54 protein-coding genes and 1 other RNA gene (2 of these 55 only partly in view) are annotated in these 55,573 nt (G+C 63.1%); 40 read left to right on the plus strand and 15 right to left on the minus strand.

Translation table 11 applies throughout. The features are described 5' to 3' along the window. From AC0L2V_RS11120 to AC0L2V_RS11140, 5 genes are all read left to right on the plus strand, one after another. Positions 1–1,126 carry the 3' portion of an NAD(P)-dependent oxidoreductase gene (locus tag AC0L2V_RS11120; protein WP_473520078.1) on the plus strand. The gene continues 239 nt to the left of window position 1, outside the view, so 1,126 of the gene's 1,365 nt are visible here — the last part of the coding sequence; its start codon lies off the left edge, out of view; its stop codon occupies positions 1,124–1,126. A 2-nt stretch (positions 1,127–1,128) separates the two neighbouring features. Next, positions 1,129–2,442, plus strand: coding sequence for an NAD-dependent dihydropyrimidine dehydrogenase subunit PreA (gene preA / locus AC0L2V_RS11125; protein WP_091600279.1), 1,314 nt, complete (start codon positions 1,129–1,131; stop codon positions 2,440–2,442). A gap of 348 nt (positions 2,443–2,790) precedes the next feature. Then, positions 2,791–3,309: an RrF2 family transcriptional regulator gene (locus AC0L2V_RS11130; RefSeq protein WP_473509198.1), complete on the plus strand. Its 519-nt coding sequence runs from the start codon at positions 2,791–2,793 to the stop codon at positions 3,307–3,309. Positions 3,310–3,320: 11 nt separating this feature from the next. Continuing rightward, positions 3,321–3,779: a carboxymuconolactone decarboxylase family protein gene (locus tag AC0L2V_RS11135; protein WP_473509197.1), complete on the plus strand. Its 459-nt coding sequence runs from the start codon at positions 3,321–3,323 to the stop codon at positions 3,777–3,779. A gap of 64 nt (positions 3,780–3,843) precedes the next feature. Then, on the plus strand, positions 3,844–4,221 hold the full coding sequence (locus tag AC0L2V_RS11140) for a DoxX family protein (protein ID WP_473509195.1): 378 nt from the start codon (positions 3,844–3,846) through the stop codon (positions 4,219–4,221). A gap of 82 nt (positions 4,222–4,303) precedes the next feature. On the opposite strand, the gene AC0L2V_RS11145 is transcribed toward AC0L2V_RS11140, so the two are convergent. Further along, positions 4,304–4,933 (minus strand): TetR family transcriptional regulator C-terminal domain-containing protein, encoded by a 630-nt coding sequence (locus AC0L2V_RS11145; protein ID WP_287210897.1) that lies wholly within the window; start codon positions 4,931–4,933, stop codon positions 4,304–4,306. Between the two features lie 254 nt (positions 4,934–5,187). On the opposite strand from AC0L2V_RS11145, the gene aptA reads away from it, so the two are divergent. The 4 genes from aptA (at position 5,188) to hydA (ending at position 9,851) form a co-directional block, all read left to right on the plus strand. Further along, positions 5,188–6,516 carry an omega-aminotransferase AptA gene (aptA, locus tag AC0L2V_RS11150; protein WP_473509193.1) on the plus strand — a complete coding sequence of 443 codons (1,329 nt, stop codon included), beginning with the start codon at positions 5,188–5,190 and terminating at the stop codon, positions 6,514–6,516. Between the two features lie 112 nt (positions 6,517–6,628). Beyond that, entirely contained in the window at positions 6,629–7,072 is a 444-nt protein-coding gene (locus tag AC0L2V_RS11155; protein WP_473509191.1) for an endonuclease domain-containing protein, read from the plus strand. A gap of 11 nt (positions 7,073–7,083) precedes the next feature. After that, on the plus strand, positions 7,084–8,334 hold the full coding sequence (locus AC0L2V_RS11160; RefSeq protein WP_473520079.1) for a Zn-dependent hydrolase: 1,251 nt from the start codon (positions 7,084–7,086) through the stop codon (positions 8,332–8,334). Between the two features lie 65 nt (positions 8,335–8,399). After that, entirely contained in the window at positions 8,400–9,851 is a 1,452-nt protein-coding gene (hydA, locus tag AC0L2V_RS11165) for a dihydropyrimidinase (protein WP_473520080.1), read from the plus strand. A gap of 125 nt (positions 9,852–9,976) precedes the next feature. Here hydA and AC0L2V_RS11170 read toward each other — a convergent pair whose 3' ends face one another. Beyond that, a complete protein-coding gene (locus tag AC0L2V_RS11170) occupies positions 9,977–10,384 on the minus strand; it encodes a cupin domain-containing protein (protein ID WP_091600272.1) in 408 nt (135 codons plus the stop codon). 110 nt (positions 10,385–10,494) lie between these two features. On the opposite strand from AC0L2V_RS11170, the gene AC0L2V_RS11175 reads away from it, so the two are divergent. The 6 genes from AC0L2V_RS11175 to AC0L2V_RS11200 all read left to right on the plus strand — a co-directional run bounded on the left by AC0L2V_RS11175 (position 10,495) and on the right by AC0L2V_RS11200 (position 15,485). After that, entirely contained in the window at positions 10,495–11,286 is a 792-nt protein-coding gene (locus AC0L2V_RS11175; RefSeq protein WP_091600271.1) for an ABC transporter ATP-binding protein, read from the plus strand. Continuing rightward, positions 11,276–11,806 carry an endonuclease domain-containing protein gene (locus AC0L2V_RS11180; RefSeq protein ID WP_473493690.1) on the plus strand — a complete coding sequence of 177 codons (531 nt, stop codon included), beginning with the start codon at positions 11,276–11,278 and terminating at the stop codon, positions 11,804–11,806. The genes AC0L2V_RS11175 and AC0L2V_RS11180 overlap by 11 nt, the downstream gene beginning before the upstream one ends. Further along, positions 11,806–12,684, plus strand: a complete 879-nt coding sequence (locus AC0L2V_RS11185) for an ABC transporter permease (RefSeq protein ID WP_128180650.1) — start codon at positions 11,806–11,808, stop codon at positions 12,682–12,684. Before AC0L2V_RS11180 ends, AC0L2V_RS11185 begins: the two co-directional genes overlap by 1 nt. Beyond that, positions 12,681–13,817, plus strand: coding sequence for an ABC transporter permease (locus AC0L2V_RS11190; protein WP_473520081.1), 1,137 nt, complete (start codon positions 12,681–12,683; stop codon positions 13,815–13,817). Before AC0L2V_RS11185 ends, AC0L2V_RS11190 begins: the two co-directional genes overlap by 4 nt. Positions 13,818–13,899: 82 nt before the next feature. Beyond that, complete coding sequence (locus AC0L2V_RS11195; RefSeq protein ID WP_023798699.1) at positions 13,900–14,871, plus strand: ABC transporter substrate-binding protein; 972 nt, start codon at positions 13,900–13,902, stop codon at positions 14,869–14,871. A gap of 164 nt (positions 14,872–15,035) precedes the next feature. After that, positions 15,036–15,485 carry a CHRD domain-containing protein gene (locus AC0L2V_RS11200; protein ID WP_473520082.1) on the plus strand — a complete coding sequence of 150 codons (450 nt, stop codon included), beginning with the start codon at positions 15,036–15,038 and terminating at the stop codon, positions 15,483–15,485. A 28-nt stretch (positions 15,486–15,513) separates the two neighbouring features. Here the strand turns inward: AC0L2V_RS11200 and AC0L2V_RS11205 are convergent, their stop codons facing one another. The 3 genes from AC0L2V_RS11205 to AC0L2V_RS11215 form a co-directional block, all read right to left on the minus strand. Continuing rightward, the gene (locus AC0L2V_RS11205; RefSeq protein WP_473520083.1) at positions 15,514–17,163 is read right to left on the minus strand and encodes a thiamine pyrophosphate-binding protein; all 1,650 of its coding nucleotides are present in this window, start codon (positions 17,161–17,163) and stop codon (positions 15,514–15,516) included. After that, positions 17,160–18,335, minus strand: coding sequence for a CaiB/BaiF CoA transferase family protein (locus AC0L2V_RS11210; protein ID WP_473520084.1), 1,176 nt, complete (start codon positions 18,333–18,335; stop codon positions 17,160–17,162). Before AC0L2V_RS11210 ends, AC0L2V_RS11205 begins: the two co-directional genes overlap by 4 nt. A 158-nt stretch (positions 18,336–18,493) precedes the next feature. Continuing rightward, a complete protein-coding gene (locus AC0L2V_RS11215) occupies positions 18,494–19,429 on the minus strand; it encodes an alpha/beta fold hydrolase (protein WP_473520085.1) in 936 nt (311 codons plus the stop codon). Between the two features lie 197 nt (positions 19,430–19,626). Here AC0L2V_RS11215 and AC0L2V_RS11220 point away from each other — a divergent pair, with 197 nt between their 5' ends. The 7 genes from AC0L2V_RS11220 to AC0L2V_RS11250 all read left to right on the plus strand — a co-directional run bounded on the left by AC0L2V_RS11220 (position 19,627) and on the right by AC0L2V_RS11250 (position 25,900). Then, complete coding sequence (locus AC0L2V_RS11220) at positions 19,627–20,652, plus strand: ribonuclease T2 family protein (protein WP_473520086.1); 1,026 nt, start codon at positions 19,627–19,629, stop codon at positions 20,650–20,652. 153 nt (positions 20,653–20,805) lie between these two features. Further along, the gene (ettA, locus tag AC0L2V_RS11225) at positions 20,806–22,455 is read left to right on the plus strand and encodes an energy-dependent translational throttle protein EttA (protein ID WP_473520087.1); all 1,650 of its coding nucleotides are present in this window, start codon (positions 20,806–20,808) and stop codon (positions 22,453–22,455) included. Between the two features lie 56 nt (positions 22,456–22,511). Next, the gene (locus AC0L2V_RS11230; protein ID WP_473520088.1) at positions 22,512–22,760 is read left to right on the plus strand and encodes a DUF6290 family protein; all 249 of its coding nucleotides are present in this window, start codon (positions 22,512–22,514) and stop codon (positions 22,758–22,760) included. Beyond that, the gene (locus AC0L2V_RS11235) at positions 22,757–23,023 is read left to right on the plus strand and encodes a type II toxin-antitoxin system RelE family toxin (protein WP_473520089.1); all 267 of its coding nucleotides are present in this window, start codon (positions 22,757–22,759) and stop codon (positions 23,021–23,023) included. Before AC0L2V_RS11230 ends, AC0L2V_RS11235 begins: the two co-directional genes overlap by 4 nt. Next, the gene (tam, locus tag AC0L2V_RS11240) at positions 23,020–23,814 is read left to right on the plus strand and encodes a trans-aconitate 2-methyltransferase (RefSeq protein WP_473520090.1); all 795 of its coding nucleotides are present in this window, start codon (positions 23,020–23,022) and stop codon (positions 23,812–23,814) included. The genes AC0L2V_RS11235 and tam overlap by 4 nt, the downstream gene beginning before the upstream one ends. Positions 23,815–24,023: 209 nt before the next feature. Beyond that, the gene (locus AC0L2V_RS11245) at positions 24,024–25,145 is read left to right on the plus strand and encodes a beta-ketoacyl-ACP synthase III (protein ID WP_473520091.1); all 1,122 of its coding nucleotides are present in this window, start codon (positions 24,024–24,026) and stop codon (positions 25,143–25,145) included. A gap of 137 nt (positions 25,146–25,282) precedes the next feature. After that, positions 25,283–25,900: an MOSC domain-containing protein gene (locus tag AC0L2V_RS11250; protein ID WP_473520092.1), complete on the plus strand. Its 618-nt coding sequence runs from the start codon at positions 25,283–25,285 to the stop codon at positions 25,898–25,900. A 107-nt stretch (positions 25,901–26,007) separates the two neighbouring features. On the opposite strand, the gene AC0L2V_RS11255 is transcribed toward AC0L2V_RS11250, so the two are convergent. Further along, positions 26,008–26,319, minus strand: a complete 312-nt coding sequence (locus AC0L2V_RS11255) for a DUF2293 domain-containing protein (RefSeq protein ID WP_473520093.1) — start codon at positions 26,317–26,319, stop codon at positions 26,008–26,010. Then, complete coding sequence (gene tsaA / locus AC0L2V_RS11260; RefSeq protein WP_473520094.1) at positions 26,316–26,858, minus strand: tRNA (N6-threonylcarbamoyladenosine(37)-N6)-methyltransferase TrmO; 543 nt, start codon at positions 26,856–26,858, stop codon at positions 26,316–26,318. Before tsaA ends, AC0L2V_RS11255 begins: the two co-directional genes overlap by 4 nt. 144 nt (positions 26,859–27,002) lie before the next feature. Here tsaA and AC0L2V_RS11265 point away from each other — a divergent pair, with 144 nt between their 5' ends. Together AC0L2V_RS11265 and metF are read left to right on the plus strand one after the other, a co-directional pair. Beyond that, positions 27,003–28,025: an ArsR/SmtB family transcription factor gene (locus AC0L2V_RS11265; protein WP_473520095.1), complete on the plus strand. Its 1,023-nt coding sequence runs from the start codon at positions 27,003–27,005 to the stop codon at positions 28,023–28,025. Further along, the gene (gene metF, locus AC0L2V_RS11270) at positions 28,025–28,942 is read left to right on the plus strand and encodes a methylenetetrahydrofolate reductase [NAD(P)H] (RefSeq protein ID WP_023798712.1); all 918 of its coding nucleotides are present in this window, start codon (positions 28,025–28,027) and stop codon (positions 28,940–28,942) included. Before AC0L2V_RS11265 ends, metF begins: the two co-directional genes overlap by 1 nt. A gap of 511 nt (positions 28,943–29,453) precedes the next feature. Here the strand turns inward: metF and AC0L2V_RS11275 are convergent. After that, positions 29,454–30,368: a DMT family transporter gene (locus AC0L2V_RS11275; RefSeq protein WP_473509162.1), complete on the minus strand. Its 915-nt coding sequence runs from the start codon at positions 30,366–30,368 to the stop codon at positions 29,454–29,456. Positions 30,369–30,585: 217 nt separating this feature from the next. Between AC0L2V_RS11275 and AC0L2V_RS11280 the strand changes: the two genes are divergently transcribed. Then, positions 30,586–31,806, plus strand: coding sequence for an alanine racemase (locus AC0L2V_RS11280; protein WP_077383117.1), 1,221 nt, complete (start codon positions 30,586–30,588; stop codon positions 31,804–31,806). Positions 31,807–31,966: 160 nt separating this feature from the next. Here AC0L2V_RS11280 and AC0L2V_RS11285 read toward each other — a convergent pair whose 3' ends face one another. Next, on the minus strand, positions 31,967–32,698 hold the full coding sequence (locus tag AC0L2V_RS11285) for an SDR family oxidoreductase (protein WP_473520096.1): 732 nt from the start codon (positions 32,696–32,698) through the stop codon (positions 31,967–31,969). Positions 32,699–32,829: 131 nt separating this feature from the next. On the opposite strand from AC0L2V_RS11285, the gene AC0L2V_RS11290 reads away from it, so the two are divergent. Then, the gene (locus tag AC0L2V_RS11290; RefSeq protein WP_473509158.1) at positions 32,830–33,723 is read left to right on the plus strand and encodes a LysR family transcriptional regulator; all 894 of its coding nucleotides are present in this window, start codon (positions 32,830–32,832) and stop codon (positions 33,721–33,723) included. A gap of 197 nt (positions 33,724–33,920) precedes the next feature. Here AC0L2V_RS11290 and AC0L2V_RS11295 read toward each other — a convergent pair whose 3' ends face one another. Together AC0L2V_RS11295 and AC0L2V_RS11300 are read right to left on the minus strand one after the other, a co-directional pair. Beyond that, on the minus strand, positions 33,921–35,096 hold the full coding sequence (locus tag AC0L2V_RS11295) for a lytic murein transglycosylase (RefSeq protein WP_473509156.1): 1,176 nt from the start codon (positions 35,094–35,096) through the stop codon (positions 33,921–33,923). An 80-nt stretch (positions 35,097–35,176) separates the two neighbouring features. Continuing rightward, positions 35,177–35,968, minus strand: coding sequence for a glycoside hydrolase family 25 protein (locus AC0L2V_RS11300; protein WP_473509155.1), 792 nt, complete (start codon positions 35,966–35,968; stop codon positions 35,177–35,179). Between the two features lie 334 nt (positions 35,969–36,302). Here AC0L2V_RS11300 and AC0L2V_RS11305 point away from each other — a divergent pair, with 334 nt between their 5' ends. Then, positions 36,303–37,682, plus strand: coding sequence for a serine hydrolase domain-containing protein (locus AC0L2V_RS11305; protein ID WP_473520097.1), 1,380 nt, complete (start codon positions 36,303–36,305; stop codon positions 37,680–37,682). A gap of 339 nt (positions 37,683–38,021) precedes the next feature. Here the strand turns inward: AC0L2V_RS11305 and AC0L2V_RS11310 are convergent, their stop codons facing one another. The 3 genes from AC0L2V_RS11310 to AC0L2V_RS11320 form a co-directional block, all read right to left on the minus strand. Continuing rightward, entirely contained in the window at positions 38,022–38,708 is a 687-nt protein-coding gene (locus AC0L2V_RS11310; RefSeq protein WP_473520098.1) for a class I SAM-dependent methyltransferase, read from the minus strand. Beyond that, complete coding sequence (locus tag AC0L2V_RS11315; RefSeq protein WP_473520099.1) at positions 38,705–39,952, minus strand: BtaA family protein; 1,248 nt, start codon at positions 39,950–39,952, stop codon at positions 38,705–38,707. Before AC0L2V_RS11315 ends, AC0L2V_RS11310 begins: the two co-directional genes overlap by 4 nt. A gap of 209 nt (positions 39,953–40,161) precedes the next feature. Continuing rightward, a complete protein-coding gene (locus tag AC0L2V_RS11320) occupies positions 40,162–44,112 on the minus strand; it encodes a hydantoinase B/oxoprolinase family protein (RefSeq protein WP_473520100.1) in 3,951 nt (1,316 codons plus the stop codon). Between the two features lie 200 nt (positions 44,113–44,312). On the opposite strand from AC0L2V_RS11320, the gene AC0L2V_RS11325 reads away from it, so the two are divergent. The 7 genes from AC0L2V_RS11325 (at position 44,313) to AC0L2V_RS11355 (ending at position 48,625) form a co-directional block, all read left to right on the plus strand. Further along, entirely contained in the window at positions 44,313–44,513 is a 201-nt protein-coding gene (locus AC0L2V_RS11325; protein WP_023798723.1) for a hypothetical protein, read from the plus strand. Between the two features lie 329 nt (positions 44,514–44,842). Further along, positions 44,843–45,562, plus strand: a complete 720-nt coding sequence (locus AC0L2V_RS11330; protein WP_023798724.1) for a J domain-containing protein — start codon at positions 44,843–44,845, stop codon at positions 45,560–45,562. Then, positions 45,559–46,320 (plus strand): N-acetylmuramoyl-L-alanine amidase, encoded by a 762-nt coding sequence (locus AC0L2V_RS11335; protein WP_473520101.1) that lies wholly within the window; start codon positions 45,559–45,561, stop codon positions 46,318–46,320. Before AC0L2V_RS11330 ends, AC0L2V_RS11335 begins: the two co-directional genes overlap by 4 nt. A gap of 183 nt (positions 46,321–46,503) precedes the next feature. Beyond that, a complete protein-coding gene (locus AC0L2V_RS11340; protein ID WP_473520102.1) occupies positions 46,504–47,277 on the plus strand; it encodes a lytic transglycosylase domain-containing protein in 774 nt (257 codons plus the stop codon). A gap of 69 nt (positions 47,278–47,346) precedes the next feature. Then, positions 47,347–47,744: RNase P RNA component class A (gene rnpB, locus AC0L2V_RS11345), an RNA gene on the plus strand. Positions 47,745–48,050: 306 nt separating this feature from the next. Beyond that, positions 48,051–48,326: a type II toxin-antitoxin system ParD family antitoxin gene (locus tag AC0L2V_RS11350; protein ID WP_123151966.1), complete on the plus strand. Its 276-nt coding sequence runs from the start codon at positions 48,051–48,053 to the stop codon at positions 48,324–48,326. Continuing rightward, the gene (locus AC0L2V_RS11355) at positions 48,323–48,625 is read left to right on the plus strand and encodes a type II toxin-antitoxin system RelE/ParE family toxin (protein ID WP_473520103.1); all 303 of its coding nucleotides are present in this window, start codon (positions 48,323–48,325) and stop codon (positions 48,623–48,625) included. Before AC0L2V_RS11350 ends, AC0L2V_RS11355 begins: the two co-directional genes overlap by 4 nt. A 9-nt stretch (positions 48,626–48,634) precedes the next feature. Here AC0L2V_RS11355 and AC0L2V_RS11360 read toward each other — a convergent pair whose 3' ends face one another. Beyond that, the gene (locus tag AC0L2V_RS11360; protein ID WP_473520104.1) at positions 48,635–49,762 is read right to left on the minus strand and encodes a cystathionine gamma-lyase; all 1,128 of its coding nucleotides are present in this window, start codon (positions 49,760–49,762) and stop codon (positions 48,635–48,637) included. 426 nt (positions 49,763–50,188) lie between these two features. On the opposite strand from AC0L2V_RS11360, the gene mraZ reads away from it, so the two are divergent. The 6 genes in view from mraZ to AC0L2V_RS11390 are tightly spaced (at most 54 nt apart) and all read left to right on the plus strand, a layout consistent with a single transcriptional unit that may run on beyond the window. Further along, positions 50,189–50,647: a division/cell wall cluster transcriptional repressor MraZ gene (gene mraZ, locus AC0L2V_RS11365; protein ID WP_473509139.1), complete on the plus strand. Its 459-nt coding sequence runs from the start codon at positions 50,189–50,191 to the stop codon at positions 50,645–50,647. Next, complete coding sequence (rsmH, locus tag AC0L2V_RS11370) at positions 50,644–51,675, plus strand: 16S rRNA (cytosine(1402)-N(4))-methyltransferase RsmH (RefSeq protein WP_023798731.1); 1,032 nt, start codon at positions 50,644–50,646, stop codon at positions 51,673–51,675. Before mraZ ends, rsmH begins: the two co-directional genes overlap by 4 nt. A 4-nt stretch (positions 51,676–51,679) precedes the next feature. Continuing rightward, entirely contained in the window at positions 51,680–52,072 is a 393-nt protein-coding gene (ftsL, locus tag AC0L2V_RS11375) for a cell division protein FtsL (RefSeq protein WP_023798732.1), read from the plus strand. Then, a complete protein-coding gene (locus tag AC0L2V_RS11380; RefSeq protein WP_473493955.1) occupies positions 52,069–53,796 on the plus strand; it encodes a peptidoglycan D,D-transpeptidase FtsI family protein in 1,728 nt (575 codons plus the stop codon). Before ftsL ends, AC0L2V_RS11380 begins: the two co-directional genes overlap by 4 nt. 54 nt (positions 53,797–53,850) lie before the next feature. Beyond that, positions 53,851–55,308, plus strand: coding sequence for a UDP-N-acetylmuramoyl-L-alanyl-D-glutamate--2,6-diaminopimelate ligase (locus AC0L2V_RS11385; RefSeq protein WP_473520105.1), 1,458 nt, complete (start codon positions 53,851–53,853; stop codon positions 55,306–55,308). Continuing rightward, positions 55,305–55,573 carry the beginning of a UDP-N-acetylmuramoylalanyl-D-glutamyl-2,6-diaminopimelate--D-alanyl-D-alanine ligase gene (locus tag AC0L2V_RS11390; protein WP_091594146.1) on the plus strand. Its footprint extends 1,165 nt past the window's final position, so only the first 269 of its 1,434 coding nucleotides appear in the window; its start codon is at positions 55,305–55,307; its stop codon lies off the right edge, out of view. Before AC0L2V_RS11385 ends, AC0L2V_RS11390 begins: the two co-directional genes overlap by 4 nt.

Here is a 55,573-nt window from a genome sequence, read left to right on the forward strand (position 1 = left end):
TTTCGACCAGAACATTTTGGGCGGCATGTGCGCCCGCGTCTGCCCGACCGAGACGCTGTGCGAAGAGGTCTGCGTGCGCGAAGTGGCTGAAGGCAAGCCGGTGCAGATCGGCCGCCTGCAGCGTTATGCCACCGATGTCGCGATGGCTGAGAACAAGCAGTTTTACCCGCGCGCCGCTCCGACCGGCAAGACGATCGCCGTGGTCGGCGCTGGACCGGCCGGGCTTGCCGCCGCCCATCGGCTTGCCCGCCATGGACATGAGGTCACCATCCTCGAGGCGCGCCCGAAAGCCGGCGGTCTCAATGAATACGGCATCGCCGCTTACAAGAGCATCGACAATTTTGCCCAGGCCGAGGTCGACTATGTCATTTCGATCGGCGGCATCGACATCCAGAACGGCAAGGCGCTTGGCCGCGATTACCAGCTGTCGGACCTGACCAGGAATTACGATGCAGTGTTCCTCGGCATGGGGCTTGGCGGCGTCAACGCGCTGCGCGCCGACGGCGAGGACGCGCAAGGCGTCACCAATGCGGTGGAGTTCATTGCCGAGCTTCGCCAGGCCAGCGATCTTGCCAGCCTGCCGGTCGGCCGGCGCGTCGTCGTCATCGGCGGCGGCATGACGGCGATTGACGCGGCGGTGCAATCAAAGCTGCTCGGCGCCGAAGAGGTGACGATCTGCTACCGGCGCGGCCAGGAGCACATGAACGCCTCGGAATTCGAGCAGGACCTGGCCGCAGCCAACGGCGTCATCATCCGTCACTGGCTGCAGCCGAAGCGGGTCATTGCCGAAGGCGGCAAGGTCTCGGGCATCGAGCTTGAATATACGGCGATGGATGGCGAGAAACTCGTCGGCACCGGCGAGCGGCTGACGCTCACCGCCGACCAGGTGTTCAAGGCGATCGGCCAGAGCTTTGTCCCGGCTGCGCTCAACGGCAGCGGCGCCTTGCTGGCGCTGGAAGCCGGCCGCATCAAGGTCGACGCCGAAGGCCGCACCTCGCTGCCAAACGTCTGGGCCGGCGGCGACTGCATCTATGGCGGCGACGACCTCACCGTCTCGGCAGTCGCGCAGGGGCGCGACGCGGCCGAATCGATCCACCGGGCACTGACCTCGAACGGGAGGGCATGAGCATGGCAGATATCAGAAACAATTTCGTCGGCATCAAATCGCCGAATCCGTTCTGGCTGGCCTCGGCGCCGCCGACCGACAAGGCCTACAATGTCATCCGCGCCTTTAGGGCGGGCTGGGGCGGCGTTGTCTGGAAGACGCTCGGCGAAGAGGGGCCGCCGGTGGTCAATGTCAACGGCCCGCGCTATGGCGCGATCTGGGGCGCCGATCGCCGCCTGCTCGGCTTGAACAACATCGAGCTGATCACCGACCGCGACTTGCAGACCAATCTGCGCGAGATCAAGCAGGTCAAGATGGACTGGCCCGACCGCGCCATCGTCGTCTCGCTGATGGTGCCTTGCGAGGAACATGCGTGGAAGGCGATCCTGCCGGTGGTCGAGGAGACCGGGGCCGACGGCATCGAGCTCAATTTCGGCTGCCCGCACGGCATGTCGGAACGCGGCATGGGTGCCGCCGTCGGCCAGGTGCCGGAATACATCGAAATGGTGGTGCGCTGGTGCAAGGCCAACACCCGCATGCCTGTCATCACCAAGCTGACACCGAACATCACCGATATACGCAAGCCGGCGCGTGCCGCCCATGCCGGCGGCACCGACGCGGTGTCGCTGATCAACACCATCAATTCGATCACCGGCGTCAATCTCGACAGTTTCGCACCGGAGCCGACGATTGACGGCAAGGGCTCGCATGGCGGCTATTGCGGCCCGGCGGTGAAGCCGATCGCCATGAACATGGTCGCCGAGATCGCCCGCGATCCGGAAACCCACGGCCTGCCGATCTCAGGCATCGGCGGCATCACCACCTGGCGCGACGCTGCCGAATTCATGGCGCTCGGCGCCGGCAATGTGCAGGTGTGCACGGCGGCGATGACCTATGGCTTCAAGATCGTGCAGGAGATGATCGCCGGTCTCGAAAACTGGATGGACGAGAAGGGCCATGCCTCGCTCGACGATATCGTCGGCCGCGCCACGCCCAACGTCACCGACTGGCAATATCTCAACCTCAATTACGTCGCCAAGGCGCATATCGACCAGGAGGCCTGCATCAAATGCGGCCGCTGCCACATCGCCTGCGAGGACACCTCGCACCAGGCGATCACCAGCATGGTGGACGGCAAGCGGCATTTCGAGGTGATCGAGGCCGAATGCGTCGGCTGCAACCTGTGCGTCAATGTCTGTCCGGTCGAGAACTGTATCACCATGGAACCGCTGGCGGCCGGCGTCATCGACCAGCGCACCGGCAGACCGGTATCGCCGGTCTACGCCAACTGGACGACGCATCCAAACAACCCGATGGCCAAGGTGGCGGCGGAGTAAGTTTGGTCGAAGCGCCAGATCGGTTTCGTCCGGTTGAATTGTCGAGGTTGGCGCTGCCCCTCATCCACCTGCGTCCCCCTTCTCCCCGTGTAGTGACGGGGAGAAGGGGGATTGCCGCAACCTCGCCGCCCTTTTTGCACCGCCGATAATTGGCGAAAATCATCGGTGATAGCGTCTTTCTCCCCGTCACTATACGGGGAGAAATGCCCGGCAGGGCAATGAGGGGCGGCGCCATCGATCGTATAAAATCGCCGGCAGCGCAGCCATCCAGAGTGGAGACTCTTAATTTCCTATTGCGGATAAAAATTATCCACGATAAGATACATCCATGAATTTGGACTCAAAAAAATGAAGCTGGGCGAGGGCGTCGAAGCGGCCATCCACTGCGCCGCCATGCTTGCCGGAGTGGAAGGCGCCGCGACCATGCCGGGTGCTGCCATGGCGGAAGCGTTCGGCCTGTCGCAAAGCTATCTGCTCAAGCATCTCAACGCGCTGACGGCGTCGGGCATCCTGGAATCGGTGCCCGGGCCATCGGGCGGTTACCGGCTGGCGCGGCCGGCGGAGCGCATAACGCTGCTCGACATCGTGCTCGCCGTCGAAGGACGCGAACCGGCCTTCCGCTGCGGCGAAATCCGTCAGCGCGGGCCGGCCAGGCTCGATGCTTCGGCCTATGTCAAACCTTGCGGCATCAGCGTCGCGATGCTGAAGGCCGAGCGCGCCTATCGCGCCGCTCTTGCCGAGGCCCGGCTGTCCGACATCGTTGCGGAATACGTGAGCGATGCCGATCCCCGTTCAGTCGCCGCCAACTGCGCCTTTGTCGAGCGTAATCAACGACCGCAGAAATCCAGTTCAACCAAGCAAGCGTGAAGGGAAAGAGAATGAAGCAGAGGCTGCAATTCTTCGGCGCGGCGCCGGAAATCATGAAAGCGGTATCGGCGCTCAGCAAGGCGGTCGACGAGTGCGGGCTCGAGGCAAGCCTGCTGCATCTGATCAAGCTGCGGGCGTCGCAGATCAATGGCTGTTCCTATTGCGTCGAGATGCATAGCCGCGAGGCGCGTCACGACGGCGAGACCGAACAGCGGCTCTATCTCGTCTCCGCCTGGAAGGAATCGCCGCTGTTTTCCGAGCGCGAACGCGCCGCCTTCGCCTGGACCGAAATGGTGACGAAGATCGCCGACAGCGGCGTGCCGGATGATCTCTACGCTCGCACGCTCGAACACTTCTCGGAAGAGGAACTGGTCAAGCTGTCCGTCGCGATCGGCATGATCAACACCTGGAACCGGCTCTGCGTTCCCTTCCACGCCATTCATCCGGCAGCGGCAGCCAAGGCCGCCTGAGGGGGCGAAACTGGAATGCGCGGCCTTAACGCCGTGCGTCTCTTTTTGCTTTGGGATCAAGACCATGTTGTTGAATTTTGAGAATGAGATTCTGTTTGCCGCACGCCTGCTGCTTGGCGGCGCCTTTGTCTTTGCCGGCCTGCGCAACATCCAGAATGCAGGCTTCCTGACCCAGGTGATGACGACGCGAGGCGTGCCGCAGGCGCGGCTGATGCTGTGGTTGGGGATCGTCCTGCAAATCGTATCCGGAGCGCTGGTGATATCAGGTATCTGGACCGCTGCCGCGGCTCTGTGCCTGGTGCTGTTCCTGATGGTGGCCACGCCGATGTTCCACAATTTCTGGGATCATCAGGGGCCCGAGCGCGCGTCGCGCATCAACGGCTTTGTCGGCAACGTGGCGCTGACTGGAGGTTTCCTGGCGCTGGCGGCGCAGCCGCTTTGACGGTTCGGTGGCCGCCTCGCGGAGGCAGCCGCCGCAGCCTCTGGCAAACGGTCTCAACCCGTCAAACTATATTGCTGAAGCGTCAGCCCTTCGGCTTCAGCCCGTCGATGAACAATTGCTCTAAAAATCTTGCAGCGTCCTCGAAGCGGCCGTCGCCGCCGCGGTCGGGGCCGAGCACGGCGCGGACCTGAACGTCGAAATCGGCATAGTGCTGCGTCGTCGCCCAGATCGAGAAGATCAGGTGCCAGGGGTCGGTGGGCGCGATCTTGCCGGCGCGCATCCAGCCCTTGATGACGGCGGCCTTCTCGTCGACCAGCGTCTTCAGCTCGCCTTCCAGCATCGGCATGATGCGCGGCGCGCCCTGCAGGATCTCGTTGGCGAACAGGCGGCTTTCCCTGGGGAAATCGCGCGCCATTTCGAGCTTGCGCCTGATATAGCTGCGCAATTCGGTCAAGGGATCGCCGATGTCGTCGAGTTCGCGCAGCGGCGCCAGCCAGGTGTCGAGAAGCCGCTGCATCAGCGTCTCGTGGATATCCTCCTTGCGGCGGAAATAGTAGAGCAGGTTCGGCTTCGACATGCCGGCGGCTTCGGCGATCTGGTCGATGGTCGAACCGCGAAAGCCGCTGGTCGAGAACACCTCGAGCGCCGCCTCCAGGATCAGCTCGCGCTTTTCCTGCTGGATGCGGGTGCGGCGAGGGGCCGGAATTTCCATGTCGGCCGTCACCGCGGCATACCATGGCTTGGAGAGCCATCTGGACCAATTTTCTGGACCAGTTTTTCTCCGGCCTGTGGAGCGCGCCTCAGCTGCCGCATTTCCGCTAGTAATCCCTTGACCGCCGACAGGGCGGTGCTAACGTTTGTCCAATCGGTCAAAATTTGCGTAGCACGAAAACGCAGCAGAGACCAAGTGTCGGGAAGACCAAGCGTTAGCCGCACCGAAACAGGTTACAAGGGGAAGTCTTGGTCATGTCCAACCGGCTGAAAGTCACGCCGAACGATCTCAGCGCATTCTGGATGCCGTTCACGGCAAACCGGCAGTTCAAGCAGGCGCCGCGCATGATGGTGTCCGCCAAGGACATGCATTACACGACGAGCGACGGTCGCACGGTTTTAGACGGCACTGCTGGCCTGTGGTGCGTCAATGCCGGCCACTGCCGGCCGAAGATCACCGAGGCGATCCAGAGCCAGGCCGCCGAGCTCGACTATGCGCCGGCGTTCCAGATGGGTCACCCGATCGTCTTCGAATTGGCGAACCGTTTGGTCGACTTGGCGCCGCAGGGCATGGACCACGTGTTCTTCACCAATTCCGGATCGGAATCGGTCGAGACCGCGCTGAAGATGGCGATCGCCTATCACCGCGCCAGAGGCGAGGGCTCGCGCACCCGCCTGATCGGCCGCGAGCGCGGCTATCACGGCGTCAATTTCGGCGGCATCTCGGTCGGCGGCATCGTCACCAACCGCAAGATGTTCGGCACGCTGCTCGGCGGCGTCGACCACATGCCGCACACCCACCTGCCCGAGAAGAATTCGTTCACCAAGGGCGTGCCCGAGCATGGCGCGGAACTGGCCAACGAGTTGGAGCGCATCGTCGCGCTGCACGACGCCTCGACCATCGCTGCCGTCATCGTCGAGCCGGTGGCGGGTTCCACCGGCGTCATCCTGCCGCCGAAGGGCTATCTCGAGAGGCTGCGCGAGATTTGCACCAAGCACGGCATCCTTTTGATCTTCGACGAGGTCATCACCGGCTTCGGCCGTCTCGGCACGCCGTTTGCCGCCGACTATTTCGGCGTCACGCCCGACATCATGACCACCGCCAAGGGCGTCTCCAACGGCGTCATCCCGATGGGCGCGGTGTTCGTCAAGAAGGAAATCCACGACGCCTTCATGACCGGCCCCGAGCATATGATCGAGTTCTTCCACGGCTACACCTATTCGGGCAATCCGATCGCTTGTGCGGCGGCGCTCGGCACGCTCGATACCTATAAGGAAGAGGGCCTGCTGACCCGCGGCCAGGAACTGGCGCCGTATTGGGAAGACGCGCTGCATTCGCTGAAGGGCGAGCCGAACGTCATCGACATCAGGAACATCGGCCTGATCGGCGCGATCGAGCTGGCGCCCATCCCCGGCAGTCCGACCAAGCGTGCCTTCTCGGCTTTTGTGAAAGCGTTCGAGCGCGGCGCGCTGATCCGCACCACCGGCGACATCATCGCGCTGTCGCCGCCGCTGATCATCACCAAGGGCCAGATCAACGAATTGATCGACCATGTGCGAGAAGTGCTGAGGGGGGTGGATTGAGAAACGCAACGCGACTTTCCCTCCCCCTTGAGGGGAGGGTGGCCGCGAAGCGGTCGGGTGGGGTCGGTGGCGACGCGCGCCAACCTGATCTCTTGCTGCGAGGACGCTTCTGATGCCCCGTGCCCGCGTGAGCTTCGAAATGCGTCAAAAGGCGCGGGCGCTTCGAGTTCATGCAACCAAGGGCGAATGTTTGCTTTGGTATGAACTGCGCGAGCTGAAATCGGCCGGCATCAAGTTCCGCCGTCAGTGCCCAATCGGGCCTTACATCGTCGACTTCGCTTGCCTCGCGGTAAAGCTGGTCGTGGAAGTCGATGGCGATCTGCACGAGCAGGAACGAGGCAAGCGGCACGATGCTGTCCGTGATGCCTATTTGCGATCGCTCGGGTTCGATGTCTTTCGCGTTGATGAGCCTGATGTCATAAACAGTGCATGGCATGTTGCGCAGGTGGTGAAGGAGAAGGTCGCGCGCATGTTCGGCGACCCCACCCGACCGCTTCGCGGCCACCCTCCCCTCAAGGGGGAGGGGAACGCCGGCGCGCTTCGCCACAATCGATGAGGTTTTAGAAAATGGCCGCTCCGGGCGAGAATCTGCGAATCAATTCAGACCGTTTGTGGGATTCGATAATGGAGATGGCGAAGATCGGCCCCGGGGTTGCCGGCGGCAACAATCGCCAGACTTTGACCGACGCTGACGGCGAGGGGCGGCAGCTGTTCAAGCGCTGGTGCGAGGCGGCGGGACTTGAAATGGGCCTCGACGAGATGGGCACGATGTTTGCCCGCCGCGAGGGCGCCGAGCCCGATCTGCCGCCGGTGTATGTCGGCAGCCATCTCGACACCCAGCCGACCGGCGGCAAGTATGACGGCGTGCTTGGCGTGCTCGGCGGCCTGGAGATCGTGCGCTCGCTCAACGAGCTCGGCATCAGGACAAAACATCCGATCGTCGTCACCAACTGGACGAACGAGGAAGGCGCGCGCTTTGCGCCGGCGATGATGGCATCCGGCGTCTTCGCCGGCGTCCTCGATCAGGCCGACGTGTACGAACATCTCGACAAGGACGGCAAGAAATTCGGCGAGGAGCTCGAACGCATCGGCTGGAAAGGCAGCGAGAAAGTCGGTGAGCGCAAGATCCACGCCTTCTTCGAGCTGCATATCGAGCAGGGCCCGATCCTCGAGGATGAGGGCATCGACATCGGCGTCGTCACCCATGGCCAGGGATTGAAATGGCTGCAGGTGACGCTGACCGGCAAGGAGGCGCATACCGGCTCGACGCCGATGCCGAAGCGCCGCAATGCCGGGCTCGGCATGGCGCGGGTGATCGAACTGGTGCACGAGATCGCCATGGACTACCAGCCCGACGCCGTCGGCGCGGTCGGCCACATGGAAGTCTATCCGAACTCGCGCAACATCATTGCCGGCCGCACCATGTTCACCATCGACATCCGCTCGCCGGAAAAGGAGGTGCTCGACGCCATGGACGGGCACATCCGCGAAGGCATCGACACGATCTGCGAAGCGCTCGACATCCAATATCAAGTTGACCAGGTCGGCCATTTCGATCCGGTGACTTTCGATCCGGGCTGCGTCAAGGCCGTGCGGGATGCGGCCGAGCGCCTGGGTTACACGCATCGCAACATCGTCTCCGGCGCCGGCCACGACGCCTGCTGGATCAACCGCGTCGCGCCGACGGCGATGGTGATGTGCCCCTGCGTCGACGGCCTGTCGCACAACGAGGCCGAAGAGATCTCCAAGGAATGGGCAGCGGCGGGCGCCGACGTGCTGTTCCACGCGGTGGTGGAGACGGCGGAGATCGTGGGGTGAGCTAGAAACCAGGATTCCCAACGCCGCTCCCCAAGAACCGCGAAGAGAACAAAGGGAACAAGAAAATGACCAAAGTCATCAGGAACGGCACCATCGTCACCGCCGATCGTACGTGGAAAGCCGATGTGCTGATGCAGCACGGCAAGATCGTCGCCATCGGTTCGAACCTGCATGGCGACCACGAGTTCGACGCCACCGGCTGCTATGTGATGCCGGGCGGCATCGATCCGCACACCCATCTCGAAATGCCGTTCATGGGCACTTATTCGGCCGACGATTTCGAGAGCGGCACCCGCGCCGCGCTTGCCGGCGGCACCACAATGGTCGTCGATTTCTGCCTGCCGTCGCCGCAGCAGTCGCTGCTCGAGGCCTTGCAGATGTGGGACAACAAGACCTCGAAGGCGTCCTGCGACTATTCCTTCCACATGGCGATCACCTGGTGGGGCAAGCAGGTGTTCGACGAGATGGCCACCGTGGTCGACAAGGGCATCACCTCGTTCAAGCACTTCATGGCCTACAAGGGCGCGCTGATGGTCGATGACGACGAGATGTATTCGTCGTTCCAGCGCTGCGCCGATCTTGGCGCGCTGCCGCTGGTCCATGCCGAGAATGGCGACGTGGTGGCGGCGCTTTCGCAGAAGCTGCTGGCCGCCGGCAACAACGGCCCCGAAGGGCACGCCTATTCGCGGCCGCCGGAAGTGGAAGGCGAGGCGACCAACCGCGCCATCATGATCGCCGACATGGCCGGCGTGCCGCTCTATGTCGTGCATGTCTCCTGCGAGCAGGCCCACGAAGCCATTCGCCGGGCGCGCCAAAAAGGCATGCGGGTGTTCGGCGAGCCGCTGATCCAGCACCTGACGCTCGACGAGAGCGAGTATTTCAACAAGGACTGGGACCATGCGGCGCGCCGCGTCATGAGCCCGCCGTTCCGCAACAAACTGCACCAGGATTCGCTGTGGGCCGGCCTCCAGGCCGGATCACTGCAAGTGGTGGCGACCGACCATTGCGCCTTCACCACCAGCCAGAAGCGCAACGGTGTCGGCGATTTCACCAAGATCCCGAACGGCACCGGCGGGCTCGAGGACCGCTTGCCGGTGCTGTGGACCACCGGGGTCAACACCGGACGGCTGACGATGAACGAGTTTGTCGCGGTGACCTCGACCAACATCGCCAAAATCCTCAACATGTATCCGAAGAAGGGCGCCATCGTCGAAGGCGCCGACGCCGACATCGTCGTCTGGGACCCGAAGCGCACAAAGACGATTACTTCCGAGAAGCAGCAGTCGGTGATCGACTACAACGTCTTCGAAGGTGTTGAGGTGACCGGCCTGCCGCGCTTCGTCTTCTCGCGCGGCGAATTGTCGATCCAGGAGAACGAGGTCAAGGCGAAGCCAGGCCATGGCGAGTTCGTCGGCCGCGAGCCGAATGCCGCGGTCAACCGGGCGCTGTCGACCTGGAAGGAAATCTCCGCGCCGCGCAAGGTGGAACGGTCAGGTATTCCGGCGACCGGGGTGTGAGCTTGCGCAAGGACGGTACTGTCCCGGTGCTAGTGTTTGTCGAAGTCGGCGCCGGCGGGCAGCGCAAACCTGAAGCGATTGCACTGTCTCTATGCCCGATACCAATTGGCCGGCGGGTAGCCCGCCTATCGCGCGACCAGCCCCTCCAGTTCCGGCAGCAGCACGACGCTTTCCTGTTCGTTGGGATCGGTGCGGGCGATGACCGCCGAGGCCGGGCTGTCGCTCAGATTGGCCGGCAGATGCGGCACGCCGGCGGGAATGTAGAAAAGGTCGCCGGCCTTGGCGACGATCCGCTGCTCGAGCCGATCGCCATACCAGGTATGGACCTCGCCGGAGAGCACATAGATCGCCGTTTCATGGCTTTCGTGCATATGCGCCTTGGCGCGGGCACCGGGCGGCATGGTGAGCAGGTGCATGCAGATGCCGGTAGAGCCGACCGTTTCGGCGGCGATGCCGGCGAAATAACTCAGTCCCTGCTTGCCTTCATAAGAGCTTTCGGGACGGATAAGATGGCAGGTGGGTTTGGACGACATCGGGCAAACTCTCGATCGAGTGGGACAAGATAAGTGGAAAGCAGCATTTTGGCAAAAGCAACGGGTAACCGGCCGCCGCGGCGGCGACGCGAAAAGCCAGGCTGCGGCCTATGACCGGACAGTCGCCAGCCGTCGTTTCGGCAAGCAAGCTCGGCCTGACCTTCCAGACCAGCGACGGTCCGGTGCAGGCGCTGTCGAATGTCGACCTGACCATCGGCAAGGGCGAATTCGTCTCCTTCATCGGGCCGTCCGGCTGCGGCAAGACGACCTTGCTGCGGGTCATCGCCGATCTCGAGAAACCGACATCAGGAAGCATCTCCGTCAATGGCGTGACGCCGGAGCAGGCGCGCGAAAACCGCGCCTATGGCTATGTCTTCCAGGCGGCCGCACTTTATCCGTGGCGCACGATCGAGCGCAATGTGGCGCTGCCGCTGGAGATCATGGGCCTGTCGAAGGCAGAGCAGGCGGCGCGCATCAAGCGCACGCTCGACCTCGTCAACCTTTCCGGCTTCGAGCAGAAGTACCCGTGGCAGCTTTCCGGCGGCATGCAGCAGCGTGCCTCGATCGCGCGGGCGTTGGCCTTCGATGCCGATCTTCTGTTGATGGACGAGCCTTTCGGCGCGCTGGACGAGATCGTGCGCGACCACCTCAACGAACAGCTTCTGGAGCTTTGGGATCGGACCAACAAGACCATCTGCTTCGTCACCCATTCCATTCCCGAGGCGGTCTACCTGTCGACACGGATCATCGTCATGTCGCCGCGCCCGGGCCGCGTCAGCGACGTCATCGAATCGACGCTGCCGAAAAAGCGGCCGCTCGACATTCGCGAGACGCCGGAGTTTTTGGCGATCGCGGCGCGGGTCCGTGACGGCCTCAGGGCAGGGCACAGCTATGAGGATTGAGCGGGATGGGCTCCCTCCTCTCCCCGACGGGGAGAGGGTGGCCGGAGCGAAGCGGAGGTCGGGTGAGGGGGCGGCGCCGACAGATCCGACGAAAAGAAATGTCGGGGCAACCGCTCGCGCTCGAAAGCTGCGGGTCGACGAAACCGAGGCTGAGTACCGACTTTGGGGGGAACTGAGAGGACGTCATCTCAACGGCTACAAATTTGTGAGGCAAGTGCCGCTTGGACCTTTCATTGCGGATTTCGTTTGTCGCGAGAAGGGTCTGATTGTCGAACTCGATGGCAGCCAGCATGCGGATTCACCAACCGACCCCGCCAGGACGGCCTGGCTGAATGGCCATGGTTATTCCGTTCTCCGGTTCTGGAACCATGAAGTTCTGGCCGAGCGCCGAGCGGTCCTTGATACGATCCTGGCTTGCCTCGACGGAAAGATTTCTACCCCCTCACCCGGCCTCCGCTTCGCTCCGGCCACCCTCTCCCCGTTGGGGAGAGGAGGGCGCCAGTCTGGCGAGGGCCGCTGATGGACTCCTTTCGCGACAAGATCGTTCCGGTGACCTCGATCCTCGCAGGCGTGGTGGTCGTCTGGTATGTTTTCGCCGTCATCCTCAACGCGCCGTTCCAGCGCGATCTCGACCGCCGTGCCGGCGAGACGCCGGGGATCGTGGAATTCATCGGCAAGACGATGTCGCAGCCCAAGCCGACGCTGCCGGCGCCGCATCAGGTGGCGGTGAATTTCTTCGAGAACACGTTTCTGCGCAAGGTCACCAGCAATCGCAGCCTTGTCTACAATGCCTGGGTGACGCTGTCCTCGACGCTGCTCGGCTTCGCTTTCGGCACGGCGCTCGGCATCCTGATTGCCGTCGGCATCGTCCATGTGGCGACGCTCGACCGCAGCCTGATGCCGTGGATCATCGCCTCGCAGACCATTCCGATCCTGGCGGTGGCGCCAATGATCATCGTCGTGCTGGCGGCGATCGGCGTCACCGGCCTGATCCCGAAGGCGCTGATCTCGACTTATCTGTCGTTCTTTCCGGTGGCGGTCGGCATGGTCAAGGGGCTGCGTTCGCCCGAACTCACCCATCTCGACCTGATGCACACCTACAATGCCAGCCCCTCGCAGACCTTCTGGAAACTGCGCGTGCCGGCTTCGGTGCCGTTCCTGTTCACCTCGATGAAGGTGGCGGTGGCCGCCAGCCTGGTCGGCGCCATCGTCGGTGAACTGCCGACCGGTGCCGTCGCCGGCATCGGCGCCAAGCTGCTCGCCGGCGCCTATTACAGCCAGACCATCGATATCTGGTCGGCGCTGGTGGCGGGCTCGGTGGTGGCGGCCCTTTTGGTGATGGTGGTCGGCATAGCCGGGCGCCTCGTTGACCGCGCCATGGGCGGCAGGCCGGCATGAGCGATCTCCTCAGCCTTGCGTCGATCACCCCCCGCTCGTGGCAAGGGTATGCCGCGCTTGTCCTGCTTGCCGTCGGCCTTTTTTCGGCGCCGCTTGTCACTGCCACGCCGGGCTATGACATCGCGACGGTGGCTTTGATCTTCATCCTGTTGCTGTTTGCGATCCAGATGGATCAATTTCCACCTGCAATCGCGGCGACCTGTCTGTTCCTTGGGGCGCATGGCGCAGCGTGGCTATTGCTCGCCGGCATAACCGGCAACGAAGGCACCGCTCGCGCCTCGTTCTATCTGCTGCTCGCCGCGGCATGGCTTCTGGCCTGGCGCTGCGTGACGGTGCTGTCAGCGCTTCGCCCGGCCTCACGCTGGGCGGCGACCGCTTTGCGGCTGATCATCCCGGCGATCTTCGGCGCCTGGATCCTGATCATCTGGGAGGCGGTGACGCGCGGCGCCGGCATTCCTTTCATCCTGCTGCCGCCGCCAAGCGCCATCGGCGTGCGCATCGCCAATTCGCTGCCGGTGCTGGCCGCCGACGTGCGGCAGACCATCTTCAAGGCGGTTATCTTCGGCTACGTCGTTGGCAGCGGCGCCGGCTTCCTTGCCGCCATCGCGGCCGACCGCGTGCCGTTCCTGCGCCGCGGCTTGCTGCCGATCGGCAATATGGTGTCGGCGCTGCCGATCATCGGCGTGGCGCCGATCATGGTCATGTGGTTCGGCTTCGACTGGCAGTCGAAGGCCGCCGTCGTCATCATCATGACCTTCTTCCCGATGCTGGTGAACACGGTCGCCGGGCTTGCCGCCTCCGGCCATATGGAACGCGACCTGATGCGCACCTATGCGTCGAGCTACTGGCAGACGCTGTTCAAGCTGCGGCTGCCGGCGGCAGCCCCCTTCATCTTCAATGCGCTGAAGATCAATTCGACGCTGGCGCTGATCGGCGCCATCGTCGCGGAGTTCTTCGGCACGCCGGTGGTCGGCATGGGATTCCGGATTTCGACCGAGGTCGGACGGATGAATATCGACATGGTCTGGGCCGAAATCGCAGTTGCAGCACTTGCGGGTTCGGTCTTTTATGGCGTGGTCGCTCTTTTCGAGAGAGCAGTCACGTTTTGGCATCCCTCCGTCCGTGGTGGATAGGGCGGTGGCGGGTTTGGAATCAGGGTTGGATTGAAGGTCCTGGTCCTAAAAGGGTGAACACTTAACTCCAGAGGGTAAAAGCATGAAAAGACTTGTTGTTTCGATGCTGGCCGGCGCGATGTCGCTTGCCGCGTTCCAGGCGATGGCCGCAGACAAGGTGACGCTGCAGCTGAAATGGGTCACGCAGGCCCAGTTCGCCGGCTACTACGTCGCCAAGGACAAGGGTTTTTATGAGGCCGAGGGCCTCGACGTCGAGATCAAGCCGGGCGGCCCCGATATCGCGCCCGAGCAGGTGATCGCCGGTGGCGGCGCCGACGTCATCGTCGACTGGATGGGCGGTGCGCTGGCCGCACGCGAAAAGGGCGTGCCGCTGGTCAATATCGCCCAGCCGTTCAAGAAGGCGGGCATGCAGCTGGTCTGCCCGAAGGACGGCCCCGTCAAAACCGAAGCCGACTTCAAGGGCCATACGCTCGGCGTCTGGTTCTTCGGCAACGAGTATCCGTTCTACGCCTGGATGAACAAGCTCGGCTTGAAGACCGACGGCGGCCCGGATGGCGTCACCGTGCTGAAGCAGAGTTTCGACGTGCAGCCGCTGATCCAGAAGCAGGCGGATTGTATTTCGGTCATGACCTACAACGAATACTGGCAGCTCATCGATGCCGGCTACAAGCCGGAAGAGCTGATCGTGTTCAACTACTCGGCCATGGGCAACGACCTGCTTGAGGACGGTCTCTACGCCCTGGAGGACAAGCTCAAGGATCCGGCCTTCGAGGACAAGATGGTGCGTTTCGTGCGCGCCTCGATGAAGGGCTGGAAATACGCCGTCGACAATTCCGACGAGGCGGCCGGCATCGTCATGGACAATGGCGGCCAGGACGAGAACCACCAGAAGCGCATGATGGGCGAAGTCGCCAAGTTGATCGACAATGCCGATGGCAAGCTCGACCCGGCGACCTACGCGCGCACCGCCAAGGCGCTGCTCGACCAGAAGATCATCACCAAGGAGCCGACCGGCGCCTACACGACCGCCATCACCGACAAGGCCATCAAGTAAGCCGTCAACCAGGGCCTCTGGGGTCCGCAGTTAAAAAAAGGGGACGGGCGACCGCCCCCTTTTGGATGTAAAATAGCCGTTACCGGTGGAAACATCCGCTCGCCACAACCGTTGTTCCAGTGCATCCTGCTTCAGCGGATGTCATCGCCACAACGGAGAATTCCATGCGCATGCAATCCTTCTCGCCGATGCTTTCGGCGCTGGCCGTTTCGGCTTCCTTCCTGTGCGCTTCACCGGCCTTGGCCGACATGATGAAGATGAAGGCGACGCTCGATGGCGCTCAGCAGAATCCAGCCGTCACCACGGAGGGCAAAGGCGAGGCCACTCTCGGCTTCAACAGCGACACGAAACAGCTCACCTGGAACGTGATGTATTCAGGTCTCAGTGGACCGGCGACGGCCGGACATATTCACGGTCCGGCAGCAAAGGGTGAAAATGCCGACGTCGTCGTCCCGTTCAAGGGCGCTCCGAAAAGCCCGTTCAAGGGGGCGGCGATCCTGACCGACGCGCAGGCCGCCGACCTGATGGCCGGCAAATACTACATCAACATCCATACGGCGGCCCACAAGGACGGCGAGATCCGCGGGCAGATCGAGAAGGCGGCGACGATGTAGCGCGCCCTCCGGCTTATGCCTCTGGCGCTCAGGTCCTGTCCCGTATCTGGGTCATCGTCCGGGTCGGCGTGATCGCCTCGGGGTCGAGCCTGATCTCGACGATCGACGGCTTGCCGCTGGCACGGGCGCGTTCGAAGGCCGGCGCGAAGTCGGCCGTCTTCTCGACGGTTTCGCCATGGCCGCCATAGGCGCGGGCGAGCGCCGCGAAGTCGGGATTCTTCAGGTCGGTGGCGACGACGCGGCCGGGATATTCGCGTTCCTGGTGCATGCGGATGGTGCCGTAGATGCCATTGTTGACGACAACAACGATGATCGGCAGATCGTACTGCACGGCGGTGGCGAATTCCTGGCCGTTCATCAGGAAGCAGCCGTCGCCGGCAAAGGCGATCACGTCGCGCTCGGGAAACAGTTCCTTGGCAGCGACGGCTGCCGGCGTGCCGTAGCCCATCGAGCCGGAGGTGGGTGCCGCCTGCGTGGCAAAGTGCCGGGAACGGTGGAAGCGGTGCACCCAGGTGGCGTAGTTGCCGGCGCCGTTGGTGAGGATCGCGTCGTCGGGCAGCATTTTTTCGAGATAGTTCATGATTGGCCCCATCTGGACGGCGCCGGGGCCGCTTTCGGGCGGTGTCGACCAGTCGAGATAGGCGGCGTGCAGCTTCGGTGTTTCATCCGCCCAGACCGGCGAGGCGGCCGGCTTGCGCCCGGCAAAGGCTTCGACGAAGGCGGACGGCGAGGCGTTGATCGCCAGCGTCGGCCGGTAAACGCGGCCGAGTTCGCTGGCGTCGGCATGGACATGGACCAGCGACTGGTCGGGGTAGGGGCTCTTCAGCAGCGTGTAGTCGGAGGACGGCATCTCGCCCATGCGGCCGCCGATCAGCAGCACGAGGTCGGCCTGCTTGATGGCGGTCGCCAGCTTCGGGTTGATGCCGATGCCGACATCGCCGGCATAGCTGGGGTGGAGATGATCGAACAGCATCTGGCGGCGGAAGGAACAGCCGACCGGCAGCGACCAGGCTTCGGCGATCGTCCGCATCCGCGCGACGGCCTCCGCATCCCAGCGCGTGCCGCCGAGGATGACGAAGGGGCGCTTTGCCTTGTTGAGAAGCTTTTCCAGAGCGTCGAGCTCGGCCTCGCCCGGCCGCGTTTCGACCGGCGTGTGGGGCAGGGCGGCCGGCGCCTCGGCAAGGCTGGTCAGCATGTCTTCCGGCAGCGAGATGACGACCGGGCCGGGACGGCCGGATGTCGCCACCGCGAAGGCGCGGGTGACGAATTCGGGGATGCGCGCGGCGTCGTCGATCTCGACCACCCATTTGGCGATGTCGCCGAAGAACCTGACGTAGTCGACCTCTTGAAAAGCCTCGCGCTGCTTGGCGTGGCTGGCGACCTGGCCGATGAACAGGATGACGGGCACCGAATCCTGCATGGCGATGTGGATGCCGGCCGAGGCGTTGGTGGCGCCGGGGCCGCGGGTGACGAAGCAGATGCCTGGCTTGCCGGTCAGGCGGCCATGGCAGTCGGCCATCATCGCGGCGCCGCCTTCCTGGCGGCAGACGATGGTGCGGATCGGCGAGTCGTGCAGCGCGTCGAGCACCGCAAGGTAGGATTCGCCGGGCACGCAATAGATACGGTCCGTTCCGTTGGCTTCGAGCGCATCGACAATTAGTTGTCCGCCGGTCTTCATTTTCCTGACCTCTCCAGTTCGGCAAGGATTTCTTCGGTGTGTTCGCCGAGACGCGGCGAGGGCCGCTCATAGACCAGCGGTGTGCCCGACATGACCATCGGCGCGCGCACCGAGGGCAACAGATTGCCATGGCCGTCGTCGAGGTCGAGCCGCATGCCGCGCGCGATGGTCTGCGGATCGGCGAACATCTCGCCGATCGTGTTGATTGGGCTGGCAGGCACGCCTGCCGCCTCCAGCCTGGCCAGCAGCGGATCGCGATCGAAGGTTTTCAGCGCCTCGATTATATGCTCGCGCAGCGTCGCCCGGTTGGCGACCCGGGCGGGATTGGTGGCGAAATCGGGGTCGGATGGCAGCTTGTCCAACCCGACAGCCGCGCAGAATTTGGCGAACTGGCCGTCATTGCCGATGGCCAGGATGATATGGCCGTCCATGACCGGCACCACTTCGTAGGGCGCGATGTTCATATGCGCATTGCCCATCTGCACCGGCGATTTTCCCGAGACCAGATAGTTGAGGTTCTGGTTGCCGAGCGCCGAGATCTGGCTGTCGTAGAGCGCCATGTCGATATGCTGGCCTTCGCCGGTCTTCTCGGCATGGCGAAGTGCGGCCTGGATGGCGATCACCGAATAGAGGCCGGTGAAAATGTCTGAAATGGCGACACCGGCCTTTTGCGGCTCGCGGCCGGCCTCGCCGGTGATCGACATCATGCCGGCCATGCCCTGGATGATGAAGTCATAGCCGGCGCGTGGCGCATACGGCCCGTCCTGGCCGAAGCCGGTGATCGAGCAATAGATCAACCGCGGGTTGATTTTGCGCAAGCTGTCATGGTCGAGGCCGTATTTCTTCAGCCCGCCGAGCTTGAAGTTTTCGATCAGCACGTCCGATGTCGCAGCCAGCCGGCGCACTGTCTCGGCGCCTTCGGGCGTCGAGAAATCGATGGCGATGGAGCGCTTGCCGCGATTGCAGGAATGGTAGTAGGCGGCCGAAAGGTTTTCGCCGTCATGGCTCATGACGAAGGGCGGACCCCATTTGCGGGTATCGTCGCCGCCATCAGGGCTCTCGACCTTGATCACGTCGGCGCCGAGATCGGCAAGCAATTGCCCCGCCCACGGCCCGGCCAGGATGCGGGCGAGTTCGATTACGCGGATGCCTTTCAGCGGAGGCTCGGTCATGGATCACCGTGATTGATCGAAAGCGCAGGCTCTGGTTTTCTTTTTATGCATGTCGTTATCCCAAAACCGCTGCGTACTTTTGGGCAACATGCACTATCAATCCCGCGTGCCGAAGTCACGGCTCTTGCAATGGGCCAACCGGACCGTGCCAATCTCGGTCAGGCTTGTTTCAGCACGCTGTCGGCCCATGCGGCGAAATCGTCCATGATGATATTTCGATTCACCTCGTTCAGGCTTTCGTGGCGGGTCTCGGCGTAAACCTTTGAAACGAGATTCGAAAAGCCCATCCTGTGCAGGCGCCCAGCGAGATGGCTGACCGCCTTGCCACCGCCGGTGGCGGGATCCTTTTCGCCGCCGACCAGGCAGATCGGCAGGGTCTTGCGGATGCCGGAAAATTTGGTGTCGTCGGCGCCGTCGAAGACAAAGCCGAACAGGTCGCGCCACATCGACACCGAGGCATCCCAGCCGCACAGCGGATCGGCGATGTATTTGTCGACTTCGGCCGCGTCGCGCGACAGCCAGTCGAACGGCGTGCGGTGATCGGGGACGGCTTTGCCCCAGGCCTGGAAGGTCAGTCTCGGCAGCAGGCGCGACGGCATGTCGGAGCCGAGCCGGAATTTTTCCCAGGCCAGGATGATTTGTGCTGCACGGCCGGCGAGCCCGGCGGATAAATTGGCGTTCCATATGGCCGCGGCGTGCAGCCGGTTCGAATTATGAAGCATGAAATTCAGCGCGACGAGACCGCCCATGGAATGGCCGAAGACGATGACCGGCAGGCCGGGATGGTCGCCGGCGATCAGGTCGTGCACCGCCGCGACATCGGCGATGACCTTGGCGCCGCCATCCACTTTGGCGAATGTGCCGAGCGGAGCGTCTGGCGCCTTGGTGGCGCCATGGCCGCGATGGTCATGGGCATAGACGTGGAAGCCGCACTCGCCCAGAAAGGTAGCGAAGCGGACATAGCGCGCCGCATGTTCGGCCAGTCCGTGATTGATCTGGACGACCGCACGCGGGCGGCCCTCGGCGCGTTTCACGTAAAGGTTGAGCGCCGCACCGGTCGGCGATGGCAGCACGCGCTGCTGGCTGAATGACATTATCGATTCGTCTCCAACGCGCCTTTTCCGCCTGGACATTTGTGTGCGCCGACGCCGGTTTTGCGTCAATCCGTCGGCGGTGTTTCGCAACGCTGTTCTTGCGCCGCAACGCAGGTATCGCAATTCTGACATGGAGAATTTGCTACCGAGAGAGGGCGGCTGTCTGTTGCCCAGCATTATTCAACCGGAGAGTACCCATGCGTACGCTGACAGGTCTTGTTTTTGGATCGGCGCTTGCCGCCGCGTCGCTGACGGGTGCTGTGCGGGCCGAGGTCAAGATGAGCGGCTCTTTCGTCGCCGACGCCATCTGTCCAGCCACCCAGGCCATCAGGAGCGGCAAGAACCCGGGCAATATCGCGACCGATGCGGGACAGAGCTACGAGCTGCTGGCTGGCAACAAGGATGCTCCCACCCACTATCTGATCCGCGTGCCCGGGGCCGATCCGGAGCGCCGCTGGGTGAAGGTCGATTGCGGCCATGTTTCGGGTGGCAGCGCGTCCGGGGAATCGGCAGCACCTGTGCCGGCCGACCAGGAGAAGCCTGCTGAGCCGGCTTCGCGAAAGCCGGAATATGTCCTCGCGCTGAGCTGGCAGCCGGCGTTTTGCGAGACCAGGCCCGGCAAGACCGAATGCAAGGCGCAGACCGCGGCCGGTTTTGAGGCGACGCATTTCACCTTGCATGGGCTGTGGCCGCAGCCGAACGGAAATTTCTATTGCCAGGTGGCAGCGGCCGACAAGGCGAACGACAATCCGGCGCACTGGCAGGACCTGCCGCCGGTCGAGCTCGAGCCGAACACCCGGTCGGAGCTCGATCAGGTGATGCCAGGCACCGCATCCGCTCTCGACAGGCATGAGTGGATCAAGCATGGCACCTGTTACGGCAAGAGCCAGCAGGCGTATTTTTCCGATGCGCTGAACTTGACGCGCGCGGTGAATGCGTCACCGGTGCGTGATCTTTTCACGCAGAAAATTGGCCGGGATCTGACCTCCGACCAGATCCGCGCCGCCTTCCACAGTGCCTTTGGTCCCGGTGCCGGCGATCGGGTTCGCGTCTCCTGCGTGAACGATCCTTCGAGCGGCAGGCGGCTGATCGGCGAACTGACGCTCGGCCTGACCGGTCCGATCGGTCCGAACTCTTCGCTCAGCGAGCTGCTGCTGGCAGCAGCGCCGACGAACGATGCCGGCTGTCCGAAAGGCATCGTCGATCCAATTGCGTTCCAGTAACACGCCGAGCCGCCGACGACGCGATAGCGCCGTCTCGGCCGGAAGACAAATCCGAAATGCCAAAACAGTTTGCCGTTCGGCGCGGCATCGCCTACATAGCGCGCAACTTCCATTCAATCCGACATTCCAGTCGACTTTTCAGGGAAAGCGCGCGTGGCACGCCAGTTCATCTATCACATGGCCGGCCTCAACAAGGCCTACGGCACCAAGAAGGTGCTCGAGAATATCCACCTCTCCTTCTACCCGGACGCCAAGATCGGCATCCTCGGGCCGAACGGCGCCGGCAAGTCGACCATCCTGAAGATCATGGCCGGCATCGACAAGGAGTGGAGCGGCGAGGCGTGGCTGGCCGAAGGCGCCACCGTCGGTTACCTGGCGCAGGAGCCGGCGCTCGATGCGAGCAAGACCGTGTTCGAGAACGTCATGGAAGGCGTCGCCGCCAAGACCGCGATCATCGAACGCTACAACGAATTGATGATGAACTATTCCGACGAGACGGCCGACGAGTCGGCCAAGCTCCAGGACGAGATGGACCGGCTCAACCTGTGGGATCTCGAACAGCAGGTTGAGATGGCGATGGAAGCGCTGGGCTGCCCGCCCAAGGAAGCCGACGTCACCAAGCTGTCGGGCGGCGAGCGCCGCCGCGTGGCACTGTGCCAGCTGCTGCTGCGCCAGCCCGACCTCCTGCTGCTCGACGAGCCGACCAACCATCTCGACGCCGAGACGACGGCGTGGCTGGAAAAGCATCTGCGCGCCTATCCCGGCGCGGTGATGATCATCACCCACGATCGCTACTTCCTCGACAATGTCACCGGCTGGATCCTCGAGCTCGACCGCGGCCGCGGCATTCCCTATGAGGGCAACTACACCAAATATCTCGAAGCCAAGGCCAAGCGGCTCAAGCAGGAGGGCCGCGAGGACGATGCGCGCCAGCGGGCGATCGGCCGCGAGCGCGAGTGGATCCAGTCCAGCCCGAAGGCACGGCAGACCAAGTCGAAAGCGCGCATCCAGGCGTTCCAGGATCTGCTGGATGCGGCCGACAAGCGGCGTCCAAGCGACAGCCAGATCGTCATTCCGCATGGCGAGCGGCTCGGCAATGTGGTGATCGAGGTCGAGGACCTGTCGAAGGGCTTTGGCGACACGTTGCTGATCGATGATCTCGACTTCAAGCTGCCGCCCGGCGGCATCGTCGGCGTCATCGGCCCGAACGGCGCCGGCAAGACGACGCTGTTCCGCATGATCACCGGCCAGGAAAAGCCGGATGCCGGCACGATCCGCGTCGGCGAGACGGTCAAGCTCGGTTACGTCGACCAGAGCCGCGATGCGCTCGACCCGACCAAGACCGTCTGGGAAGAAATCTCGGGCGGCGCCGAAGTGGTCAAGCTCGGCAAGTTCGAGGCCAACACCCGCGCCTATTGCGCCTCGTTCAATTTCCGCGGCGGCGATCAGCAGCAGAAGGTCGGCAATCTATCCGGCGGCCAGCGCAACCGTGTCCATCTGGCCAAGATGCTGAAGACCGGCGGCAATGTGCTGCTGCTCGACGAACCCACCAACGATCTCGATACCGAAACGCTGGCGGCGCTCGAAGACGCGCTGGAAAACTTCGCCGGCTGCGCCGTCATCATCTCGCACGACCGCATGTTCCTCGACCGGCTGGCGACGCACATCCTTGCCTTCGAGGGCGACAGCCATGTCGAATGGTTCGAGGGCAATTTCGAGGATTACGAGCAGGACAAGATCCGCCGTCTCGGCCCCGACGCCGTCAACCCGCACCGCATGACGTACAAGCGGCTGACGCGGTAGGTTCGATCCGTTGCAGGCGATCGTCGTTTGACCTAAATTGATCGAATGGAGTTGCCATGATCACGGTCAAATTGCCGCAAGAAGCCGAGAAGCTGCTGGCCGATATGGCGAGGGCCAGCGGCCGTACGATCGATCAGGTTGCAGTTGAAGCGATCCTCGAGACAATCGAGGATTGGCAGGACGCGAGGATTGCGCAGGAACGCCTGAAGGATGACGACGGCGCGCGCATTCCGTTGGAGGACGTGATCCGGAAGCTTGAGCTTCGCGAAGCAGCGGAACGGCGCAAGAAACCTGCCGCTGAATGAATTGGCGTGTCGAGTTCACGCGGCAAGCCGAAAAAGACATCGAACGGCTTTCAACGAAAGACCAGCGGCGCGTCCTCGAATTCCTGCATCAAAGAGTTTCGGAGCACCCCAATCCAAGAATGCTTGCCAAGCGCCTGACCGCGACCAAGCAAGAGACCTGGCGTTTTCGCGTCGGCGACTACAGAATCATTGCCCAATTCGAGGACAGCCGGCTTGTCGTGCTGGTTGTGGAAGTCGGCAACCGGCGCGAGGTCTATCGATGAACAGCACTGTCGCAAAAGCAAAGCCCGACTGGTCCGCCGCCCAATATCTCAAGTTCGAGGACGAGCGCACGCGGCCGGCGCGCGATCTCGTCGCGCAGGTGCCGGTGGCGGTGCCGCGCCGGGTGGTCGATATCGGCTGCGGGCCGGGCAATTCGACGCAATTGCTGGTCGAGCGCTGGCCGAGCGCGCAGGTCAGCGGTTTGGACAGCTCGCCCGACATGATCGAGAAGGCGAGGGCACGTCTGCCGGAAGTGGCCTTCGAACTGGCGGATGCGGCGGCGTGGCAGCCCGAAGAGCCGGTCGACGTGATCTTCGCCAATGCGGTGTTCCAGTGGCTGCCCGAGCATACGGCGATCTTCCAGCGGCTGATGGGATTTTTGGCGCCGGGCGGCGCGCTTGCCGTGCAGATGCCCGACAATATGGGCGAGCCGTCGCACCGGCTGATGCGCGAGACGGCGGCCGAAATGCCGTTTGCCAAAAAGCTTGAGGGTGCTGCGCGCGGGCCGCTGCCGCCGGTGTCGTTCTATTACGATCTTTTGTCGCCGCTCTCCGACCGGCTCGACATCTGGCACACCGCCTACAATCATTCGCTGGCCGATGCCGGGGCGATCGTCGAGTGGCTGAAGTCGACGGGGCTGAAGCCGTTCCTCGATCCGCTCGACGCGGACGAGCGACGGTTTTTTCTCACGCGCTACACAGCAGGGATAACCGAAGCCTATCCGAAGACGGCGAACGGCAAGGTGCTGCTGCGTTTCCCGCGCCTGTTCATCGTCGCGCGGCGCGCTGCCTAGAAACGATTGGCCGCAACCGAGACGCACTGCCTGGCTGCGCTTGATTCGGTTTCGCCACAATGCGCATTTCAGCCACGCAAGGTTGTGGTCTTTTGCCTCAGGCCCTTGATTTAAGCCGGCTTAAACTAGCTTGATGCGAATAATGTTGCGCCGAGCTCTCGCGGCGCCCACATCAAGCCGTAGCGCCTGCGCATGGGGACGAACTGAAAATGCATCGCGTCATCATCAGCGGCATCGGCGCTGAAATCCCCGGGCCTTCGATCACCAATGAGGAATTGGTCGACAGCTTCAATGCCTGGGTCGAGATGGAGAATGTCTGCCGCCAGGCTTCGGGCGAGACACTGCTGCAGAAGTCGGACAGCGCCTTCATCGTCCATGCTTCGGGCGTGCAGACGCGCCATGTGATCGAGCGGGAAGGCATTCTCGACCCGACCCGCATGGCGCCGCGCATTCCGGCGCGGCCGGACGACGCGCTGTCGCTGGAAGCCGAGTTCGGCATCGCATCGGCCAGGAAAGCGCTCGACCATGCCGGCCTGGAGCCACCTGATGTCGACCTGGTGATCTGCTCGGCCTCGCATCACCAGCGGCCCTATCCGGCGATCGCCATCGAGATGCAGCAGGCGATGGGCACGAAGGGCGCCGGTTTCGACATGGGCCTTGGCTGCTCGTCGGCGGCGGCGGCGTTGCATATTGCGGTCAATCTGGTGCGGGCAGGCGCACACAGGCGCGTGCTGGTGACGACGCCCGAGATCATCACCGGCCATCTCAACTTCCGCGACAGGCAGACGCATTTCATCTTCGGCGACGCTTCGGTCTCGATGGTCGTCGAGGGGCTTGCCCAGGGCGACAAGCGGCCGGGACGCTTCGAGGTGCTCGACACCCGGACCTGGACGCAGATGTCCAACAACATCCGCACCAATCTCGGCTACTACACGCGCACCGCCCAGGACGATCCGTATATGATCAACCTGGAAGGCAACCTGATCAAGCAGGTCGGCAACAAGGTGTTCAAGGAAGTCACCGTCGCCGGGCACAAGTTCATCGTCGAGTTCCTGGCCGAGCATGGGCTGACGCCGCAAGCGATCCGGCGCTTCTGGCTGCATCAGGCCAATGCACGGATGAACGCCATGATCCTGAAGCTGTCGTTCGGCCACGAGGTCGACCATGACCGCGCGCCGATGGTGCTGGAGCGCCTCGGCAACACCGCCGGCGCCGGTGCGGTCGTAGCCTTGTCGGAAAACCACGCCGACATGAACGCCGGCGACTATGGCCTGCTCTGCGCCTTCGGCGCCGGCTATTCGATCGGCGGGGCGCTGTTGCGCATGCTCTGATTGGCGCGAACGGCACCGGCATTGGAAGGCGCAGGTGTAATCGCATCAGCCTGCTTGATTGGAGCATCAGCGCTTTCGACTGGACCTGATGAGCTCACTGCGGCTAATTGCTTGGCATCACGCAAGGAGCGAAGCCTGTGCTGGACCTCTTCCCCGAGACCGACAACCCGGTCGAAATCATCCCGGCGCGGAAGCTTGCCGCGCGGGTGGCCGGGCTTTACGTCGCGCCATCAGATCATTTCGAGACACGCGTGGTGGATGAATTGCAGCTTGGCTTCGACGGCATCGACGGCGATTTCCACGCAGGCGCGACGCGGCGCTCCGGCGGGCGCGAGCCCTGGTATCCACGCGGCACCGAGATGCGCAACGAGCGCCAGCTGTCGATCGTGGCCGCGGACGAGCTGGCGATCGTGGCAGGGCGGATGGCCATCGCCGAGATCAAGCCGGAGTGGATCGGCGCCAATCTGTTGATCGAAGGCCTGCCGCATCTCTCGATGTTGCCGTCCGGCACGCTGCTGTTCTTTAAAGGAGGCGTCACCGTCAAGGTCGACGCGCAGAACGGACCTTGCCGCATCGCCGGGCGATCGGTCGCCGAAAATGCCGGAATGGCCGACCGTGAAGCCGGCGCGCTGTTGTTCCCGAAGGCGGCAAAGCGGTTGCGCGGCCTTGTCGCCTGGGTGGAAAAACCAGGCCGCATCACGGCCGGCGAGCAGATTTCGGTGCGTGTGCCCGAGCAGTGGATTTACCAGGCATAGTTGTTTGTCGAGGCGGCATCGCCAGCGGGGGGAGGTGATCGCCCACGGGTCTTGCCTTTGGCAGCCCGAGGACAGGCGCCCTAGAGCTCATACGGGTGCCATCGCTCTCATTCCTCGTCCTCATCCTCGAGCAGACGGGTGGCGCGCCAGCGGGTCAGCACTGTGTTGGTTTGCTCGATGACGAAGAAGCGCGCGGAATCGCGGTCATAGCCTTCGGCCAGCAGCTTCTCGTAGTCGGTGTGCATGTGACGGATGTGGGCTATTGTCGCCAGCCATACGGCAATGCTCGGCGGCAAGCTCTTCATCTGCACCCCGCCGGCGTCGGCGCGGATCTTCTCCATGTCGGCATAGGGCGCCAGCGGCAAAAGCGCTGTCAGCGCCTTGGCGATGGCGCGGCGGCGACCGGTCGGCGCGCTCATCGCACGACCTGTCCTGGCACGACCTGTCCTGGCCCGACCTCGTCCCGTCCGGCGATGGTCGCGTCGGCAAAGGCATCGGTCGAAGCGAAATAAGGCTTGATGTCGATCACCGGCGTGCCGTCGAGCACGTCGATGGCATCGAGATCGATACGGCCCGTTTCGATGTCGAGCGCGACGAGTTTTGCGATATGCAACCCGACCGGGTTCGGCCGGGCCGGGGAGCGCAGCGAAAAAACGCCTTTCGGTTCAGCCGCATGGCGGGGTTTCTGAACAATCAAGGTCCGCGGTGCGTGGTGCAGCCAGGACAGGATGATGACGTGGCTGGCGCGTTCAAGCCCGAGCAGGCCATCGCGATAAGGCAGCTCGATCGTCAGAACCGCCGGCCGTCCCGTTTCCCGCGCGGCCTTCATGTTCTTGGGGCAAGTTTCCCGCGTGGTCCAGGGCGAGGCGATGCGACCGATGAAGACGACATGGCCGTCCGGCGGCATATCGGCGGGATCAGTTTCCAGAAGCTTTTCGCCGCTGCGCGTTTCGAACATGGTTTTCCACCCCGATCATGCATCCGGCTGTTGGCGATCCGCACCGCATGCGTCATTTTCTTGTCCGGGAGCGACATAGCGCTTGCAAGCCAACCAAAATCGACATAAACATATGTTTATATCTTTTTCAAAGAGAATGCTCGCATGCATGTCGCGCTCGACACCATGGTAGATACATTGAAGGCGGCGGCCGAATCCAGCCGGTTGCGCATCCTGGCGTTGCTGTCGCGCGGCGACCTCACCGTTTCCGATCTCACCGAAATCCTCGGCCAGTCGCAGCCGCGCGTCTCGCGGCACCTGAAGCTTTTACTGGAGGCGGGGCTGATCGGCCGCTATCAGGAGGGCTCCTGGGCCTTCTTCCGGCTGTCGGATTCGGATGCGGCGCGGGGTTTCGTGCTCAGGCTGGTCTCCGGTATCCGGGGTGCCGATCCGCAGGTCGAGCGTGACCTCGAGCGGTTGGCGGCGGTCAAGCGCAAGCGGCAGGATCGCGCCGCCGAATATTTCTCCGCAAATGCCGCAAGCTGGGATCACATCCGCTCGCTGCATGTGCCGGACCGCGCCGTGGAGGCAGCGCTGCTCAAGCTCGTCGGCAAGCGGCCGTTCCAGTCGATGCTCGACCTTGGCACTGGGACCGGGCGGCTGCTCGAGATCTTTTCGCCGCTCTACCGGCGCGGCATCGGCATCGACATGTCGCGCGAGATGCTGACGGTGGCGCGCGCCAATCTCGACAGGGCCGGCATTTCGAATGCGCAGGTGCGTCAGGGCGACATTTTTGCGCCGCCTGTCGAGCGCGACGCCTTCGATCTCGTCACCATCCACCAGGTGCTGCACTATCTCGACGATCCTGCCCGCGCCATCCGCGAGGCAGCTAGGCTGCTGCGTCCGGCAGGCCGGCTGGTGATCGTGGATTTCGCTCCGCATTCGCTGGAATTCCTGCGCGACGCCCACGCGCATGTGCGGCTCGGCTTTGCCGACCGGCAGATCACCGAGTGGTTTTCCGAGGCCGGGCTCGACCTCGAGGAGAGCCAGGAATTCGAGCCGCGCGCCGGCAACGAACCCAGGCTCACCGTAAAACTGTGGCTCGGCCGTGACCAGCGCATGCTGATCGCCGATCCTTCCAACCACGCACAACCGGCCAATGCCTTTCCGATAGGGGAAACCGCCTGATGAACCAGTTCCGCTTTTCCCGCCGCCCTGACATTGGCGACAAGATCAGGGTTTCGTTCGAGTTCTTCCCGCCGAAGAGCGACGAGATGGAAGCAAGGCTGTGGGACACCGTCACCCGGCTGCAGCCGCTCAAGCCGAAATTCGTCTCCGTCACCTATGGCGCCGGCGGCTCGACCCGCGAGCGCACGGCGCGCACGGTCAAGCGCATCCTCAACGAAACGACGCTGACGCCGGCGGCGCACATGACGTGCGTCGATGCGGCGCGTCACGAGGTCGATGAAGTCATCCAGGAATTCGCCGACATGGGTGTCACCCGCTTCGTCGCCCTGCGCGGCGATCCGGCCGAGGGCGTCGGCGCCGCCTATCGTCCGCATCCGGACGGCTATGCCAACGGCGCCGAACTGGTGGGGGCGCTGAAAGGTGTCGGCGATTTCGACATCTCGGTCTCGGCCTATCCGGAAAAGCATCCGGAGAGCCCGGATTTCGCCACCGATATCGATATGCTGAAGCGCAAGGTCGACAATGGCGCGACGCGGGCGATCACCCAGTTCTTCTTCGACAACGACCTCTACGAGCGCTATGTCGAGCGGGCGCGGCGGGCGGGCATCTACATACCGATCGTGCCGGGCATATTGCCGGTCCACAATTTTACCCAGGTCGCCAATTTCTCGGCGCGTTGCGGTGCGCTGGTGCCGGCGTGGATGGCCGAGCGCTTCGACGGGCTGCAGACGGACCCGCAGACGCATGCGCTGGTGGCGTCCGCGGTGGCGGCCGAGCAGGTGCTGGACCTTGTCGAGCGCGGCGTCGGCGATTTTCATTTCTACACCATGAACCGCGCCGATCTGGTCTTCGCCGTCTGCCACATGATCGGCATCCGCTCGCATGAGGCTGAAGCCGCGGGGTCCGCCGCGGCGTAAGTCTCTGTCAAATCCGGGATGCAAAAAGGCCGGGTAAAAAACCCGGCCTTTTCAATGACTTGGACTATTTTGTGCTGCTTCCGTTGCTTGGCGGGTCTACGGAAGAAAGCCCATAATCAGCGCCCCGATGAATGCAAATGCAGCACAAATCATCAATGCGTTGATTGGCCTGGTAAGCCCCATGTCATAGCCTCCTCTTAAAGAGCTATGGCCAGAGTCTAGGGGCATTTCTGCCACAGGCAAGCGGAAACTATGCTGCAATGCGACGACAATGTGGAATTTGCGACAGGCCATTTGCCGTTACGCATTGAAACTCTTCGGCAAAATCCCGCTTCGGCCCTGTGTACAAAATGTGACGGAGCTGGGGCAAGAATGGGTATGGCAGCGCTACCGTCGCCGAAAGTCGGGATCGATTTCGGGTCGATGCGAAGATTCGACGAATTGGAGCGTCGTTCGATTGGATACGAAGCTCTCAAGCGTGTCGCGCCTGGGCGCGCTTTGGTGACATGCATCAGCGTCGGCCGAACAGGCGGCCGTCGATGGTGACGAGGCCAAGCGCGATCAGCGCCATGCCGCCGAGCTCGAACAATTCGAGCCGTTCGCCCAGGAACAGAAAGCCGAGCAGGATCGCGCTGGCGGGCACGATGAGCGTGACCAGCGAGGCGTTGGTGGCGCCAGCCGAGGCGACGAGGTTGAAATAGAGGATGTAGGCGAAGGCGGTGGACAGCAGGGCCAGCGCCAACACTGCCGCCCAGACCGGCGGCGAGGCCGAAAACAGGTTGGCAGTGCCGTGGCCAAGCAGCACGATCGGGATCATGATGATGGTCGAGGCGGTCAATTGTCCAGTGGCGATGACCGGTGACGGCACACCCTTGAAGCGGCGGGCGATCATCAGGGCCACCGCATAGGACAGCGAGGCGCCGACCAGCGCGAATTTCGCCCAGACCGGCCCGCCCAGCCCGGCAAGCAGGCCGGGACCGATCATCACCGCCGTGCCGACGATGCCGAGCGCAATCCCGGCAAGCTTGTTCCAGGAGAGTTTTTCGTCTGATGTCAGCGCGTTGGCGAGGATCAACGTCCAGAACGGCGTCGTCGAATTGAGCACTGAGGCGACACCGGCGCCAAGCTCGGTCTGGCCGGCGAAGATCAGCGAGAACGGTATGACGTTGTTGACGAGCGCCAGCAGAAAGAACAGGCCGGCATGCGGCAAGGCGATGCGGAAGGACGGACCGCGCAGGCCGAGATAGAGATGCAGCGCCAGCGCCGCGATGGCGACGCGAAACAGCACCAGCACCAGCGGCGGAATCTCGGCAACCGCAATGCGGGCAAAGAAGAACGAGCCACCCCAGATCGCACCGAGCAGCAGAAGCTGCGCCCAGTCTTTCAAGACCATGGGGCCGCGCATTGCCGTCGTCGAAATCGCCATGGATCATCCTCCCGGATGGTTCTGAATGCCAAGTCAAACAGGCGTCTGTTCAGGCCATATCCTCTTCGATGGCAAGGGCCACCCGAAACCAGATCAGTGGACTAGCATTGCATCATCTGCCGTAGCGCCGCAGCGTCAGGGGTGCGAGACACAGAATTGTTTTCATTCCCGCATAGGTTGGATTAATTGTGCGCAGTCTAAGCCAAGGGATTCGTCCATGCAGCAATTCGAAAATGCGCGCGAAGCGGCGCTGGCGCTTCGCCCGGACGATCCGATCTATTGCTTCCGCCCGCAGGTGCTGAAGGCGGACGCCAGGCAGTTCATGGGCATGTTTCCCGGCAAGACCGCCTATGCGGTCAAGACCAACGGCGAGCAGATCGTGCTGAAGGCGCTGGTCGAGGCCGGCGTCGGCGCTTTCGACGTGGCCTCGCCCGGTGAGTTCGCCGCCGTGCGCGCAGTCTCGCCGGACGCCGAGATGCTCTACATGCATCCAGTCAAGGCACAGTCGGACATCAAGCTGGCGCTGGAGAAATATGGCATCCGGGTCATCTCGCTCGACCACGAGGACGAGATCACCAAGCTGACCCGCGTGGTGCGGGCGCTCGATATCGATCCGGGTGCGATCACCGTGTTCGTGCGCATCCAGACGAAAGGATCGGCCGCCTACGAACTGTCGAAGAAGTTTGGCGCCGGACCGGCCAATGCGGTCGATCTGGCCGAACGGCTGAACCGGACCGGCTACAAGGTCGGCCTGTGCTTTCATGTCGGCAGTCAGATCGAGGATCCCGACACCTATGAGCGCGCGCTGGCCTCGGCCGACTGGGTGCGCAACCGCGTCAGCTTCGACATTGCCGGCCTCGACGTCGGCGGTGGTTTTCCCGCCGAATACGGCCATGATCCCAACCGCAAGCAGATCGAGATGCCGTCGCTCGGCCAGATCATGTCGCGGCTGTCGGGCGACCTCAAGGAATACCAGTTCGACCAGATGCCGCTGGTGGCGGAGCCGGGCCGGGTGATCGTGGCGCGCTGCCTGTCGCTGATCGTGCGTGTGCTGCTGCGCAAGGGCAAGCGGCTCTACATCAATGACGGTATCTGGGCGTCGCTGTCGGATTCATGGACCGGCAAGATCACGCTGCCGGCGCGCTTCATTCCAGACCCGGCGATCCGTTCGCGCAACGGCGAGGAGAAGACCATCGTGCCGTTCAAGGTCTGCGGCGCAACCTGCGATTCCGTCGACATCCTGTCGCGGCCGTTCTGGCTGCCGGAAACGGTCGATACCGGCGATTGGATCGAGATCGGCCATATCGGCGCCTATTCGCTGTCGCTGAGGACACGGTTCAACGGCTTCTATCCCGACACTTTCGTCGAGGTGACGACGCCGTTCGATGAAGGTGACGCGCCGCAGGGGTTTGCCAGCCTGGAGACGATGGCGGATTAGTGAATGGTGAATGGTGAATGGTGAATAGTGAATAGTCAGTATTCGGTAGTCAGTAGTCAGTAGTCAGTAATCAGTAATCAGTAATGAATATCTAATTCCATTCACCATTAACCATTCACCATTCACTACTCACTACTCACTACTCACTATTCACTACCCACTAAGCAACACCGCCGCCGGCCTGGATGTTCTCGCCGGTCAGCCAGCGGGCCTCGTCGGAGGCGAGGAAAACCGCGACGTCGGCAACATCGCGCGGCGCTCCGATCCTGCCGAAGGGCGACATGCCGGCAGCCACGGCCCGGTCCCGCTGCGGAAGCAGGTCGGTGTCGGTAAAGCCCGGCGAAAGCGCATTCACGGTGACGGAGCGCGGTCCGAGTTCGCGCGAGAGGACGCGGACGAACTGCTCGACGGCTCCTTTGCTGCCGAGATAAAGAGCGGTCTGGGTGAAGAACATCTTGGTTCCACCGGTGGAAACCGCGATGATGCGGCCACCGTCGCGCACGCGCCGCGCCGCTTCCTGAAGCGTGAAGAAGGTGCCTTTGGCATTGGCGCCGAAGACGTGGTCGAAGTCGGCTTCGGTGGCCTCGACGAACGGCTTTATGACGGCGACGCCGACATTGGCGACGACGATGTCAATCGCGCCCATCTGCTTCTCGGTTTCATCGAACAGCCGGCGAATGTCGGAAACAATGGAGATATCGGCCCGAATGGCGACGGCGTTGCCGCCATTCTCGCGGATGGCGGCAACGGCTTCCTGGGCGGCTTTCTCGTTACCGACATAATTGACGACCACGGCCGCGCCGTTTGCCGCTAGCCCCTCGGCGATGGCGCGGCCGATGCCGCGCGAACTGCCGGTCACGAGCGCGGTTTTGCCATCAAGCGAATGATACATAGCTGCTGTCCTTTTCTCGTCTGGCTACGGCCGCTCCAAATCGAGCGTCGGTTCCATGTCGAAGTTAGGGGCATGCTATTGCTCAGATAATAATCTATTATCGAACAGCCTTGTTAAGTCTGAGATACATAATGCGAGGGACCGAGTTTTCCGAGCTGAAGGCGTTCGCGACGATCGTCGAGGAAGGCAGCTTTGTCCGCGCCGCGGCCAGGCTCAGGATTTCGCCGCCGGCGCTTAGCCAGACGATACGCGGGCTGGAGGAGCGTGTCGGTGTCCGGCTGCTCAACCGCACGACACGCAGCGTGTCGCCGACCACTGCAGGCGAAACGCTGTTTGCCCGCCTCGCTCCGGCATTCAGTGAACTCGAAGGGGCTGTCGCCGACGCGCATGCATCGCGCGATCGACCGGCAGGCTCGTTGCGCATCAACGTTCCACGCATCGCCGCCATGCGTTTCATCGTGCCCATCCTCGGCGATTTCCGCCGGGCCTATCCCGATATTGCCCTCACCATCATCGTCGACGACACACTGACTGACATTGTCGAGGGACGATTCGATGCCGGAATCAGGCTTGGTGAGCGGCTGCATAAGGACATGGTGGCGGTGAAACTCAGCGACGAACTGGAGATGGCTGCGGTGGCGGCGCCCAGCTATCTCGAGGATCACCCCATGCCCCGTCATCCCGCCGATCTGCACCATCACCAATGCATCAATTTCCAGTGGCCCGGTGGCGGCAACATCTATCGATGGGAGTTCGCGCGAGGCCAGCGCGCTTTCGAAATAGCCGTGAACGGCGGTCTGACGGTCAACGACACGGAACTGATGATCAGGGCGGCCCTGGATGGGATCGGCGTGGCTTACATGCTGGATTACCAGGTTCGGCCGTGGATCGAAACCGGCAAGCTCATCCGTTTTCTCGAAGCCTGGTCGCCGAGATTTCCGGGCTTTTACCTATATCATACAAGCTCCAGGCAGGTTCCGCCGGCCTTGCGAGTGTTTATCGACTTTCTGCTTGCCAGGCGATGACGGATTTGTGAATGGTGAATAGTGAATAGTGAATAGTGAATAGTGAATAGTGAATAGTGAATAAGTCAGTAGTCAGTAGTCAGTAGTCAGTAGTCAGTAGTCAGTAGTCAGTAGTCAGTAGTCAGTAGTCAGTACCTAGTTCCACTCACCACCATTCACCATTCACCATTCACTACTCACCACTATTCACTAACCTGCTACAGCTTCGCCAAAAGCTCCGGTGTCGGCCAGCCGTCGACCGGCAGGCCTAGCCGCATCTGCTCCTTGCGGATCGCTTCGCGGGTGTTGGTGCCCAAGATGCCGTCGACCGTTCCCACGTCATAGCCTCTGGCCTCGAGCTTTGTCTGCAATGCCCTCATCTGGTCGCCGTTGAGGCCGGGTTCGGGATTGCGCGGGTCGAATTGCGGCGCACCTGCCAGCCGCGCGGCGAGATTTGCCGCAGTCAGTGCATAGGTGAAGGACTGGTTCCATTCGAGGTAGACGTCGAAATTGTCGTAGACCAGGAAGGCCGGCCCCTTGCGGCCCATAGGCAGCGCGAGGCCTGCCTTCAGGCCGTTGTCGACAAGCGGCGTGCCGTTCGGGTTGGTGACACCCCACTGAGCCCATTGCGTTAGCGGCAGCTTGTTGGTGCGGCCGGTCTGGTCCCAGGGCAAGTCGTCGGGCACGCGGACTTCCTCGATCCAGGGCTGGTCGCGTTTCCAGCCGCGCGACGTGATCTTGTTGGCCGTGGTCATGATCACATCAGGCGCGCTGCCGCGCAGGTCGATCACTTCATCGCCGTCGCCGTCGACGCCTCGGCCGAGATAGTCGGAAGGCAGCATCTGCGTCTGGCCGATTTCGCCCGCCCAGGCGCCGGTGACGTCGGCCGGGACCACGCCGCGATCGATCAGCGTCAACAATGGCACGATCTGGGGCCGGAAGAGCTGCGGGCGACGACAGTCGTGAGAGAGCGTGACCAACGCGTTCAGCGTTTGGAAATCGCCCTGCACGGCGCCGAAATCGGTTTCCAGCGCCCAGAAGGCGGCAATGACCGGGGCCTGAACGCCGAATTCGCGATCGGCGCGGGCAAACACGTCGGCATATTCCTTTAAGATGACGGCGCCCTGCTTCAGCCGATAGGCCGATATCATGCGGTTCGAAAACTCGATGAAGGTCTGGGTAAAGACGCCTTGAGCGCGATCTCGCGCCAGCACCTTTCCATCGAGAGCGGCGGTTTCCAGCGCCTCGAGTCCGGCAGTGCCGACGCCGGCATTCTTCGCCTCGGCCACAACGCCCTGCTTCCATGCCTGGAAATCGCCACCACATTGCTGTGCCACCGCCGGCGCCGTGGCGGCCAGAAACAGCGCCGCGAGAATTTCCAAGCGCAATCGCATCGCCATCCTCCCGAGAAGATTACCGGCGGTTGCAGGCGTCCTTCATTGGCTGTGTCGAAAAGCAGGCTGCAGGCCCGCTGTCAACGGGTGTTCTGCCGCAGCCATTTGTTCCAGGTGGCTTCCGAGCCGTTGAACACGTTGATATCGGCCTTGCCTGAGATGCCCGGCACAATACCGGTTCCGGTGTACTGCCAGAAGGTGAACGGGTGGCTGCCGTATCTTTTGCGCGGATGGCCGGCCACCGAACGCAGCCAGTAGGGATAGCCGCGGAAGGCCGACAGGCCGTTGTCGTCGAAGAAATCGATCGAGGTGTAGATGATCGGCTTCTTGCCATAGTGCTTTTCGACGATTTCGAGGAAAGTGCTCATCTCGCTGCGCACCGTGGCCGCATTGGGACGCAGCTTGCAGGTCGGCGATTGCGGGTTCCATTCCATGTCGAGAACCGGCGGCATTGCCGAGCGGTCTCTGGGCACGTTCTGGATGAACCAGCGCGCCTGCGTCGCGGCCGGCGTGCAAAAATAGTAGAAATGATAGGCGGCGCGCGGAATTCCGGCGGCTTTCGTGCGGCTCCAATGCTCGTTGAAATACGCGTCGAAGCGATCGCCACCTTCCGTCGCCTTGACGAAAACGAAGGAAATGCCGCTGGCCCTGGCCGCCGGCCAATCGACCGAGGTCTGGTATTTGGAGACGTCGGTGCCATGAACGGCATAGCTCCACGGCGCGCCGCTGTCCCACTCATGCGGGTCGGAGTCGTCAAAACGGGGTGCGCGCACCGCAACGCTCGGCGCGCCCGATGAGGGAGGCGCAAGATCGGCGACGGTCGAGCAGGCGCCCAGCAGCGTCAGCATAATGAAAGCCGCGAAACGGCGCATCGCTACTCCTGAACCGGTTTCAGCCGGCCGCTGATGGGTTGTTGCTGCAGGTGGTCCCTCGACCGTGCCCCCAAGCGATCGCCCCACAGGACCGCTCTCCTATCCCAAAGCGCGCCGCTTCGGCGCGCCTTGATCTTTTTTATGGCATGTCGTTATCCCAAAACCGCTGCGCACCCCCGGTTCGGGCCCGGGGGCATGCTTTTGGGCGACATGCATCAGTGATCGCCGATCATGGTTGATATTCCGTTGACAGCGCTCGACCAGAACCGCGATTTTGCCGAAGCAATGGCGGCAAATCAATGGCATGGATGAGCGTCCGGGGAGAGTCGGAAGAATGCAGACTGTTCTGAGGCTGGTGAAATGGCTGCTCGGGCTGGCCGTGCTGGCGGTCGCAGCACTCGCTGCCTGGCTGTATCTGGCGCCGCCGGAACTGATCCGCGTCGGCTCGGGCTATACGGCCAAGATCGTCTGCTCGAATGTCTTTATCGCCGGACGCGATGCCGATCAGGTGCTCGCCGTCGACGTGCAGGCGCCGGGCCACCCGCTGCTCAGGCTGATGCGGGTGTCGGTCGACTGGGAGCAGGGGACGGTTTCGGCCGGGCTGTTCGGCGTGTTCGGCAAGAGCGTCGCCGTCGTTCGCGACGGGCTCGGCTGTGCTTCGGTTCCGGATGGCGACAGCGCCAGGGCCAAAGCAGTCGCCGGGGCGCCGCTGACACCGGCGCCGCCGCTCGACGTGCTCTGGCCGGAGGGCGACAGAGTTGATGCCTCGCAAAACCCCGAAATCGTGAAAATCCTCGACGATCCTGCAATGACCGGCGCCGGTATGCGGGCTGTGGTGGTGGTCAAGAACGGCCGCATCGTCGCCGAGCGTTATGGTGCAGGTTTTACCGAAAAGACGCCGCTGCTTGGCTGGTCGATGACCAAGACGGTCAATGCCGCGATCGTCGGCACGGTGGTGAAGGACGGCAAGATGGTGATGACCAACCAGGGCCTGTTCGGACCCTGGAAAGCGGACGGCCGCGCCGCCATCAGTCTCGCCGACATGATGGCGATGTCGAGCGGGCTGGAGTTCAACGAGGATTATGGCGACGTCACCGACGTGACGCGGATGCTCTATCTCGAGCCTGATATGGCGGGCTTTGCCGGATCCAAGCCGCTGACCGGCGAGGTGGGCAAGGTATTTTCCTATTCGAGCGGCACGGCAGTGATGCTGTCGCGGCTCTGGCAGGATGCGATCGGCGATAAGGACAAGGCGCTGGCGTGGCCGAGGGTTTCGCTGTTCGACCCGCTCGGCATGCAGAGCGCTGTGCTGGAGGCCGACGAGCATGGCACCTTCGTCGGCTCGTCCTATCTCTACGCCACCGCCCGCGACTGGGCGCGCTTCGGCCAGTTCCTGCTGCAGGATGGTGTCTGGAACGGCCAGGAGGTCCTGCCTGCCGGCTTCGTCGCCTGGATGCGGGAAGCCGCACCCGGCTCGAAAGTCTATGGCAGCGGCCAGGTGTGGATCGAGGGTCCGGGCGACGAAGAGAGCCCCGGCGCCGGCATCGCTGCGGGTCTGCCTAGGGACAGCTATTGGATGGAAGGCCATGACGGGCAGACGGTCTCCATCATCCCGTCGGAGCAGCTTGTAGTGGTGCGGCTCGGCCTGACGCCGGCCAAGCTCGGCTACCGGCCGCAGACCATGCTGGCAGCACTGGTGAAGGCGCTGGATTAGAGGAATGCGGCGGTCGCTCGCCGCAGCGTCTATGCAGCCGTCGCCAAAGGCCTTGCACGATCAACACGCGCCCGCTCGTCGGGCGAGGAGCGAAGCGACGCGACCGATCTTGGGATTCCGTGACCTTGGAGCGCTGCTGAGGTGCAGAACCTTCGATCGCGGAGCGAGGCGCCCCCCTCTGTCCTGCCGGACATCTCCCCCACAAGGGGGGAGATTGGCCGTGATTGCGGCTTTCGCTAACGTCCAACGTTGATGTGCAGGCGCCGTCAGCGAAGCTGCCAGCTGCAGGCCGGTCGTCAGCGCCCGTCAGTCAAAAGCCAAATCCTCCGTGCTGAGGAGCTAGACGGCGATCTTGATCACAGCCAGCCAGGCGTAACCGCGATAAAGCGTTCTAAACCGAAGGGTTGCGCCGATCTTTGCAGATTCCGATTGCAGGACGTCCCGCAGGGCCTCGCGCGGCTCGACGTGGAATTTTCTCAGCCAGCCGCGCAGCAGCATGCGGAACCAGCGGGGCAGGGCTTCCTGCTGGCCGAAATCGACGACGTGCAGCGAACCGCCGGGTGACAGGGCTGCAAGTGCCGCGCAAATCGTCTTCTCCCAGCTGGGGATCATCGACAGCGAATACGAGACAAAAATGCGGTCAAAGCTTTCGACGGAAAATAGCGCCTTCGCGTCGAAATCGGTGGCGTCGCCGCGCGCCAGCTTGACGTGGCCGGAAAGACCTTCGCGGGCAATGGCAGCAGTGGCCGTTTCCAGCATTTCGGCTGAAATATCGAGACCGAAGAAACGGGCGTCGGGATAAAGGTGGGCGGCGAGGACGATGTTGCGGCCGGTGCCGCAGCCGAGTTCGAGGACGGTGCCGCCGCCCGGCACATCCAGCCCTGATATCAACCGGTCGCGACCGAGCAGGTAATATTTGCGGGTGAGGTCGTAGATGTGCCGCTGCCAGCGGTAGACGCCGTCCATCAGTTCGGCATGCCTGGCCGGCGGTTCGCCGTGCGTGGCCGGCGGTTCGGTCGCGCTCATGCGGCTTGCTTCACATAAAGGTGGAAGCCGCCATAGATCGCCGAACGGTCGCGGGCCGAGAATTCGCGCGAGGCCTGGTCCGCATAGCTCCACTGGTCGAGCAGCGACTTCGAGACCCGGCCGGGCAACAGGCTGGGTTCGGCCGCGGTGCGGAAGATGACGCGAGCATCGGTCGACGCGGTGCGGGTGATCTCAGCCCACAGCGCATTGAGCTGGTCGTCGGTCATCCAGTCCTGCGCGTCGAGCAGGACGAAACGGTCGACCGAACCGGCATCCTTGCCGGCAAGGAATTCGATCAGATTGGCATGGTGGATGGCGACGCGGTCGACATTGTTGCGGATCGCCTGGTAGTTGCGTTTTTCGAGATAGGCAGGCAGCGCCGCCTCGCCGGGATTGGGATAGCGGCGGGCAAAAGCCTGCCAGGCGAAATAGTTGTTCTCCAGCGGAAAATCGCAGGCGAGCTTTTCCAGCCGGGCCTTCAGCACGCTGGCCATGGTGCCGTCGCCCGAGGTGATCAGCGAATCGTACTGCGCCGGCGGAATGCCGAGGCCGAACAGCGAGGCTTTTCGCGATGTTGCCCATTTCAGCAGCGGTTTTTCGAAGACCGGCGCCAGTTCCTCGTCGAAGAAGCGGCGCTGGTCGGCCATGCTTTTGGCTTCCATGATGCCGGCCGGATCGACGCCGAAGAATTTGGCGGTGCGATGGCCCATGGCAATGAACAGGCCGAGCAGCCCGGTCTGGTAGAAATTGCGGTCGAAGACGGCGATGCGGCGACGCCGGCGCCAGTTGCGATGTTCCCAGTAATGGCGGCTGACCGGGTCGAGATGCGGCGCGATGAAACGGTCGTAGGCTTGCGAATTGTGACGGGTCTCGGCAGCGCCGAAGAAACGGAACAGGTCGCCCTGCGACGGCAGATGGCGCACCGCTTCGAGCTTCATGCGGTTCAGCGCGATATGGGCGGCGTTGAGATCGACGGCGTCGACCCTTTCGGGTGACCGGGTGAGATAGGCAAGGATGTTGCAGCCGCCCGAGGCGATGGTGACGACGCGGTGGCCCTGGCCAAGCTGCATCGCCTCCATGTCGACGTCGGGGTCTTCCCAGATTTGTGGATAGACGAGGCCGGAAAACAGCAAGGCGAAGAGCCGCTCGGAGAGGCCGGCCTTCGACAGCGGGCGGTTCTGGTAGACGGCCTTGCCAACTTGCTTGCCGCGGCGAAAAACCAGTTCTCCGGAAACATCCGTCATGACAAGGCGATTCCCCGTTTGCTCTGGCGCAAGCGGGTAGCGCAGGTGGATGACAGGCCGGTGACAGTCGGGGGCATCGATAATTCTACTCCGGCGGTCATCTGACGCGGTTTTCTGCGCTTCCGATGCTCACGGACCAAATGTCCGCTCCGCTTCGGTTCTCGAAAACCACCCCACCTGACTCGCCGGAGCGAATTCTGGATGCCCCCTTAGGGGCGGCCAAATCCGCCCGGCGTCGGCGTCGTCACGATGACGGCTTCACCGGCCTCGAGCACCGTCTGGTCGCAAGCCTTCAGGACTTCGATGCGGCCATCCTTGCGGCGAACCTTGGTCGAGCCGACCTCACCATCGCCGCCGCCGTCCAGGCCTTGCGGCGGGCGATTGCGATGTGAGGACAGGATCGCGCATTCCATCTTTTCGAGGAAACGGATGGTGCGCTCGGTGCCGTCGCCGGCACTCCATTTGCCTTTGCCGCCGGAGCCTTCGCGGATGTGGAAATCCTCGAGCAGGACGGGGAACCGCAACTCCAGCACTTCCGGGTCGGTCAGGCGCGAATTGGTCATGTGGGTGTGGACGCCGGAGGTGCCGGCAAAGCCGCGACCGCTGTTCATCCGGCCTGCCGGCGAGCCGGAGCAGATCGTCTCGTAATACTGGTACTGCTTGTTGCCGAAGGTGAGATTGTTCATCGTGCCTTGCGCATTGGCCATCGCGCCCATGGCGCCGAACAGCGCATTGGTGACATGCTGCGAGGTCTCGACATTGCCGGCGACGACCGCGGCCGGGTAGGTCGGCTTCAGCATGCAACCTTCGGGAATGATGATGTTGATCGGTCTCAGACACCCGGCATTCATCGGGATCATGTCCTCGACCATGACGCGGAACACATAGAGCACGGCTGCGCGGGCGACCGGCTCGGGGGCGTTGAAGTTGTTCTTCATGACCGGCGATGTGCCAGTGAAGTCGACGGTCGCCTCACGCTTTTGCCGGTCGACCGATATCTTCACCTTGATGATTTGGCCGGTGTCGGTCGGATACTCGTATACGGAGCTGTCGGGCAGCCGCTCCAGCACGCGGCGCACGCTTTCGGCGGCATTGTCCTGGACATGGCCCATATAGGCCTCGACCACGCCAAGGCCGAAATGCCCGACCATCTCGCGCAACTCGGCCACGCCCTTTTCATTGGCGGCAATCTGCGCCTTGAGGTCGGCGATGTTCTGGTGCGGGTTGCGTGCCGGGTAGGGGTGGTCGGTGAGCAGCGTCTCCAGCTCCTTCTCGCGGAACCGGCCGCGATCGACGATGCGGAAATTGTCGAACAGCACGCCTTCCTCGTCGACGGTGGTGGCGAGCGGCGTCATCGAGCCGGGCGCGGTGCCGCCGATATCGGCATGATGGCCGCGCGAGGCGACGTAGAAGAGGATCTCCTCCCCCCTTGAGGGGGAGGTGCCGCCGAAGGCGGCGGAGGGGGTCGCTGCGGCAGTGCTCGACGTTCTTGTGGTGCCGTCTGAGCCGACCCCACCCGGCGGCTTCGCCGCCACCCTCCCCTCGAGGGGGAGGGAGAAGACCGGTGTCACCACCGTAATGTCAGGCAGATGCGTGCCGCCATTATAAGGCGCATTCAGTGCGAAGACGTCGCCGGGGTGAATGTCGCCGGAGTTGAGCCGGATGATGGTTTCCACCGAACGGTCCATGGAGCCGAGATGCACCGGCATGTGCGGCGCATTGGCGACCAGCGCGCCATTGCGGTCGAAGACGGCACAGGAGAAATCCAGCCGTTCCTTGATGTTGACCGAATAGGCGGTGTTTTGCAGCGTCACGCCCATCTGTTCGGCGATCGACATGAACAGGTTGTTGAACACCTCCAGCATGACCGGATCGGCCTCGGTGCCGAGCGCCGCCAGCCGGCGCTTTTTCTCGATGCGACGCAGGAGCACGTGGTTTTTGGCGGTGATTTCGGCCTGCCAGCCCGGCTCGACGACGATGGTCTGGTTCGGTTCGATGACCAGGGCCGGGCCGCCTAGCTTGTGCCCCGGTTTGAGCGCCTCGCGCCGGAAAATGCCGGCGTCTCGCCAGGTGCCGTCGATGAAGATTTGCCGATTTTCCGAAGGGCTTGCGGCGATGTCCTCAAGGATTGAATCACTTTCCTCGCGGCCGGCGGCGCCGCTGTCGATACCTTCGACGCCGACCGATTCCACGATCATCGGCTTGTCGCCATAGACGAAGCCGAACTGCGCCTTGTGGGCGGCTTCGAAATCCGCCTTGGCGCGTGCGATCGAGCCGCGCTCGAAATTCACCGGCAGCGCAGTGTCGGTGCCGTCGTAGCGGATCTGCAGCACCGGTTTCGAGGCGACGGCGTCCTCGGCAATGCCTTGCGCGGCAAGTTCGTCGATGACGGCTTTGCGCAGCGTCGCGATGAGCTCGTCGATTGCCGGCCTGGATACTTCCGCCAGCGGTTTCAGCAGCGCCTGCTGGCGCGACGAAAAAATCGAGGACAATCCAATGCCATAGGCCGACAGCAGACCGGAGAAGGGATGGATCAGCACCGCCTCCATGCCGAGTGCGTCGGCTACGAGGCAGGCGTGCTGGCCGCCGGCGCCGCCAAAACAGTTCAGGAGATATTCGGTGACGTCGTAGCCGCGCTGCACGGAAATCTTCTTGATGGCGTTGGCCATGTTTTCGACGGCGATGGTGACGAACCCTTCGGCGACCGCCTCCGGCGTGCGGCCGTCGCCGATTTCGGCGGCGAGTGCGGCGAACTTCTCGCGCACGGTTTGCACGTCGAGCGGCTCGTCCTGGCCGGGTCCAAAAATGGCCGGGAAGAAGTCGGGCTGCAGCTTGCCCAGCATGACATTGGCGTCGGTGACGGCCAGCGGTCCGCCGCGCCGGTAGGCGGCCGGGCCGGGATTGGCGCCGGCCGAATCCGGCCCGGCGCGAAAACGGCCGGCCTCGTAGTGCAGGATGGAGCCGCCGCCGGCGGCGACGGTGTGAATGCGCATCATTGGGGCGCGGATGCGCACACCGGCAACCTCGGTGTCGAAGGCGCGCTCGTAGTCGCCGTCATAATGAGCGACGTCGGTTGAGGTGCCGCCCATGTCGAAGCCGATGACCTTGTCGAAACCGGCGAGCTTTGCTGTCTCGACCATGCCGACGACGCCGCCGGCCGGACCGGACAGCAACGCGTCCTTGCCCTGGAGCATATCGGCGGCGGTAAGGCCGCCGGACGACATCATGAACATCAGGCGAGGGGATTCCCTCCCCCTTGAGGGGAGGGTGGCGGCGAAGCCGCCGGGTGGGGTCGGCTCGACTGGGTTCGACGCTCTGGCGGTGCCTTCTGAGATGACACTCTGTGGCTGCTGCGCAGCCTGCCCTTCGCTATGGCTCCGGGCGTTCGTCGCTGAAAAAGCCAAATCGTTGGCTTTTTCTCGGCCTTTGGCCGACCGCTCCTCACCCCCCTCGAGGGGGGAGAGGACGCCCAGCTCTTCTGCCACCCCCTGCACATAGCGCGACAGAATCGGCGACAAATAAGCGTCGACCACGGTCGTGTCGCCGCGGCCGACCAGCTTGATGAGCGGCGAGACCTCATGACTGACCGAGACCTGCGAAAACCCCAGTTTCCTGCAGACTTTTGCAACCGCCTTTTCGTGGTCGGGATATTTCCAGGCATGCATGAACACGATCGCCACCGCGTCGATGCCGTCGGCCCTGGCTTGTTCGATGGCCGGGCGCATGGCGGCGATGTCGAGCAGCCTTTCGACGCGGCCGTCGGCGCGCACGCGCTCGTCGACCTCGATGACGCGCTCGTTGAGCTGTTCGGGAAGGATGATCTGCTTGGCGAAGATATCGGGCCGCGCCTGATAGGCGATCCTCAGCGCGTCGCGAAATCCCCTGGTGATGAGCAGCAGCACACGGTCGCCCTTGCGCTCCAGAAGCGCGTTGGTGGCAACGGTGGTGCCCATCTTGATGTCGCCGATCAGGCCGGATGGGATCGGCGCGCCGGATTTTAGCCCGAGCAGATCGCGAATGCCCTGGATGGCGGCGTCGGCATAGGCTTCGGGATTTTCGGATAGCAGCTTGCGCGGGTGCAGCCCGCCTTGCGGGTCCCGGCCGATGACATCGGTGAAGGTGCCGCCGCGGTCGATCCAGAAATCCCATTTGGCGGTCACGGCAGCTCTCCCGGGCATTTTATTGATTCAAATGTGCTAATTCGCCATGGTCTGGTGTTAATTCGCCATGGCTTCGCCGGCAACGCAAAAGCAGATGATGTTACATACGGAAATGCAACGTTATGAAACCCATGGGGCATTCGGTGCATTCTGTCCTCGATCGTCACCGGTAGCGGGGGCGTGATTAGAGGAGAGATGTCATGAAGAAACTCATTCTTGCGTCGGTTTCGGCGCTTGCCCTGCTTGGCGTTGCGGCTTGCAGCGACAGCGGCACGGGCGGGGACGCTACCACCACGCAGAGCACCAATCCGCCGGCGAACGAACAGCCGATGCAGCCGGCTCCCGACGCGACCAAGCCGGCCGAGCCGGCTCCGGCACAGCCATCTGCGCCGGCGCAGTAATTCTTATGTGGTGAACGGAAGGCCGGCATCCTGCCGGCCTTCTGACTTCAGGACAGTCTTCTTGCGGGCCGCCGCCGCAAGCTCGGTTTCGCCTGTCACTTTTTGGCCCAGCAGAAGGGGCCGAAATGGCGAGGTGACGAAGGCTTGCAGTTTCGCGCGCCATGGCCGTTGCTGCCTGCCAATTTCCATGATCGACGGTTGCGCCAGCTGCTCAGGGAGGCCGCCTGCTCAGAAGGGCGCGAAATCGGCTGGGGCGGCCCTGCGGCATTGTCTTCAGCTTGATAGCGGTGGGCTTGATAGCGGCGGCCAGTTAGCCCTAATAGGTGCCCATGTCGATTTGGGATCGCCTCGGCGACTTCATCACCCGCGTTTCGTCCTCAACCTCGTCCGGCGTCGCCGACGTGGTCGAGGCTGTGCGCACGGTTTTCTCCGGCGACCCCGACCTGCGCCGGCGCGTCGCCTTCTCGGTGGCGATGATCGCGCTGTCGGCCAAGATGGCCAAGGCCGACGGCATCGTCACCCAGGACGAGGTGCGCGCCTTCCAGCAGATATTCGAAGTGCCGAAGGAGCAGACGCGCAATGTGGCGCGGCTCTACGATCTGGCCAAGCGCGACATCGCCGGCTTCGAGACCTATGCCGCGCGCATGGCGCAGCTTTGCGGCTCCGGCCATTCGAACTGCGCGATGCTGGAGGACATTCTCGACGGGCTGTTCCATATCGCCAAGGCCGACGGGCTGGTCCACGAGCGCGAAGGTCAGTTCCTGCATCGCATCGCCGAGATCTTCCGGATCGAGGAGGCGCATTACCAGAGCATTCTGGCCCGGCATGTCGATCTGGGTGCGGCCGATCCCTATGTCGTGCTCGGCATCGAGCGCGGAAAAACCTTCGAGGAGGTCAGGAAGCGTTACCGCAAGCTGGTTTCGGACAACCATCCCGACCGGCTGATCGCACGCGGCCTGCCGCAGGAATTCATCAAGATCGCAACCAGCAGGATAGCGGCGATCAACGCGGCCTATGAGATGATCGAACGGGGCCTGCGGCACGCATGAGCGGCTTCCTGCCCGACGAGCCGAGCGCCGAGGTCAGGGTATCGCCGAATTTCGGTCCACGACGCGAGACAGTCGACATGATCGTGCTGCACTACACCGGCATGGAGACCGGCGCCGGCGCCGAAGCATGGCTGTGCGATCCAGCCAGCGAGGTTTCGTCGCACTACCTCGTCCACGAGGACGGCCGCATCGTCCAGATGGTCAGGGAAAGCGACCGTGCCTGGCATGCCGGCAAGAGTTCCTGGTTCGGACGTAGCGACATCAACTCCTGTTCGGTCGGCATCGAGATCGTCAATCCGGGACATTCGCTGGGCTACCGGAATTTTCCGAAACGGCAGATCGATGCCCTGATCGGCCTGTGCAAGAGGATTGTTCAGCGCCATTCCATCCCGGCTCAACGGGTGCTCGCCCATTCCGACGTGGCGCCGGGACGCAAGATCGACCCGGGCGAGAGATTCCCCTGGAAGGCCCTGTTCGAGGCCGGTGTCGGCCATCTTGTCGAAGCGGCACCCGTCAGGCGCGGCGCGGTGCTGAAGGCCGGCGACGCGTCTGCCGAGGTCGAGGCGTTGCAGTCGATGCTGGCGCTCTACGGTTATGGCGTGGAGATATCAGGCGCTTTCGATCGGCAAACCGAAATCGTGGTCGAGGCTTTCCAGAGGCATTTCCGGCAACGCAAAGTGGATGGCGTGGCCGACGGATCGACAATTCGCACGCTGAAACGGCTGCTTGGCTCGGTGAGGGCAGTTCCGTCCAAGTAGTCTTTTCCTGGCTGTAAGTTACAGCCTGTCATTTAAAGTGACTTGCCCCGCCTTTTTTGCCGCCAATTCGACCGTCAAAGGCGATCCGTGCAAGTCGTCGGACCTACAGCCTCCCAAATGTTCCGACGTTGATTGGCGTAGCTGCGTGAAGTTCTTCGCGCGGTTCAAACAGAACAGGATCCCATGCAGAAATTGACCGTTTTAACGGCAGCTGTTGCTGCCGGCGTAATGACTTTTGCCATCGGCGCGGCCAATGGCGCGCCTTTGAGCCAGCGGGCCGACCAGGGTTTCATGACCGCGTCCGCCAAGACTGCCACGCCGAAAGCCGGGCAAGATGCCGGAGAAAAAAGGACAGTCTCCGCAAAGGCGAAAAAAGTTGCTGCGGTGAAAGCGAAACAGCCAGCATCCGCAAAGGCGGAAAAGGTTTCTGCAAAGAAGGCAGTCGTTGCAAAGAAGGCAGTCTCCAAGCGGCATGTGAAGCGCAACAGGACCCGCATCGACCAGGCGAAGACGGCGTCGATCGGCCGGCAAAGCCGGGCGGCGGCGCCGAAGCCGGCGGCCGCTGGCGATAGCGGCCAGTATTCGACGATCATCGAGCGTCATGCGGCCAGCAATGGTGTGCCGGTCTCGCTCGCCAAGGCCGTCATCATGATCGAGAGCAGGTTTCAGCCGAACCAGGTCGGCCGCGCCGGTGAGATCGGCCTGATGCAGATCAAGCCGTCGACGGCGCGGATGATGGGTTACAGCGGCTCGATCAAGGGTCTCCACGATCCCGAGACCAACATCAAATACGGCATGAAATACCTCGCCATGGCGCGCAACCTCGGCGACGGCACGACCTGCGGCACGATCCTGAAGTACAATGCCGGCCATGGCGCCAAGCGGATGAACCCGATTTCCGCGGCCTATTGCGGCAAGGTCAAAGTGCAGCTGGCCGCGCTTGGAGCGCCGGCGTAATAGATCGTAATAGACTGGGACCTGCTTTTTTGTTTGCGTTTTCGAATGTGAATCCCTTTATACGCCTTGCCAGCTGGCCGGGCGGCCGCACCCGCGAAGCCGAAAGGCTGCGGGTGAGGAAAGTCCGGGCTCCATGGAGACACGGTGCCGGTTAATGGCCGGCGGGGGCGACCCTAGGGAAAGTGCCACAGAAAGCAAACCGCCACGATCCGTCGTGGTAAGGGTGAAAGGGTGGGGTAAGAGCCCACCGCGCGACTGGCAACAGGAGCGGCACGGTAAACCCCACCGGGAGCAAGACCGAATAGGGGCGGTGCGAGGGGAAACCCTCGAGGGCTGTTTCCGGCTCACCGCCCGGGTAGGTTGCGTGAGGCGCATGGCAACATGCGCCCAAGATGAATGGCCGCCACGTTCTCGCGCCGCAAGGGGCGAGGGCCATACAGAACCCGGCTTACAGGCCAGCTGGCAATTTTCGTCCAGATTCTACGTTTTCGTCCAGATTCTTGGGGGGAAACTCCCTGATATCAGCAGGTTGCGTCTTCGGGCGCGCTTGCTGGTTCAGGCGCTTCATTGACTGAATCAGCTTTTACTGGGCTGTGCATGGAGCAAGCGTTTCTTGAAACTGGTGCGATTAAATCGTACTTTCCTAAAGCGCGTCGCGTTCGACCGTCCTCTCGCGACGCGCTTTGGGTTGTTGTCTATGCATGTCGTTATCGCAGAACCGCTGCACACTTTTGCGCGACATGCATTAGTACGGGCAGTATCAGGAGCGCACCATGGGTCAGGTCGACAAGCGCAGCATCACGCTTTCGCCGGAATTGGCGGCGGCGGTCGACGATGTGGTTGCCGCCGGCGAATATGCTTCGGCGAGCGAGGTGATCCGCGACGCACTCAGGCAATGGAAGGACCGCCGTGACTTGCATGGCTATACGGTCGAGGAGTTGCGCAAGCTGGTGCAGGAGGGGATCGACAGCGGACCGGGACGATTTGCGTCGATCGATGAAATCAAGGCCGAAGCGCGTAGACGATTGAAATCCGACAACGCGGCATGAATTTGCTGCCCATCATCCGAACTGCACATGCAGAAGAGGATTTGATCGCGATCTGGCTTCATATCGCGCGAGGCGACGAGGCTGCAGCGGACCGGCTGCTCGACCGGATCGAAGCGCGCTGGCAGCAACTGACGATTTATCCTTTCTCGGGTGCGCCGCGCGAAGACATTGCGCCCGGCATCCGCCATCTGGTCGTCGGCGAATACCTCACCTTGTACCGTGTCGGCGAGGATGCAGTCGAGATCCTGCGTGTGCTGCATGGCCGGCGCAATATCGAAGCCGACGATCTGGCTCCGTGATCGGTTCGCTCAACCGTCGACGCTGTCTAGCCCCCGGGCCAGCGACGCATCGATCGCCTGCCAAAGCGCTTCCACCGGCTCGCAGCCGACCGACAGGCGAACAAAGCCGGGCGGCACCGCATCACCCCAGCGGGCGCGCCGCTCGGCCGAAGAGTGGACACCGCCGAAGGAGGTCGCCGGTTGGATCAGGGCGCAGGCGCCGATGAACGCTTCGGCCCTGGCTTCACTCCCCAGGTCGAGGCCGACAAGGAAGCCGAAACGCTCCATCTGGGTGGTCGCCAGATTGTGTGAAGGATCATCCTCCAGTCCAGGAAAGCGGACGGATTTCACGGCCCGATGATTTGTCAGGCGTCGTGCGATCAGTTCGGCCGATTTGCACATGCGCTCGAAGCGGACTTCCAGCGTCTCGAGGCCTCGATGGACCAGCCAGGCTTCGAATGGTCCGGGGATCGAGCCCGACAGTTTGCGCCACTCGCGGATGGCGGTGATGATCCCGGCGTCACGGCTGGCGACATGGCCGAACAGCGCATCGGAATGGCCATTGGGCGCCTTGGTGTCAGCGGCAACGACAATATCGGCGCCGAGGTCGAGCGGGCGCTGACCATAAGGCGTCATCGTGGTGTTGTCGGCGACGACCAGCGCGCCGGCCTCGTGCGCAAGGCGCGCCACGCCGGCCAGGTCGCAAATGTCCAGCCCAGGATTGGATGGGGTCTCGACGAACACCAGCCGGTAGCCGGAAAAACCGCCGTCCACAAAGGACTTGGTCGGTCGTGTGTCGAACGGGAGGTCGAAAGGTTTGAGGAAGCGCTCGGCAAGCAGGCGCGGCGTGTAGTAACCATCGGACGGCAACAGGATGCGATCGCCGGCCTTGAGCAGCGCGAAGAAGACCGCAGCGATCGCGGCCATGCCCGACGGGAACGCTACGGACGGCGCGTCCTCGAGGTGGCCGAGCATGTCTTCCACCGCTTCCCACGTCGGATTGTCGTAGCGCCCGTACTGGCTGACGCCGGCCGGATTGCCGGGCAGATGGAAAGTGGTCGTCATTGTCAGCGGCAGCGAGACCGGATCGCCCTTGGCGAGCTTGACGCCACGCAAATGGGCGAGGGTGGCCGCGCGCGACTTGGCTGTTTCGGACATGTATTTTCAACCTTCTGACCGAGAAAAGAACCTGTTTCTGACCGAGAAAAGACAGGCCAACGCTATGCGTGGTGGCGCTCCGCGGCAAGCCGCCTCCGGTTAGGCCAATCGGCTCTAAACGGTTCGTTAGGCTTAATGGAGCATAAACACGGGAGTGCCGTCAAAGCTCCCCTCATCGGTTGTGGCGCGCGTTTTGTGAAGCCTGTTCCCGTTGACGCCCATAGTGCCCCATGATATCCCACTCAGATATTCAAGCCTTCGTTCCGCGTCAGGGTGAAGCGTACGCCAATCGGGCAGCCGCGGCGGCTGCGCGTTCGCCTGTTTTTGCCTTTTGGAGCGAAGTGAGTTTTGGGCAGGGACCGCGCTGCGGCGGCGCGGGCGGGAAGATGCAGAGGGGTGCGGCGGCGCAAGCGGCCGTAACGCGTAATGGACCGGTTTCTGTCAAGCGCGGTGAACAGGATCGATGCGAAGGGGCGGGTGTCCGTTCCAGCGCATTTCCGTGCGGTTGTGCAGAAGCGCGGTTATTCGGAACTCTATGCGCTGCGCTGCCTGGACCGTCCGGCGATGGATGTCGGCGGGCTCGACCTGCTCGACCGCTACGAGCAGCGCATCGCGCAGGAAGACCCCTTCCTGCAGACCTCGGACGACATGTCGTTCTTCTGCCATGGCGATGGAACCTTTCTCAAGCTCGATCAGGACGGCCGCATCTCGATGACCGATTTCATCCGCGAGCATACCGGCATTTCCGCAGAAGCGGCTTTTGTCGGCCGCGGCAATTTCTTTCAGATCTGGGAACCTGGACGGCTCACCGCCTATGGGGCGGAAGCACGCGCCCGGCTTCTGCAGCTTCGGCAGGGGACGAAGCCTGGGGAGCGGCCGGAATGATGGCGGGCTACGGCGATGACCCTCACGCCGTTGGCGGACCAGCCCGTCACATTCCGGTCCTCCTTGCCGAAGTGCTGGAGGCGCTTTCGCCCAAGACGGGCGAGGTGGTCGTCGACGGCACATTCGGCGCCGGCGGCTACTCCAAAGCCATTCTGGCGAGCGGCGCCTCGGTTGTCGCGATCGACCGCGATCCGGATGCGATTGCTGCCGGTCGTGTTCTCGAGCAACAATCGGGCGGCAGGCTCCGGCTCGTCCAGGCGCCGTTCTCGACATTGGACGAGCATGTCGAAAGCGCTGACGGCGTCGTGCTCGACATCGGCATCTCCTCCATGCAGATCGATCAGGCGGAGCGCGGTTTTTCGTTCCGTGCCGACGGACCGCTCGATATGCGCATGGCGCAGGCTGGCCTCAGCGCCGCCGATGTCGTCAACTCTTTCAAGGTGGGCGATCTTGCCCGCATCTTCGGGTTTCTTGGCGAAGAGCGCCATGCCGGCCGCATCGCCCGCATGATTGAAAGCCGTCGCGAAAAACATCCGTTCGAGCGCACGCTCGACCTTGCAGACGCCATTGAGACGCATATCGGCCGCGCGCCGAAGGACAAGATCCATCCAGCGACCCGCGTCTTCCAGGCGCTGCGCATTTTCGTCAATGACGAACTCGGCGAACTGGCCAAAGCGCTGTTTGCGGCTGAACGCGTGCTGAAACCGGGCGGACGGCTGGCCGTGGTGACGTTCCATTCCCTGGAAGACCGCATCGTCAAGCGCTTCATCGCCGATCGCGCCGATGCGGCGACCGGATCGCGGCACCTGCCCGAGGCGCAGGCGCGCAGCGCCACCTTCAAAAAGGTGGGCAGCGGCGTGACGCCCGGTGAGGCCGAGATATCGGCCAATCCGCGGGCGCGCTCGGCAAGGCTGCGCGCGGCGATCCGCACCGACGCGCCGGCGCGCGCCGGCGATTTTTCGATTTTCGGGCTTCCAAAACTTCCTGATCCAAAACTTCCCGGTGCCGAGCGGCCGGGAGAGAGGTGAGCACGTGTTTCGTACCAGCGACATAGTCCTTATCGCCGTCATGGTTTCGGCCGCGGCCTTGACCTTCAAGACCAAGCGCGAGGCCGAGGAACAATTGGCGGCGGTGCACAAGATCCAAGCGCAGATCCGCTACGAGGAGGATACGATCGATCTCCTCAAGGCGGACTGGAGCCTGCTTACCCAACCGTCGCGCCTGCAAAAGCTGGCCGAGACCTATAAATCGCAACTCGAGCTCGAGCCGGTCAGCGCCCGCCAGATCATCGGGCTGGACGATCTGCCGGCAAAACCCCTCACCATCGAGGACCTTTCGTCCGAGCGGCTGGGCGGCATGGCCGACAGTTCCAGCAAGGAACCGATGGGCAACGACCCCGTGGTCACCGGAGGCATCGTCCAATGATCGCCAGACTTCCAGTGATCACCAGTCTGCTGACGCGCCGCGCCAAGTCCGGCGACGACGGATCGATTGTGGTCGAAGGCGCCCGCAAGGCGACCGGCGGCAAGGGCAGGACCCGCGTCGTGATGACGATGGCGGTGTTTTTGGGCATCTATCTGACCATCACCGGGCGGCTGGTCTATCTCGGTTTCCAGAACCCCGACCTGTCCGGCGGTCCGCAGAGCCGGGTGACGGCGTCGCGGCCCGACATCGTCGACCGCAACGGCGAAGTTCTGGCGACCGACATCAAGACGGCGTCGCTGTTTGCCGAACCGCGCCGCATTGTCGACGCCGACGAGGCGATCGAAAAACTGGCGACGGTGCTTCCCGAAATCGATTACGAGCAGACCTATCACAAGCTGAAGAGCGGCGCCGGCTTCGTCTGGCTGCAGCGGCAACTGACGCCCAAGCAACAATCGGAGATTCTGCAGCTCGGCATTCCCGGCATCGGCTTCCGCACCGAAAAGCGCCGCTTCTACCCGGCCGGCGAAACCTCGTCCTACATTGTCGGCCTCACCAACATCGACAACCAGGGCATCTCCGGCATGGAGAAATACATCGACGAACAGGGGCTGAGCGATCTTCAGGCGTCCGGCCTGGCGGTGGCCAAGGATCTGAAGCCGGTGCAGCTTTCGATCGACCTGCGCGTCCAGCATATCGTGCGTGACGAGGTCGCCACCGGCATGGAAAAATACCGCGCAATCGCGGCGGGGGCCGTCGTTCTCAACGTCAAGACCGGCGAAGTGGTCGCGATGGCCTCGGTTCCGGACTTCGATCCGAACAACCCCTATAATGCGCACGACAAGGACCGCTTGAACCGCATGTCGGCCGGGCTCTACGAGATGGGCTCGACCTTGAAGAGCTTTACCACCGCCATGGCGCTCGATTCCGGCAAAGTGACGCTGGAAAGCCGTTTCGACGCTACGCGCCCGATCAGGATCGGCCGCCAGACCATCCATGATTTTCATGGCAAGTCCCGGGTGCTGTCGGTGCCCGAAGTGTTCATCTATTCGTCCAACATCGGTTCGGCCAAGGAAGCCGAAGCGGTCGGCATCGAGGGGCACCGCGAATTCCTGCATCGCCTGGGCATCCTCGAGAGAATGCAGACGGAACTGCCTGAGGTCGCCCGCCCGACCGAGCCAAAGGTCTGGAAACAGGTCCATTCGATCACCATCGCCTTTGGTCACGGTGTGTCGACGACGCCGCTGCAGACGGCGGTCGGCTGTGCCGCGCTGATGAACGGCGGCTATCTGATCCAGCCGACATTCCTGAGACGGGCGCAGGAACAGGCGATGTCGGTGGCCAAGAAAGTCGTCAGCGACAAGACCTCCGAGAACATGCGCTATCTCTATGCACTCAATGCCGAGAAAGGCTCAGGCAGGAACGCCAGGGTCCCAGGTTATCGCGTCGGCGGCAAGACGGGAACGGCCGAGAAGGTTGTCAACGGCCGCTACTCAAAGGACAAGAACTTCAACGCCTTCGTCGCGGCGTTCCCGATGGATGATCCGCAATACATCGTGCTTACCATCGCCGACGAACCGAAGCCGGAAAAACCCGGCATGGGTGCGACGGCCGCCTCGAATGCTGGCGCCATGGCTGCAAACATTATCCGACGTTCGGCTTCCATGCTTGGCGTGAAGCCAGATTTCAGCCATGAAAATGGCGCAACGCTGGTTTCCTATCAGTGATTCTGAGGGCGCGCCGGCAACTGCGCGCTATTTTGTTGCTATGAATGGGGTTCGATGAAGCTGAAAGACCTAGCCGGTATCCTGCCTGTCGAGGGGACAGCGTTCTTCGATACGGAGGTTACCGGGATTTCTTCGGATTCCCGCCAGGTAGGACCGGGCGTGGTCTTCTTCGCGCTCGCTGGCACCAAGACCGATGGCGCGGCCTATGCCGCCGATGCCGCCAAGCGCGGCGCCGCAGCGATCGTGACCGGCAAGGGCAGCGGCGCCGTCACCGGACTGCCGGTGCCGGTTTTCGCCGTCGACGATCCGCGCCTGGCGCTGGCGCTGAGTGCGGCCCGCTACTTCGGCAGGCAGCCGCAAACCATGGTCGCGGTGACCGGCACCAGCGGCAAGACATCGGTTGCGGCTTTCACCAGGCAGATCTGGGAGCAGTCAGGCTTTGCCGCTGCTTCGATCGGCACGACCGGCGTGGTGGCGCCGGGCCGCAACGAGTACGGCTCGCTGACCACCCCCGACCCGGTCGACCTGCACAGGCTGCTGCGCGAACTGGCGGATGCCGGCGTCACCCACGCATCGATGGAGGCCTCCAGCCATGGTCTCGATCAGCGCCGGCTTGACGGCGTGAAACTCGCAGCCGGCGGGTTCACCAATCTCGGCCGCGATCATATGGACTATCATCCGACAGTCGAGGACTATCATCGCGCCAAGCTGCGCCTGTTCGACGCGCTGCTGCCGAAGGGCGCGCCGGCCGTCATCTTTGCCGACGATCCCTGGTCGGAGCCGACGATCCAGGCGGCAAGGGCCGCGGGACTGGATGTGCTGACGGTCGGCCGCCACGGCGGGTTCCTGACACTGAAGCGGGTCGAGCACGAGCGCCACCGCCAGCGTGCCGAGGTGGAAGTCGATGGCGTTCTCCACGAGATCGATCTGCCGCTGGCCGGCGATTTCCAGATCGCCAATGCCCTGGTTTCGGCGGGCCTCGCCATTTCTACAGGAACACCTGCCGCCAAAGCCCTGATGGCGTTGGAGAAATTGAAGGGCGCCCCGGGCCGGCTGGACCTTGTTGGCACCGCTGCCAACGGTGCGCCCGTCTATGTCGATTACGCGCACAAGCCGGACGCGCTGGAAAACGTGTTGGCTTCGGTCCGGCCGTTCACCACCGGCCGCGTCATCGTCGTGTTCGGCTGCGGCGGCGACCGCGACCGTGGCAAGCGTCCGATCATGGGCGAGATCGCCACGCGGCTCGCCGATGTCGTCATCGTCACCGACGACAATCCGCGCTCGGAAGTGCCCGAAACGATCCGTGCCGCGATTCTTGCCGCTGCACCCGGCGCCATCGAGATCGGTGACCGGCGCAAGGCGATCCACCAGGCAGTCGCCATGCTCCATGCCGGCGATACGCTGATCGTGGCCGGCAAGGGGCATGAGGAAGGCCAGACCGTCGGCGCCGAAACGCTGCATTTTTCCGACCATGAGGAAGTCCGCGCCGCGCTCCAGGAGCACGCCGCATGAGCTTCCTGTGGACCTCAGAGGATCTCGTCGCCGCCATGGGCGGACGACCGCTCGGTCCGATGCCGGAGGGTATCAGCGGCATCTCGATCGACAGCCGCAGCCTTGAGCCGGGCGATGCTTTCTTCGCGATCAAGGGCGAGGCGATGGACGGCCACGATTTCGCGACCGCCGCCATCAAGGCCGGCGCCGGCGTGCTGGTCGTCGCCGAGGGCAAGCTGCCGTCGCTCGGGCGGCTGACGGCGCCGATGATCGTCGTGCAGGACGT

Source organism: Mesorhizobium sp. WSM4814, assembly GCF_055811595.1.

Bases quoted from the DNA above. Each gene is read 5' to 3' on its own strand.
- AC0L2V_RS11135 (WP_473509197.1), top strand. From the start codon at position 3,321: ATGAAGCAGAGGCTGCAATTCTTCGGCGCGGCGCCGGAAATCATGAAA.
- AC0L2V_RS11335 (WP_473520101.1), top strand. From the start codon at position 45,559: ATGAGCGGCTTCCTGCCCGACGAGCCGAGCGCCGAGGTCAGGGTATCG.
- AC0L2V_RS11210 (WP_473520084.1), bottom strand. From the start codon at position 18,335: ATGACCGAGCCTCCGCTGAAAGGCATCCGCGTAATCGAACTCGCCCGC.
- tsaA (WP_473520094.1), bottom strand. From the start codon at position 26,858: ATGTTCGAAACGCGCAGCGGCGAAAAGCTTCTGGAAACTGATCCCGCC.
- mraZ (WP_473509139.1), top strand. From the start codon at position 50,189: ATGGACCGGTTTCTGTCAAGCGCGGTGAACAGGATCGATGCGAAGGGG.
- AC0L2V_RS11255 (WP_473520093.1), bottom strand. From the start codon at position 26,319: ATGAGCGCGCCGACCGGTCGCCGCCGCGCCATCGCCAAGGCGCTGACA.
- AC0L2V_RS11145 (WP_287210897.1), bottom strand. From the start codon at position 4,933: ATGGAAATTCCGGCCCCTCGCCGCACCCGCATCCAGCAGGAAAAGCGC.
- preA (WP_091600279.1), top strand. From the start codon at position 1,129: ATGGCAGATATCAGAAACAATTTCGTCGGCATCAAATCGCCGAATCCG.
- AC0L2V_RS11360 (WP_473520104.1), bottom strand. From the start codon at position 49,762: ATGTCCGAAACAGCCAAGTCGCGCGCGGCCACCCTCGCCCATTTGCGT.
- AC0L2V_RS11275 (WP_473509162.1), bottom strand. From the start codon at position 30,368: ATGGCGATTTCGACGACGGCAATGCGCGGCCCCATGGTCTTGAAAGAC.
- AC0L2V_RS11175 (WP_091600271.1), top strand. From the start codon at position 10,495: ATGACCGGACAGTCGCCAGCCGTCGTTTCGGCAAGCAAGCTCGGCCTG.
- AC0L2V_RS11230 (WP_473520088.1), top strand. From the start codon at position 22,512: ATGATCACGGTCAAATTGCCGCAAGAAGCCGAGAAGCTGCTGGCCGAT.
- AC0L2V_RS11170 (WP_091600272.1), bottom strand. From the start codon at position 10,384: ATGTCGTCCAAACCCACCTGCCATCTTATCCGTCCCGAAAGCTCTTAT.
- AC0L2V_RS11305 (WP_473520097.1), top strand. From the start codon at position 36,303: ATGCAGACTGTTCTGAGGCTGGTGAAATGGCTGCTCGGGCTGGCCGTG.
- AC0L2V_RS11215 (WP_473520085.1), bottom strand. From the start codon at position 19,429: ATGTCATTCAGCCAGCAGCGCGTGCTGCCATCGCCGACCGGTGCGGCG.
- hydA (WP_473520080.1), top strand. From the start codon at position 8,400: ATGACCAAAGTCATCAGGAACGGCACCATCGTCACCGCCGATCGTACG.
- tam (WP_473520090.1), top strand. From the start codon at position 23,020: ATGAACAGCACTGTCGCAAAAGCAAAGCCCGACTGGTCCGCCGCCCAA.
- AC0L2V_RS11285 (WP_473520096.1), bottom strand. From the start codon at position 32,698: ATGTATCATTCGCTTGATGGCAAAACCGCGCTCGTGACCGGCAGTTCG.
- AC0L2V_RS11220 (WP_473520086.1), top strand. From the start codon at position 19,627: ATGCGTACGCTGACAGGTCTTGTTTTTGGATCGGCGCTTGCCGCCGCG.
- AC0L2V_RS11380 (WP_473493955.1), top strand. From the start codon at position 52,069: ATGATCGCCAGACTTCCAGTGATCACCAGTCTGCTGACGCGCCGCGCC.
- AC0L2V_RS11185 (WP_128180650.1), top strand. From the start codon at position 11,806: ATGGACTCCTTTCGCGACAAGATCGTTCCGGTGACCTCGATCCTCGCA.
- AC0L2V_RS11355 (WP_473520103.1), top strand. From the start codon at position 48,323: ATGAATTTGCTGCCCATCATCCGAACTGCACATGCAGAAGAGGATTTG.
- aptA (WP_473509193.1), top strand. From the start codon at position 5,188: ATGTCCAACCGGCTGAAAGTCACGCCGAACGATCTCAGCGCATTCTGG.
- AC0L2V_RS11330 (WP_023798724.1), top strand. From the start codon at position 44,843: ATGTCGATTTGGGATCGCCTCGGCGACTTCATCACCCGCGTTTCGTCC.
- AC0L2V_RS11290 (WP_473509158.1), top strand. From the start codon at position 32,830: ATGCGAGGGACCGAGTTTTCCGAGCTGAAGGCGTTCGCGACGATCGTC.
- AC0L2V_RS11155 (WP_473509191.1), top strand. From the start codon at position 6,629: ATGCCCCGTGCCCGCGTGAGCTTCGAAATGCGTCAAAAGGCGCGGGCG.
- AC0L2V_RS11310 (WP_473520098.1), bottom strand. From the start codon at position 38,708: ATGAGCGCGACCGAACCGCCGGCCACGCACGGCGAACCGCCGGCCAGG.
- AC0L2V_RS11295 (WP_473509156.1), bottom strand. From the start codon at position 35,096: ATGCGATTGCGCTTGGAAATTCTCGCGGCGCTGTTTCTGGCCGCCACG.
- AC0L2V_RS11140 (WP_473509195.1), top strand. From the start codon at position 3,844: ATGTTGTTGAATTTTGAGAATGAGATTCTGTTTGCCGCACGCCTGCTG.
- AC0L2V_RS11340 (WP_473520102.1), top strand. From the start codon at position 46,504: ATGCAGAAATTGACCGTTTTAACGGCAGCTGTTGCTGCCGGCGTAATG.
- AC0L2V_RS11190 (WP_473520081.1), top strand. From the start codon at position 12,681: ATGAGCGATCTCCTCAGCCTTGCGTCGATCACCCCCCGCTCGTGGCAA.
- AC0L2V_RS11385 (WP_473520105.1), top strand. From the start codon at position 53,851: ATGAAGCTGAAAGACCTAGCCGGTATCCTGCCTGTCGAGGGGACAGCG.
- AC0L2V_RS11130 (WP_473509198.1), top strand. From the start codon at position 2,791: ATGAAGCTGGGCGAGGGCGTCGAAGCGGCCATCCACTGCGCCGCCATG.
- AC0L2V_RS11280 (WP_077383117.1), top strand. From the start codon at position 30,586: ATGCAGCAATTCGAAAATGCGCGCGAAGCGGCGCTGGCGCTTCGCCCG.
- AC0L2V_RS11160 (WP_473520079.1), top strand. From the start codon at position 7,084: ATGGCCGCTCCGGGCGAGAATCTGCGAATCAATTCAGACCGTTTGTGG.
- AC0L2V_RS11350 (WP_123151966.1), top strand. From the start codon at position 48,051: ATGGGTCAGGTCGACAAGCGCAGCATCACGCTTTCGCCGGAATTGGCG.
- AC0L2V_RS11205 (WP_473520083.1), bottom strand. From the start codon at position 17,163: ATGAAGACCGGCGGACAACTAATTGTCGATGCGCTCGAAGCCAACGGA.
- AC0L2V_RS11180 (WP_473493690.1), top strand. From the start codon at position 11,276: ATGAGGATTGAGCGGGATGGGCTCCCTCCTCTCCCCGACGGGGAGAGG.
- AC0L2V_RS11265 (WP_473520095.1), top strand. From the start codon at position 27,003: ATGCATGTCGCGCTCGACACCATGGTAGATACATTGAAGGCGGCGGCC.
- AC0L2V_RS11315 (WP_473520099.1), bottom strand. From the start codon at position 39,952: ATGACGGATGTTTCCGGAGAACTGGTTTTTCGCCGCGGCAAGCAAGTT.
- AC0L2V_RS11245 (WP_473520091.1), top strand. From the start codon at position 24,024: ATGCATCGCGTCATCATCAGCGGCATCGGCGCTGAAATCCCCGGGCCT.
- metF (WP_023798712.1), top strand. From the start codon at position 28,025: ATGAACCAGTTCCGCTTTTCCCGCCGCCCTGACATTGGCGACAAGATC.
- AC0L2V_RS11200 (WP_473520082.1), top strand. From the start codon at position 15,036: ATGCGCATGCAATCCTTCTCGCCGATGCTTTCGGCGCTGGCCGTTTCG.
- AC0L2V_RS11235 (WP_473520089.1), top strand. From the start codon at position 22,757: ATGAATTGGCGTGTCGAGTTCACGCGGCAAGCCGAAAAAGACATCGAA.
- AC0L2V_RS11300 (WP_473509155.1), bottom strand. From the start codon at position 35,968: ATGCGCCGTTTCGCGGCTTTCATTATGCTGACGCTGCTGGGCGCCTGC.
- AC0L2V_RS11195 (WP_023798699.1), top strand. From the start codon at position 13,900: ATGAAAAGACTTGTTGTTTCGATGCTGGCCGGCGCGATGTCGCTTGCC.
- AC0L2V_RS11325 (WP_023798723.1), top strand. From the start codon at position 44,313: ATGAAGAAACTCATTCTTGCGTCGGTTTCGGCGCTTGCCCTGCTTGGC.
- rsmH (WP_023798731.1), top strand. From the start codon at position 50,644: ATGATGGCGGGCTACGGCGATGACCCTCACGCCGTTGGCGGACCAGCC.